Origin of the sequence: Specibacter sp. NPDC057265 (assembly GCF_042668835.1) — a bacterium.
Taxonomy (GTDB): domain Bacteria; phylum Actinomycetota; class Actinomycetes; order Actinomycetales; family Micrococcaceae; genus Specibacter.
Genome location: NZ_JBHUYE010000024.1, coordinates 1 through 46034, shown reverse-complemented (window position 1 = coordinate 46034; position 46034 = coordinate 1). Strand labels below are relative to the sequence as shown.

Annotated in this window: 44 protein-coding genes; 24 read left to right on the top strand and 20 right to left on the bottom strand. The window is 64.1% G+C overall.

Features of this window, described 5'->3' with window-relative positions; all coding sequences use genetic code 11:
- Positions 1-48: 48 nt before the first annotated feature.
- Complete coding sequence (gene tkt / locus ACFUCV_RS13700; RefSeq protein WP_380816643.1) at positions 49-2175, bottom strand: transketolase; 2127 nt, start codon at positions 2173-2175, stop codon at positions 49-51.
- 391 nt (positions 2176-2566) lie between these two features.
- Here tkt and ACFUCV_RS13695 point away from each other — a divergent pair, with 391 nt between their 5' ends.
- Positions 2567-3541, top strand: coding sequence for a heme o synthase (locus ACFUCV_RS13695; RefSeq protein WP_380816650.1), 975 nt, complete (start codon positions 2567-2569; stop codon positions 3539-3541).
- Positions 3542-3645: 104 nt separating this feature from the next.
- On the opposite strand, the gene ACFUCV_RS13690 is transcribed toward ACFUCV_RS13695, so the two are convergent.
- Positions 3646-4344: a helix-turn-helix transcriptional regulator gene (locus ACFUCV_RS13690; RefSeq protein ID WP_380816641.1), complete on the bottom strand. Its 699-nt coding sequence runs from the start codon at positions 4342-4344 to the stop codon at positions 3646-3648.
- A 73-nt stretch (positions 4345-4417) separates the two neighbouring features.
- On the opposite strand from ACFUCV_RS13690, the gene ACFUCV_RS13685 reads away from it, so the two are divergent.
- Positions 4418-5149: an alpha/beta fold hydrolase gene (locus tag ACFUCV_RS13685; protein ID WP_380816639.1), complete on the top strand. Its 732-nt coding sequence runs from the start codon at positions 4418-4420 to the stop codon at positions 5147-5149.
- Positions 5150-5430: 281 nt separating this feature from the next.
- Here the strand turns inward: ACFUCV_RS13685 and ACFUCV_RS13680 are convergent, their stop codons facing one another.
- Genes ACFUCV_RS13680 through ACFUCV_RS13670 form a run of 3 tightly spaced genes read right to left on the bottom strand, consistent with a single transcriptional unit; the run spans position 5431 to position 8182 of the window.
- Positions 5431-6390 carry a heme A synthase gene (locus ACFUCV_RS13680; RefSeq protein ID WP_380816637.1) on the bottom strand — a complete coding sequence of 320 codons (960 nt, stop codon included), beginning with the start codon at positions 6388-6390 and terminating at the stop codon, positions 5431-5433.
- A 14-nt stretch (positions 6391-6404) separates the two neighbouring features.
- Entirely contained in the window at positions 6405-7175 is a 771-nt protein-coding gene (locus ACFUCV_RS13675) for an ABC transporter permease (RefSeq protein ID WP_380816635.1), read from the bottom strand.
- On the bottom strand, positions 7172-8182 hold the full coding sequence (locus ACFUCV_RS13670; RefSeq protein ID WP_380816634.1) for an ABC transporter ATP-binding protein: 1011 nt from the start codon (positions 8180-8182) through the stop codon (positions 7172-7174). The genes ACFUCV_RS13675 and ACFUCV_RS13670 overlap by 4 nt, the downstream gene beginning before the upstream one ends.
- A gap of 160 nt (positions 8183-8342) precedes the next feature.
- Here ACFUCV_RS13670 and ACFUCV_RS13665 point away from each other — a divergent pair, with 160 nt between their 5' ends.
- Genes ACFUCV_RS13665 through ACFUCV_RS13640 form a run of 6 tightly spaced genes read left to right on the top strand, consistent with a single transcriptional unit; the run spans position 8343 to position 13449 of the window.
- On the top strand, positions 8343-9116 hold the full coding sequence (locus ACFUCV_RS13665; RefSeq protein ID WP_380816632.1) for a helix-turn-helix transcriptional regulator: 774 nt from the start codon (positions 8343-8345) through the stop codon (positions 9114-9116).
- Positions 9116-10591 (top strand): Fe-S cluster assembly protein SufB, encoded by a 1476-nt coding sequence (sufB, locus tag ACFUCV_RS13660; RefSeq protein WP_380816630.1) that lies wholly within the window; start codon positions 9116-9118, stop codon positions 10589-10591. Before ACFUCV_RS13665 ends, sufB begins: the two co-directional genes overlap by 1 nt.
- Positions 10592-11908 (top strand): Fe-S cluster assembly protein SufD, encoded by a 1317-nt coding sequence (sufD, locus tag ACFUCV_RS13655; RefSeq protein ID WP_380816628.1) that lies wholly within the window; start codon positions 10592-10594, stop codon positions 11906-11908. It abuts the gene before it with no gap.
- Positions 11905-12261, top strand: a complete 357-nt coding sequence (locus ACFUCV_RS13650) for a non-heme iron oxygenase ferredoxin subunit (protein WP_380816626.1) — start codon at positions 11905-11907, stop codon at positions 12259-12261. Before sufD ends, ACFUCV_RS13650 begins: the two co-directional genes overlap by 4 nt.
- Positions 12262-12301: 40 nt before the next feature.
- The gene (gene sufC, locus ACFUCV_RS13645; RefSeq protein WP_380816624.1) at positions 12302-13069 is read left to right on the top strand and encodes a Fe-S cluster assembly ATPase SufC; all 768 of its coding nucleotides are present in this window, start codon (positions 12302-12304) and stop codon (positions 13067-13069) included.
- 32 nt (positions 13070-13101) lie between these two features.
- Positions 13102-13449 (top strand): metal-sulfur cluster assembly factor, encoded by a 348-nt coding sequence (locus tag ACFUCV_RS13640; RefSeq protein ID WP_380816618.1) that lies wholly within the window; start codon positions 13102-13104, stop codon positions 13447-13449.
- A gap of 82 nt (positions 13450-13531) precedes the next feature.
- On the opposite strand, the gene ACFUCV_RS13635 is transcribed toward ACFUCV_RS13640, so the two are convergent.
- The gene (locus ACFUCV_RS13635) at positions 13532-14425 is read right to left on the bottom strand and encodes a neutral zinc metallopeptidase (protein WP_380816616.1); all 894 of its coding nucleotides are present in this window, start codon (positions 14423-14425) and stop codon (positions 13532-13534) included.
- Positions 14426-14478: 53 nt separating this feature from the next.
- Here ACFUCV_RS13635 and ACFUCV_RS13630 point away from each other — a divergent pair, with 53 nt between their 5' ends.
- Entirely contained in the window at positions 14479-15918 is a 1440-nt protein-coding gene (locus tag ACFUCV_RS13630; RefSeq protein ID WP_380816614.1) for an AMP-binding protein, read from the top strand.
- A complete protein-coding gene (locus ACFUCV_RS13625) occupies positions 15899-17107 on the top strand; it encodes a thiolase family protein (RefSeq protein ID WP_380816612.1) in 1209 nt (402 codons plus the stop codon). The genes ACFUCV_RS13630 and ACFUCV_RS13625 overlap by 20 nt, the downstream gene beginning before the upstream one ends.
- Positions 17108-17150: 43 nt before the next feature.
- Here the strand turns inward: ACFUCV_RS13625 and ACFUCV_RS13620 are convergent, their stop codons facing one another.
- Together ACFUCV_RS13620 and ACFUCV_RS13615 are read right to left on the bottom strand one after the other, a co-directional pair.
- Positions 17151-17720 carry a GNAT family N-acetyltransferase gene (locus tag ACFUCV_RS13620; RefSeq protein ID WP_380816609.1) on the bottom strand — a complete coding sequence of 190 codons (570 nt, stop codon included), beginning with the start codon at positions 17718-17720 and terminating at the stop codon, positions 17151-17153.
- A 185-nt stretch (positions 17721-17905) separates the two neighbouring features.
- Positions 17906-18376 (bottom strand): VOC family protein, encoded by a 471-nt coding sequence (locus ACFUCV_RS13615; RefSeq protein WP_380816607.1) that lies wholly within the window; start codon positions 18374-18376, stop codon positions 17906-17908.
- A gap of 104 nt (positions 18377-18480) precedes the next feature.
- Here ACFUCV_RS13615 and ACFUCV_RS13610 point away from each other — a divergent pair, with 104 nt between their 5' ends.
- Both ACFUCV_RS13610 and ACFUCV_RS13605 read left to right on the top strand, forming a co-directional pair.
- Positions 18481-19449 carry a helix-turn-helix transcriptional regulator gene (locus ACFUCV_RS13610; protein ID WP_380816604.1) on the top strand — a complete coding sequence of 323 codons (969 nt, stop codon included), beginning with the start codon at positions 18481-18483 and terminating at the stop codon, positions 19447-19449.
- Positions 19450-19767: 318 nt separating this feature from the next.
- The gene (locus ACFUCV_RS13605) at positions 19768-19980 is read left to right on the top strand and encodes a hypothetical protein (protein ID WP_380816601.1); all 213 of its coding nucleotides are present in this window, start codon (positions 19768-19770) and stop codon (positions 19978-19980) included.
- A 133-nt stretch (positions 19981-20113) separates the two neighbouring features.
- Here ACFUCV_RS13605 and ACFUCV_RS13600 read toward each other — a convergent pair whose 3' ends face one another.
- Positions 20114-20911: a GAF and ANTAR domain-containing protein gene (locus ACFUCV_RS13600; RefSeq protein ID WP_380816599.1), complete on the bottom strand. Its 798-nt coding sequence runs from the start codon at positions 20909-20911 to the stop codon at positions 20114-20116.
- A 902-nt stretch (positions 20912-21813) separates the two neighbouring features.
- On the opposite strand from ACFUCV_RS13600, the gene ACFUCV_RS13595 reads away from it, so the two are divergent.
- Positions 21814-22569: a ZIP family metal transporter gene (locus ACFUCV_RS13595; protein WP_380816597.1), complete on the top strand. Its 756-nt coding sequence runs from the start codon at positions 21814-21816 to the stop codon at positions 22567-22569.
- A 519-nt stretch (positions 22570-23088) separates the two neighbouring features.
- On the opposite strand, the gene ACFUCV_RS13590 is transcribed toward ACFUCV_RS13595, so the two are convergent.
- From ACFUCV_RS13590 to ACFUCV_RS13580, 3 genes are all read right to left on the bottom strand, one after another.
- On the bottom strand, positions 23089-23730 hold the full coding sequence (locus ACFUCV_RS13590) for an energy-coupling factor transporter transmembrane component T family protein (protein WP_380816595.1): 642 nt from the start codon (positions 23728-23730) through the stop codon (positions 23089-23091).
- The gene (locus ACFUCV_RS13585) at positions 23730-24398 is read right to left on the bottom strand and encodes an energy-coupling factor ABC transporter ATP-binding protein (protein WP_380816647.1); all 669 of its coding nucleotides are present in this window, start codon (positions 24396-24398) and stop codon (positions 23730-23732) included. Before ACFUCV_RS13585 ends, ACFUCV_RS13590 begins: the two co-directional genes overlap by 1 nt.
- 68 nt (positions 24399-24466) lie before the next feature.
- On the bottom strand, positions 24467-25117 hold the full coding sequence (locus ACFUCV_RS13580; protein ID WP_380816593.1) for a biotin transporter BioY: 651 nt from the start codon (positions 25115-25117) through the stop codon (positions 24467-24469).
- A gap of 154 nt (positions 25118-25271) precedes the next feature.
- Here ACFUCV_RS13580 and ACFUCV_RS13575 point away from each other — a divergent pair, with 154 nt between their 5' ends.
- Both ACFUCV_RS13575 and ACFUCV_RS13570 read left to right on the top strand, forming a co-directional pair.
- Positions 25272-26870 carry an ABC-F family ATP-binding cassette domain-containing protein gene (locus ACFUCV_RS13575; RefSeq protein WP_380816591.1) on the top strand — a complete coding sequence of 533 codons (1599 nt, stop codon included), beginning with the start codon at positions 25272-25274 and terminating at the stop codon, positions 26868-26870.
- 128 nt (positions 26871-26998) lie between these two features.
- Positions 26999-28918, top strand: coding sequence for a BCCT family transporter (locus ACFUCV_RS13570; protein WP_380816589.1), 1920 nt, complete (start codon positions 26999-27001; stop codon positions 28916-28918).
- On the opposite strand, the gene ACFUCV_RS13565 is transcribed toward ACFUCV_RS13570, so the two are convergent.
- Genes ACFUCV_RS13565 through ACFUCV_RS13555 form a run of 3 tightly spaced genes read right to left on the bottom strand, consistent with a single transcriptional unit; the run spans position 28915 to position 30556 of the window.
- A complete protein-coding gene (locus ACFUCV_RS13565; protein WP_380816587.1) occupies positions 28915-29808 on the bottom strand; it encodes an SURF1 family protein in 894 nt (297 codons plus the stop codon). The two genes, ACFUCV_RS13570 and ACFUCV_RS13565, sit on opposite strands and share 4 nt — an antisense overlap.
- Before the next feature lie 3 nt (positions 29809-29811).
- Positions 29812-30078, bottom strand: coding sequence for a hypothetical protein (locus tag ACFUCV_RS13560; RefSeq protein WP_380816584.1), 267 nt, complete (start codon positions 30076-30078; stop codon positions 29812-29814).
- A 19-nt stretch (positions 30079-30097) separates the two neighbouring features.
- Complete coding sequence (locus tag ACFUCV_RS13555; RefSeq protein ID WP_380816581.1) at positions 30098-30556, bottom strand: DUF3099 domain-containing protein; 459 nt, start codon at positions 30554-30556, stop codon at positions 30098-30100.
- A 194-nt stretch (positions 30557-30750) separates the two neighbouring features.
- On the opposite strand from ACFUCV_RS13555, the gene ACFUCV_RS13550 reads away from it, so the two are divergent.
- Entirely contained in the window at positions 30751-31485 is a 735-nt protein-coding gene (locus ACFUCV_RS13550; RefSeq protein WP_380816579.1) for a beta-ketoacyl-ACP reductase, read from the top strand.
- A gap of 68 nt (positions 31486-31553) precedes the next feature.
- Positions 31554-32294 (top strand): SDR family oxidoreductase, encoded by a 741-nt coding sequence (locus ACFUCV_RS13545; RefSeq protein WP_380816577.1) that lies wholly within the window; start codon positions 31554-31556, stop codon positions 32292-32294.
- Positions 32295-32593: 299 nt separating this feature from the next.
- On the opposite strand, the gene serB is transcribed toward ACFUCV_RS13545, so the two are convergent.
- The gene (gene serB, locus ACFUCV_RS13540) at positions 32594-33505 is read right to left on the bottom strand and encodes a phosphoserine phosphatase SerB (protein WP_380816575.1); all 912 of its coding nucleotides are present in this window, start codon (positions 33503-33505) and stop codon (positions 32594-32596) included.
- A 120-nt stretch (positions 33506-33625) separates the two neighbouring features.
- On the opposite strand from serB, the gene ACFUCV_RS13535 reads away from it, so the two are divergent.
- The 6 genes from ACFUCV_RS13535 (at position 33626) to ACFUCV_RS13510 (ending at position 38038) form a co-directional block, all read left to right on the top strand.
- On the top strand, positions 33626-34411 hold the full coding sequence (locus ACFUCV_RS13535) for an ABC transporter ATP-binding protein (protein ID WP_380816571.1): 786 nt from the start codon (positions 33626-33628) through the stop codon (positions 34409-34411).
- A 14-nt stretch (positions 34412-34425) separates the two neighbouring features.
- Positions 34426-35205: a sulfite exporter TauE/SafE family protein gene (locus ACFUCV_RS13530; protein WP_380816569.1), complete on the top strand. Its 780-nt coding sequence runs from the start codon at positions 34426-34428 to the stop codon at positions 35203-35205.
- Positions 35202-36017, top strand: a complete 816-nt coding sequence (locus tag ACFUCV_RS13525) for a TrmH family RNA methyltransferase (protein WP_380816566.1) — start codon at positions 35202-35204, stop codon at positions 36015-36017. The genes ACFUCV_RS13530 and ACFUCV_RS13525 overlap by 4 nt, the downstream gene beginning before the upstream one ends.
- A gap of 23 nt (positions 36018-36040) precedes the next feature.
- Positions 36041-36508, top strand: a complete 468-nt coding sequence (locus ACFUCV_RS13520) for a peroxiredoxin (RefSeq protein WP_380816563.1) — start codon at positions 36041-36043, stop codon at positions 36506-36508.
- Between the two features lie 122 nt (positions 36509-36630).
- Entirely contained in the window at positions 36631-36885 is a 255-nt protein-coding gene (locus ACFUCV_RS13515; RefSeq protein ID WP_110106206.1) for a type B 50S ribosomal protein L31, read from the top strand.
- Positions 36886-36976: 91 nt separating this feature from the next.
- Positions 36977-38038 carry a biotin/lipoate A/B protein ligase family protein gene (locus ACFUCV_RS13510; protein WP_380816560.1) on the top strand — a complete coding sequence of 354 codons (1062 nt, stop codon included), beginning with the start codon at positions 36977-36979 and terminating at the stop codon, positions 38036-38038.
- On the opposite strand, the gene pepN is transcribed toward ACFUCV_RS13510, so the two are convergent.
- The 4 genes from pepN to glgC are packed head-to-tail and all read right to left on the bottom strand — an operon-like array spanning position 38035 to position 44604.
- Complete coding sequence (gene pepN, locus ACFUCV_RS13505; RefSeq protein ID WP_380816558.1) at positions 38035-40662, bottom strand: aminopeptidase N; 2628 nt, start codon at positions 40660-40662, stop codon at positions 38035-38037. The genes ACFUCV_RS13510 and pepN overlap by 4 nt on opposite strands.
- A 57-nt stretch (positions 40663-40719) precedes the next feature.
- The gene (locus ACFUCV_RS13500; RefSeq protein ID WP_380816645.1) at positions 40720-41691 is read right to left on the bottom strand and encodes a YeiH family protein; all 972 of its coding nucleotides are present in this window, start codon (positions 41689-41691) and stop codon (positions 40720-40722) included.
- 47 nt (positions 41692-41738) lie between these two features.
- A complete protein-coding gene (locus ACFUCV_RS13495; RefSeq protein ID WP_380816556.1) occupies positions 41739-43178 on the bottom strand; it encodes an SDR family NAD(P)-dependent oxidoreductase in 1440 nt (479 codons plus the stop codon).
- Positions 43179-43206: 28 nt separating this feature from the next.
- Positions 43207-44604 carry a glucose-1-phosphate adenylyltransferase gene (gene glgC, locus ACFUCV_RS13490; RefSeq protein WP_380816554.1) on the bottom strand — a complete coding sequence of 466 codons (1398 nt, stop codon included), beginning with the start codon at positions 44602-44604 and terminating at the stop codon, positions 43207-43209.
- A gap of 105 nt (positions 44605-44709) precedes the next feature.
- On the opposite strand from glgC, the gene glgA reads away from it, so the two are divergent.
- Complete coding sequence (gene glgA, locus ACFUCV_RS13485) at positions 44710-45915, top strand: glycogen synthase (protein ID WP_380816552.1); 1206 nt, start codon at positions 44710-44712, stop codon at positions 45913-45915.
- The last annotated feature ends 119 nt before the right edge of the window (positions 45916-46034 follow it).

Here is a 46034-nt window from a genome sequence, read left to right as displayed (position 1 = left end):
CCGCCGTGCAAACACGGCGGCGGCTGCCGGCTGGGGTGCCTGTGGGCGTTAGGAGCGTGCCGCTGCCAAGGAGTCCTTGGCGGCTGCCGTCACGGCGGCGGTGGTGATGCCAAATTTCTCGAACAAAACCTTGTAGTCTGCCGAGGCGCCAAAATGCTCCAACGAAATGCTGCGGCCGGCGTCGCCAACAAACTCCCGCCAACCCAGCGCCAGTCCGGCCTCCACGGAGACGCGGGCCCGCACGGCGGCCGGGAGCACCTGCTCGCGGTAGTCCGCGGGCTGGGCGTTGAACCACTCGACGCAGGGCATGGACACCACGCGGGCGGCAATGCCCTCGGCTGCGAGCGCCGCACGGGCGTCAACTGCCAGCTGCACCTCGGAACCGGTGGCGAGCAAAATGACGTCCGGGGTGACCACGGCGCCGTCGGACACGGCCTCGGCGAGGACGTAGCCGCCCTTGGCCACCAGTTCGGCCGAGGCGAACTCGGTGGCTGTGGCCTGGCCCTCGCCGCGGGCGTAGGTGGGAATGTTCTGGCGCGTCAGGACAATGCCTGCCGGGTTGCCGGTGGTTTCCAGGATCTTCTTCCAGGCCGCCGCCACTTCATTTCCGTCACCGGGGCGGACCACGTCCAGGCCCGGAATGGCGCGCAGGCTGGCCAGCTGCTCCACGGGCTGGTGCGTGGGACCGTCCTCGCCCAGGCCAATGGAATCATGCGTCCACACATAGATGGAGGGGACCCCCATGAGTGCGGAGAGGCGGATGGCCGGGCGCTGGTAGTCGCTGAAGATCAGGAAGGTGCCCGAGAAGGCGCGGGTGGGCCCGGCCAGGTGGATGCCATTGACAATGGATGCCGCGGCGTGTTCGCGGATGCCAAAGTGCAGCACCCGTCCGTAGGGGCCGCCGGCCCAGGTGTCGGTCTGCTTGGAGGCGGGAACGAAGGAGCCGCTGCCCTCAATGGTGGTGTTGTTGGAGCCGGCCAAATCAGCAGAACCGCCCCACAGTTCCGGCAGGACCCCGCCGATGGCGTTCAGGACCTTGCCGGAGGCGGCGCGGGTGGAGACGTCCTTGCCGCTTTCAAACACCGGCAGGTTCTTTTCCCAGTCCGCCGGCAGCTGCTTGCCTTCAATGCGTTCCAGCAAGGCCGCGTTTTCCGGGTTGGCTGTCTTCCAGGCCTCGAAGGCGGTGTCCCATTCCCGGCGGGCGGCGGCGCCACGTTCCACGAGCGCACGGGTGTGGTCGAGGACTTCCGGCTCCACGGCGAAGTGCTGCTGCGGATCGAATCCGAGCACTTCCTTCAGCGCCGACACTTCCTCGGCGCCCAGGGCGGAACCATGGATGGCCCCGGTGTTCTGCTTCTTGGGTGCCGGGTAGCCAATGATGGTGCGCAGCGAAATGATGGAGGGCTTGCCGGTCTCGGCCTTGGCGGCAGCAAGGGCCGCGTGCAGTTCCGCCACGTCCTCCACGTAGTCGCCGCTCTTGGTCCAGTCCACGCGCTGCACGTGCCAGCCGTAGGCCTCGTAGCGCTTGAGCACGTCCTCGGAGTAGGCAATGTTGGTGTCATCTTCGATGGAGATGTGGTTGGAGTCGTACACCACCACCAGATTGCCCAGCTCCTGGTGCCCGGCGAGGCTGGAGGCTTCGGACGTGACACCCTCCTGGAGGTCGCCGTCGGAGGCAATGACCCACACGGTGTGGTCGAAGGGGCTGGTGCCGGGGGCGGCATCCGGGTCCATCAGGCCGCGCATGCGGCGCTGGGAGTAGGCGAAGCCCACGGCCGAGGCCAGGCCCTGGCCCAGCGGGCCGGTGGTGATTTCCACCCCGGCGGTGTGCTTGTACTCCGGGTGTCCGGGGGTGAGTGAACCCCAGGTGCGCAGGGCTTCCAGATCAGGCAGTTCCAGCCCGTAACCGGAGAGGAAGAGCTGCACATACAGTGTCAGGGAGGTGTGGCCGGGGGAGAGGATGAAGCGGTCGCGACCCAGCCAGTCCGGATTCTTCGGGTCAATGCGCATGACCTTCTGGAACAACAGGTACGCTGCCGGGGCCAGGGACATGGCTGTTCCCGGGTGGCCGTTGCCTACCTTCTCAACAGCGTCGGCGGCCAAGACACGGGCGGTGTCCACTGCCCGCTGGTCATTGGCGTTCCAGGTGAATGCGGGTATTTCCAAGTATGACACTGATCAGGTCCCTTTCGGTTGGGCAAAAAAACAATGCGCGGTGCCGGGCTGGCGCCCCTGCCCCGGCACAGCTGGGCAGGGCAGCCGTGTCCTTGGCCATGCGCCGGTGCAGTTGGATTAAGAAATTAAAAGTCTGTTCCTGCAGCTTCGGCAAAAATGCTGTGGTCCCGGACTCAGGTACCTCTAAAGCTACACGAGATGCGCGGATTTGCGTGAGCGGTTTCCACATCGTGAGAGTGAAAAGGTCACCGGATGACTTACACCGTTTTCGTGCTGCGCCGTATTGGCCGGGTATGATATTAAGAGCTGCGCCCAGCACACCTTCCCGCCTTGCCGCGGTGGGGGTGGGGAGCAGTTGATTGAACTGCGCCGGACAAACAATGAAAACATGGTGACATTACTCGTGAGTGCAACGCATGCCCATAGCCAAGGGACATCTGCCAAGGTGTCGGTTGGTTTTTCGGAGAAGGCCAAAGGTTATCTGGCCCTCACCAAACCCAGGGTTGTGGAGCTCCTGCTCGTCACCACCTTGCCCACCATGTTTTATGCGCATGGTTATGCCGGCAACAGCGGTGTGCCGGGCTTGTGGCTGATGGTGGCCACCATGGTGGGCGGCGCCTTGGCCGCCGGGGCCTCGGGTGCGTTCAATTGCTACATTGACCGCGACATTGACAAGGTCATGAACCGGACGTCCAAAAGGCCGCTGGTGACAGGTGTCATCACTCCGCGTGAAGCCCTGGTGTTCTCCTGGATTTTGACTGTGGTGGCGGTTGCCCTGCTGTGGAGCATCAATCCTTTGACCGGCATGCTGGGCATTGGTGCGATCTTCCTGTACGTGGTGGTGTATTCCCTGATCCTCAAGCGCCGCACCACGCAGAACATTGTATGGGGCGGCACGGCAGGCTGCATGCCCGTCCTCATTGCCTGGTCCGCCGTCACGAACACCGTGCAGTGGCCGGCCATCATCTTGTTTCTCATCATCTTTTTGTGGACGCCGCCGCACTACTGGCCGCTTTCCATGCGTTACAGCGACGACTACAACGCGGTGAACCTGCCCATGCTCGGTGCCGTGGCCGGCTCCCGCACCGTGGCCGTGCAGGTGGTGCTGTACACCTGGGCCATGGTGGCGTGTTCGCTGCTGATGATTCCCCTGGGCGGCGCCGGAATTGTCTACACGGTGGTGACGGGCGCAGCTGGAATCTGGTTCCTGTACGAGGCCCACGTTTTGTACAACAATTCCAAAAAGGACCTGGTGACCAAAAAGAACGCCATGAAGGTCTTCCACGCCTCCATCACCTATCTGACCCTGGTGTTCCTGTCCTTGGCCGTGGACCCCTTTGTGGGTGCGGCCCTGATGGTCCGGTAGGCGCCGGCAGCCCAGCTTTTTTGTTCTCCAGCCTCGGGCGCTGATGCCGTGCAGCGCCTGGCCGTGCGGCTGGCCGTGCGGCTGCACCGCCGGCCCCGACCGCGCTACCCGACCCGGCGGTGCACCGGCCTGGCGTTCCTTGGGGGTTCCCCCACCTCGTCGACGCCATGGCCGCTGCAGGCGGTTCTGGTGACGCTGGCCTGCTCGATGCGCGAAACGGCAAACCACCGCATGGCGTTGCGCAGCCGGCACCAGGCAATCAAGTGCCACTGGCCGTTCGTGGCGGCGAACAGCACCGGCTCGACGTCGCGCGTGGTGGTGGCGGCCTGGCTTGAGGTGTAGCGGATGCGGACCACCCGCTGTTCGGCCATCGCCTCCTCCAGCGCCGATTTGACCGTGCGTGATGAGCAGGGGGGCGCGTTGACCCAGATCCGCCGGGCCAGCCCGTTGGCCCGCGCCTTGGTGGTGGGATCCAGGACGGCCACAATTTTTTGAACGGCTGCTGCCGCCTGGTCTGCGTAGGGGGCATCGGCCGCCGCGGACACCGCTGCCATGAGCGCCACCGCCTGCGCCGGTGACAGGCTGACGGGCGGCAGTGAACCGCTTGCAGCCAAGCCGTAGCCGCCACCGGGACCGGGACGGGACCAAAGGGGCACACCGCTGTTGTCCAGGGCATCAAGGTCGCGCTTGATGGTGCGCACGGAGACCTCGAACTCCCTGGCCAACCTGTCGGCGGACACCCCGCGTGCACCGCTGCGGCGCAGCATCTCAGAGAGCGCATGGAGCCGTTCAATGCGTTTCACGGTTCACACCACAATAAATTCATGCCATAAATAGTGACACACCCTTGACCGTGGTGGCTGCAAGGCTGGTGCCATGACAACCACTGCAAGCACTCCGACCATCATTCTCATAGCCGGCCACTGGCTGGGCGCCTGGGCCTGGGATGAAGTTCTACACCACCTGACCAGCAGCCAGTGCCGTGCACTGGCGGTGACCCTGCCCGGTCTCGATGCGGACGATCCCGGGCGTGCGGACAGGACCCTCGACGATCAAGTCTCGGCACTGCTGGACCGCTGCGCCGAGCTGGGGGTTTCCGCGGACCAGCCCGCCACTGTCGTCGCCCACAGCGGCGCGAACTTCCCGGTCAGCCTCCTGGTGGACCGGCACCCTGAGCTGGTTTACCGCCTGGTGTGGGTCGACTCCGGCCCTGTGGCTGCAGGGAGCGCCTTCGCGCCGGACGTGCCGGAGAATGTGACGGAACTTTCACTGCCGGCTTTCGACGTCCTTGCGCAGCAGGCCAGCCTTGAAGGCCTGAGCGCAGAGGTCCTGGAACGTTTCCGGGCCCGCTCGGTCCCTGTGCCCGGGCCCGTGCTGCGCCAGCCCCTGAAGCTTGGGAACACTGCCCGCCACCGGATCCGCACCACTGTGGTGTGCTGCTCGATCCCCAGTGCACAGCTGCTGGAGCTGGCGCGGGCCGGCCATGCCATGTTTGCCGAGGTGGCAAAGCTTGAACACCTCGAGGTCCTTGACCTGCCCACAGGGCATTGGCCCATGTGGAGCCGTCCCAAGGACCTGGCCGGGGTCATTCTCGCAGCGGCCTCGTAAAGCATCTGGACCGGCCCGCCGCGCATGGGGTGATTCCAGCTGCCTGCCCTTGCACACCGCGGGTTGGTCCGTGGCCCGGTGCCGCCCGCACCGCTGTTCCCTTACCGCGGTCCCGGCTGAAGGCCGCGAAGGTGCCGGCCGCTGTCCGCGAAGGTGAAGTTGCCTTCGAAGCCGCTTGGGTGGTGGGGGGAGCCGGTGTTGCGCGCAGGGCAGTTGCTGCAGCCCGGCTTTCCCCCGACGACGGCAGCCGCGGGCGAAGATCGCGTCGGCCCGGGGTGGTGTCAGCTGCTGACGGCGCCGTTACGGCCGCGGCGCAGGGCCACGTCCACAATGTTCGTGCCAACGGCGAGCATCAAGGAGGCACCCAGCATGTGCACGATCACCAGCAAAATGGGGATGCCGGTGAAGTATTGCCAGTAGCCAATGACTCCTTGAAACAAGACGGCGAGGAACAACAGCAGGGACGCCGTGCGCATCATGTCGGCGCGGGGCTGGCGCCACAGCAAAATGACCAGCAGCGCGGACACTGCCACCAGCACGTAGACGGGCACCACGTGGATGCGTGTCACCAGATATCCGTCCAGTTCCATGCGGGGGGATGTGGAGTCACCCGAGTGGGGACCGGAACCTGTGACCAGGGTGCCAAGAATGACCGCCAAGTAGCTGGTGACGGCGGCCACCACGCTGAGCCGGCGGATGAGCGGCCGTGACGGCGGCACCGCGGGTGCGGCGACGCCGGTGCGCCCCCATGCGCGGTTGACCAACAGCATGGAGATGGCCACGAGTGCCGCGGACACCAGGAAGTGCAGGCTGACCACGTAGGGGTTCAAGCCCGACAGCACCGTAATGCCGCCAATGACGGCCTGTGCCGGAATGGAAGCCAGGGTGCCGAAGGCCAGCCAAAACAAATCCTTGCGTTCCTTGCGCAACCTCCACAGCATGACCAGCAGCACCAGCCCCACGGCGGCCAAGGCAAAGGTCAGGGTGCGGTTGGCAAATTCAATAAAGCCGTGGATGCCCATTTCCGGGGTGTTGGTCAGGGAGTCGGCGGTGCATTTGGGCCAGGTGGGGCACCCCAGGCCGGAACCTGTCACCCGCACCACACCGCCGGAGACAATCAGCACGCCCTGGCCAATGAGGGAGGCGACCGACAAATTCCGAATGGCCGGGGTGACGGACGTTGGTAGCTTGCGTGTTAGACCCTGCAAGGGCTTGTTGGCCACGGGGCTGCTTTGACTCACTTCTGTGACGCCTTTCAATTCCATTTAAACCATTTGACGGCTGCCACAGTTGCAACTGCCGTCCATGCCAGCAAAACAATCAAACCGGCCACGTCCAGGGTGCTCTCCAGCAGCGCCGCGCGCATGACGTTGCCCAGGGCGCCGGAAGGAAGCCATTGGACCACCCCGGCCAGGGTGTCGGAAAATTTTCCGGCCGGCAGGACAATCCCGCCCACGGCGGCGAACAGGATCCAACCTAGATTGGTGATGGCCAAGGTGGCTTCGGGGCGGACAGTGCCGGCAATGAGCAAACCAATTGCGGTGAAGGCCGCCGCCCCCAGAATCAACAGGGGGATGGCCAGAAGCACTCCCGCCACGGGCGGGCGCCAGCCAAGGAACAGGGCCACCACCGAAATAAGGGCCAGCTGCAGACCCAGTGCGGACAGCACGGCGAGGCCTTTGCCGGCAATGAGACCGCCACGGCCCAGCGGCGTGGTGGAAAGGTAGCGCAGCACCCCGTAGCGCCTGTCGAAGCCTGTCGCGATGCCTTGTCCGGTGAAGGAGGTGGACAGGGCGCACAGGGCCAGAATCCCCGGGGTCGCCAAGGCAATCCTGGAATGGCCCATGCCATCGAGCAACGGGGTGGCCACCAGGGCAAACAGTCCCAAAAGCGGCATGACAACCATCAGCACCAGCTGCTCACCATTGCGCAGCATGGTAGCCGTTTCATACCTCCCCTGATTGAGGATGCGGCGGCCCAGTGTGGCCGGCCGGCTGGCCGGCGCGTTGTGGAACAGGGTGCTCATTTGGTCCCCAAGACGTGTTCGTTGTGCGTGCGCCGGCTTTGCTGCCCGGCGTCGGGTGCGGCGCCTGCGGCAAGGGCGAGAAAAACATCCTCCAGCGACTGTGAATCCAAATGCACCGACGTGGGCAGGGCATCCTGTTCCCCGCACCACATGCCGAAACGGGCAAGATCGACCGGTTCCAATGAACCTGCAAGCGTGTAACTGCCCGGGCGGCTTTCGGTACATTCAAGGCCCGGACGCCGCAGCGCGGCCACGTCCTGGCCCGGCGACGTTTCGAACGTCAGCACGCGGTGGGCCATGGCCTGCGTGGACTTGGCCAAAAGGTCCTGGACCGTCCCCTCGGCCAGCGATGCCCCCCTGTCCACGATGTACACGTAGTCCGCCAGGCGTTGGGCGTCGTCGAGCAGGTGCGTGGTCAGGATGATGGCCTTGCCCGCGTCCCGCAGCTCGCGGATGAGCTCGAAAACCATGATCCGCGATTGCGGGTCCAAGCCTGCGCTGGGCTCATCAAGAAAAAGCACCTCGGGGTTGCCCAGCAGGCTGGCCGCCAGGGCGACCCGCTGCTTTTGCCCTCCGGAGAGGCGCCGAATGGTGGTGTCGGCAAATTCGGCAATGCCCAGGCGGCCCACGAGTTCCTTGACGCTGAGGGGATTGCTGTACAGCCTGGCCACATGATGCAGCAGGGCCACGGGCCGGGCCGCCGGCGGCAGCCCCCCGTCCTGCAGCATCACGCCGACCCGGGCACGAAGCCCGGCATCCGCCGTGGCGGGATCTTCCCCCAGCAGGGAAATGTGGCCACCGGTGCGGTGCTGCAGACCCTGGGCGCACTCTATGGTGGTGGTCTTGCCTGCGCCGTTGGCTCCCAGCAGGGCTGTCACGGCGCCAAAATGGGCGTCCATGCTGATGTTGGAAACGATCCTTTTCATGCGGCCGTCGAGCGCCGCCAGGGGCCCCACATCCTTGATGAGCCCGGAGATCACCAAGGCCGGGGCAATAGTCTTTGTCACGCGGCCATTCTACGCGAGCCACCAGGGTGTTGAGCGCGGAACAAGGTGGCTGCGCAGGCCGCAGGCGTGGATAGGCTGGCCTTAGTAGCCGCCGGGAATCAATTACGGCAGAATTGTGTTCTCTAATGTGGTAGGTAATTTCAAGTCTGTGGAGGTGTCAATGAGTCAGCCGCTGATCCCGGATTCCACGCGGGTGGTTGATCCTGACGAACGTACCCGAGACCGCGTTCTTACGGCAGTGCTCCAACAGGGTCCCATCAGTGCCGCGCAGTTGGGGTCGCTGCTGGGACTGACCCCGGCGGCAGTGCGCCGCCACCTTGATGTCCTGACCCGTGAGGGTGTCATTGAGGTCAAATTGGTGAGCAACGCCAAAACCGGGGCGGGCCGCCCTGCCCGCAGGTATGTGGTTTCACGCCGGGGCCAAAGCGAAATTGGCGATGACTACCTGGGCATCGCCAAGCTGGCCTTGACCGAAATTGCCGCCGCGAAGGGCCAGCGGGGCGTGGTGGAATTTGCCGAACGCCGTTTTGCCGACATGGAAGCCAAATACCGCCCCCTCGTGGAGGCGGCCGGCGACGACGTCTCAGCCCGCTCCAAGGCGTTGGCCATGGCTTTAAACGCCGACCGTTTTGTGGCATCATCAAACAGCCTCAATGCCGGCACGCCCATGGCTGCCGAGCAGCTGTGCCAGGGCCATTGCCCCATCCAGGAACTTGCCACCACCTTCCCGCAATTTTGTGACGCGGAGACCGAGGTCATTTCCCGGTTGGTGGGAGTGGATGTTCGCAGACTCTCCACCATGGCAAGCGGCGGCCACGTGTGCACCACGCATGTGCCCACCGGCCGCAGGGCGGCCAGCACCCCTTCAACTGTTCCGCCGGTCCGTATTGGATCGGTGCGAGTAACTTCCAACCATCAGCAAGAAAGGCCGTGATGACGGATCAACTAGCACAAGACGTTGGTGCAACGAGTGAAGTGGCGGACACCACACTTCACCATATCCTCGAGGCAAACCCGGAGCTTGAAGGCCTAGGCAACTATGCCTTCGGTTGGTCCGACAAGAACGAGGCCAGCGACAATGCCCGCCGCGGACTCAGCGAAGAAGTGGTCCGCGACATCTCGGCGAAGAAAAACGAGCCGCAGTGGATGCTGGACATGCGCTTGAAGGGTTTGAAGTACTTCGACCGCAAGCCCATGCCCACCTGGGGCGCGGACCTGACGGGCATTGACTTTGACAACATCAAGTACTTTGTCCGGTCCACCGAGAAGCAGGCCGGATCCTGGGAAGAACTGCCCGAGGACATCCGCAACACCTATGAAAAGCTCGGCATCCCGGAAGCAGAGCGCAACCGCCTCGTCGGCGGCGTGACGGCCCAGTACGAGTCAGAGGTCGTGTACCACCAGATCCGTGAGGACCTGGAGGAGCAGGGCGTCATTTTCACCGACACCGACACCGGCCTGCGCGAGTACCCGGAACTGTTCCAGGAATACTTCGGCACCATGATCCCGGTGGGGGACAACAAGTTCGCCTCGCTGAACACGGCCGTCTGGTCCGGCGGATCCTTCGTCTACGTCCCTCCGGGCGTCCACGTGGAAATTCCCCTGCAGGCCTACTTCCGCATCAACACCGAGAACATGGGCCAGTTTGAGCGCACGCTGATCATTGCCGATGAGGGCAGCTACGTGCACTACATTGAAGGCTGCACGGCGCCGATCTACACCTCGGACTCACTGCACTCGGCAGTGGTGGAAATTGTGGTGAAAAAGAACGCCCGCGTCCGGTACACCACCATCCAAAACTGGTCCAACAACGTGTACAACCTGGTGACCAAGCGCGCCATTGCCCACGAAGGCGCCACGATGGAATGGGTTGATGGCAACATTGGCTCCAAGGTGACCATGAAGTACCCGGCCGTGTACCTGGTGGGCGAGCACGCCAAGGGTGAGACCCTGTCGGTGGCTTTTGCCGGTGCAGGCCAGCACCAGGACACCGGTTCAAAGATGGTGCACATCGCGCCCAACACACAGTCATCCATCATTTCCAAGTCGGTGGCCCGTGGCGGCGGGCGCGCAGCGTACCGCGGCCTGGTGCAGATCCGCGAAGGTGCCACGCACTCGGCCAACACCGTCCGTTGCGACGCGCTGCTGGTGGACACCATCTCCCGCTCTGACACCTACCCCTACGTGGACGTGCGTGAAGATGACGTTTCCATGGGCCACGAAGCCACCGTCTCCAAGGTCAGCGAAGAGCAGCTGTTCTACCTGCAGTCCCGCGGCATGCCCGAGGACGAGGCCATGGCCATGATTGTGCGTGGATTCATCGAACCCATTGCCAAGGAACTGCCCATGGAATATGCGCTGGAACTGAACCGCCTGATTGAACTGCAGATGGAAGGGGCCGTCGGCTAAATGACCGAGCTCACGCAAGAACACAAGACAGAGGCAAAAGAGTGGAGCCAGGGCTTCATCAAGGGCATGACGGAGGAGGGCGAAAGCCTCTCCGAAATCAATCCTGAGAGCGGTCCCCTGGCCGGCAGCGCCAGCAAGGCCCACAGCCGTGGCGGCGACAGCCACGGCGGCGGGGTCGGCGTGCCCGACAGCTCACGCGCAGGCCGTCTGACCTCCTACTCCCTGGCCGATTTTCCCACCATCACCGGCCGCGAGGAGGAGTGGCGCTTCACACCGCTGAAGCGTCTGCGCGGCTTGGACCGGGTGGGCATCAAGGGCATGGAACTTTCCGGGGCCGCCCCCGTGGTTGAGGTCTCCAAGCCCGACGCCGTCACGGTGGAGACCGTGGGCCGCGACGACGCCCGCATTGGGTTGGCGGGAATCCCCGAGGACCGGGTGGCGGCTGCGGCCTGGGCCGGCTTCACCGAAGCCACGATTGTGACCCTGCCGGCGGAATTCGCCGGCACCGCCGAGAACGTCACCACGTTGACGCTCACAGGCCAGGGGCCAACCCCCGCCGCCGCGCACATCCTGGTGCACGCCAAGAAGTTCGCCACCGGCGTGGTGGTCCTGGACCACCGCGGCACGGCCGTGCTGAGCGAAAATGTGGAAGTGCTCGTTGAAGACGGGGCCAACCTCACGGTGGTCAGCATCCAGGACTGGAATGATGACGCCGTCCACGCCAGCGCCCAGCACCTGCAGGTGGGACGCGATGCGAAGGTCAAGCACGTGGTCATCAACCTTGGCGGCGATTTGCTGCGCACCACACCTTCGGCCCGGTACACCGGCACCGGCGGCGACGTGGAAATGTACGGGCTGTACTTTGCCGACGCCGGCCAGCACCTGGAACAGCGCCTCTTTGTCGACCACACAGCCAAGCACTGCAAGTCACGTGTGACGTACAAGGGTGCACTGCAGGGCGAGAACGCCCATGCCGTGTGGATTGGCGATGTGCTGATCCGTGCCGAGGCCGAGGGCACCGACACCTATGAGCTCAACCGCAACCTCATCCTGACCCAGGGTGCACGTGCTGACTCCGTCCCGAACCTGGAGATCGAGACGGGTCTCATCGAAGGCGCCGGCCACGCAAGTGCCACGGGCCGTTTCGACGACGAGCAGCTGTTCTACCTGCAGGCCAGGGGCATCAACGAGGAAGTTGCCCGCCGCCTGGTGGTCCGCGGCTTCCTCAATGAGGTCATCCAGCAGATTCAGGTCCCCGAACTTGAAGAGCGCCTGCGCGACTCCGTGGAACGTGAACTGGCGGCAACGCCGCGATGAGCGGGTCCGCCACACCCGCCGGCGTCGTGGTCTGCCAGGAAGGCGACGTTGAAGTCAAAGCGTCCCTCCTGGTGGAGATCGACGACTATCCCGTAGCCATCGTGCGCGATTCCTACGGGCAGCTGCACGCCATTGGAGACACCTGCTCACATGCGGAGATCTCCCTCAGCGAAGGCGATGTGGAGGACGGCACCATTGAATGCTGGGCCCATGGCAGTTCCTTTGACCTCACCACGGGAGCGCCCCTGACCCTGCCCGCATTTGAACCTGTTCCCGTTTTTGCCCTTGCCGTTCACGGCAACGACGTCTACGTGGACGTCAACACCATTCTTAACGGCGTCACCCCGCAGTAGCACCGCGCGCCGCAACCACACTTTTAGGAGAAATTAGAGTATGTCTACTCTGGAAATCAAGGATCTGCACGTCAGCATTGCCACCGAGCAGGGCTCCAAGGCGATCCTCAAGGGCGTCAGCCTGACCATCAACACCGGTGAGACCCACGCCATCATGGGCCCCAACGGCTCCGGCAAGTCCACCCTGGCCGCCACCATTGCCGGCCACCCCCGCTACACCGTGGACAGCGGCTCCATCACCCTCGACGGCGAAGACGTGCTGGCCATGAGCGTGGACGAACGCGCCCGCGCCGGCCTGTTCCTGGCCATGCAGTACCCCGTGGAAATCCCCGGCGTCACCATGACCAACTTCCTGCGCACGGCCAAGACGGCCATCGACGGCGAAGCCCCCAAGCTGCGCACCTGGACCAAGGACGTCAAGGCTGCCATGGCGCAGCTGCGCATTGAGCCCGAGTTTGCCCAGCGCAACGTCAACGAAGGTTTCTCCGGCGGTGAGAAGAAGCGCCACGAGATCCTGCAGCTGGAATTGCTGCGTCCCAAGTTCGCCGTGTTGGACGAGACCGACTCCGGCCTTGACGTGGATGCGCTGAAGGTGGTTTCCGAGGGCGTCAACCGCGCCATCGACGCCGGCGGCCTGGGCACCCTGCTCATCACGCACTACACCCGCATCCTGCGCTACATCAAGCCGCAGTTTGTGCACGTGTTTGTCGACGGCGCCATTGCCGAACAGGGCGGACCCGAACTCGCCGACCGCCTGGAAGCTGAAGGATACGACCGCTTCCTGGTGGCAGATTCAGCCACGGCCTAACTGCCGCGCCGTCCCGATCCGAAGAAGGAATCATGACTGAAATTAGCGAACCGGCTGCCTCCGGCGCAGCCACCACGGACCTGGAAGACATTGAGGAAGCGCTCAAGGACGTCATTGACCCCGAACTCGGAGTCAATGTGGTGGACCTGGGCCTGCTGTATGGCCTGCGCTACGCCGACGACGGCGCCCTGCTTTTGGACATGACATTGACCACTGCCGCCTGCCCGCTGCAGGACGTCATTGAGGAACAAGTGGAAAACTCGCTTGGTCCCATTGTGGATGAATGGCGCATCAACTGGGTGTGGATGCCGCCGTGGGGGCCGGAGAAGATCACCGACGACGGCCGCGACCAGATGCGGGCGCTGGGCTTCAACATTTAGCACACGCCCCCGCGCACCCAGGTCCCCCCGGACGCCGCCGCCCTTGTGGTGGTGGCGCCCCGGGGGGACCTTTTTGTCACTTCTACACCTGCGGCGCCGCGAAGGTGTCACAGGCGGCAAGGTCCGCCGACTGGTAACCGGTGTACAACCATTTTTGCCGCTGTTCGCTGGAACCATGGCTCCACGATTCGGGTGTGCTCCGGCCGGTGGCGGCCTGTTGGATCCGGTCATCACCCACCGCCGAGGCCGCCGACAGGGCATCGTTGAGGTCCTGCTGGGTCAACGCCTGCAGGAAGGGTCCGCTGCTGCCCGGTGCTGCCTGGGAGGAGGCGTGCCGCATCCAAACCCCGGCGTAGCAGTCGGCCTGCAGTTCCGTGCGGACGGCCAGGGATTGCGCGCCGGCCGGTTCCTGCTGGGCGCGGCCAATGGTCCCGGTGAGGTTTTGCACATGGTGCCCGAACTCGTGTGCCACCACGTATTCCTGGGCCAGGGGCCCGCCGGAGGAACCAAACTGTGTCTGCAGCTGCGCAAAAAAGTCGGGATCAAAATAGGCCTTGGTGTCGGCGGGGCAATAGAAGGGCCCCACGGCGGAGCTTGCATTCCCGCATGCGGTGCTGACGCTGCCGGTAAAGATCACGGTCTTCGGCACCGTGTAGTCGACCCCATAACCGGCCAGGTACCCTGGCCAAAAGTCATTGAGCGAGTTGGCTGTGCCCACAATGCGGCAGTCCAGGCGTTCATTGGCGTCCTGGCCCGTGAGGCAGTCTTCCACTCCCGAACCGGCCGGCTGCTCAATGGCCGGCTGCTCGCCCGTGCCCAAAACGGCGGTGAGAATATCCGGGTTGATGCCCAGCAGCGCGCCAATGAGGACCACCAGTCCACCACCAAGGCCCAGCCCCACTTTGCCCCCGCGGCGCATCCCGCGGCGGTCTTCAGTTTGGGAGGGGTTCAGCCGGGCGCCTTCATTGAAAGTCATGGCTTAAGAATACTTCCCAAGTAAAGCGTGCCGGCTGCTCTAGCATGGGAACAATGCCCTTCCTTCCCGAACTTAAACACTGGGCCACGGTCAGCCCGCACGTGGCAGCCGTCAGCGACGGCACCCGGAGCCTGAACTATGCGCAATTGCTGCAGGCCGCCCAGGAGGCCGCCGCTTCCCCGGCGGCGGCACGGGCGTGCGGCCCCGCCGGGTCCGTGCAGGTCATTGAAGGGAATTCGGTGCTGGAGCTGGCGGGGCAATGGTGCGCGGCCTTGTTGACGGGCCGCATGGTCATGGTGCTCGACCCCGCCTGGCCGCAGGCAGTGCGCCAGGCCCTGCGGGCTGCCGCCAAGGCCTGGGCCTCTGAACATCTGGGCAGCGACGGCGAACGGGGCCCCAACCCCCGCTTCCTGCTGGGCTTGTCCTCCGGCACCAGCGGCATGCCCAAGGGCTTTGTCCGCCATGCGGATTCCTGGCGGGAGTCCTTTAGGCAGAGCACGCGGTTTTTTGGCATTGCACCCGGCAGCGTCATCCTGGCCCCGGGGCCGCAGGCTGCCAGCATGAACCTGTACGCACTGGGGGAGTCCTTGTATGCCGGCGCCAGTTTTGTGTCCATGCCCCGGTTCTCACCGGCCGCCGCGGTGGCGGCGCTGCACCATCACGGCGCCACGCACCTGGTGGTGGTGCCCACCCTGTTGGAACTGGTGGCCAGCTGCGGCCTCCACACGCGTGCTGACACCTCCACGCTCCAGCGCATCATCTGTGCCGGTGCCGCCGTTGGTGCGCCAACGCTGGAAGCGGTCCGGGATTGGGTGCCACAGGCGGTGGTCCAGCAGTACTACGGGGCCGCGGAGCTGGGTTTTGTGGCCGCCTCCGCAGTGGGCCGGACAGCGCCGCACGCCGGGGATCCCTTTCCGGGGGTGCGGTGGAGCGTGCGGGATGGCAGCGGCACGGCACTGGAACAGGGCCAGTTGGGCACCATTTGCGTGCAAAGCCCCTACCTGTGTGCGGGGTATGCCTGGGGCGATGATGGTTTGGCGTTCCAACCCCTGGGGCCTGGGGATTCACCGGCGCTGGAAGCCGCCCAGCCATGGTTCACAGTTCATGACCAAGGGTGGATCGATTCGGCGGGCAGCTTGCACCTTGCCGGGCGGGCGTCGGACATGATGTTGGTTTCCGGCGCCAACGTCTATCCCCACCCCATTGAGGCAGTGCTTGGTGCCGCCGCCGCCAGGGAGGTGGTGGTCACGGGCGTGCCGGATCCCCTGCGGGGGCAGCGTGTGGCTGCGGCCATCCTTGCACCCCGGACAGGTGCGCAGAAGAACAGCCTCGCCGCCTGTCGGCAGGCGGCCGCTGCCCTGCCCGCCGTACAGCGGCCAACGCGCTGGTACGCACTCACGGCCCTGCCCGCCACCGGCAGCGGAAAAATCGACCGGGCATTGCTCGCCCAATGGATTGAACAGGGGGATTCGCGTGTCCGCAGCCTTCAATAGTCCACTCCCAGCCCATGCCGCACTCGATCCTGCGCGGACCGCCGTCGTCATTGCCGCCAAGCGCCTGGCCACGGCCAAGGCCCGCGGGCCCTACCGTGGACACCGCGCGCATGAATTGGCCGCACCCCTGATCCATGCACTGGTCAGGGACACCGGCATTGAACCGGAGGCACTCGATGACGTGATTTTGGGCAATGCCACCGGCGGCGGCGGCAATGTGGCACGCCTGGCCGCCCTCAGCGCCGGGCTGCCGCAGTCTGTTCCCGGCCTGACGGTTGACAGGCAGTGTGGTTCCGGGCTGGAAGCCGTGGTGCTGGCGTGCCGGCTGGTGCAGGCCGGAGCCGGCGGGATGTACCTGGCCGGAGGGGTGGAGAGCATCAGCACGGCCCCGGCCCGGGCGCACCGCGGCGCGGATGGTTCGCTGGAATTTTTTGACCGGGCACAGTTTGCGCCCACCTGGATGGGGGATCCGGATGCGGGGGTCGCCGCAGAGAATGTAGCTGTGAGGTACGGCATCTCACGGGCGCAGCAGGACGAATACGCCATGCGCAGCCATGCACGGGCCGTTGCGGCGGCGCAGGCGGGACGCTTTGCCGGCGAAATCTTCCCCTTTGCCGGCCTCACCGCCGACCAGGGCCCCCGCGCCACACTCACCCCGGAGCTCATGGCCCGCTTTCGGGCCGTATTTGTTCCCGGTGGGACCGTGACGGCGGGCAATTCGTGCCCGTACAGCGACGGTGCCGCGGTCCTGCTGGTCACTTCACTGGCCCAGGCACGCTTGTTGGCCGCCGATGGTTTGATTTTCCGCGACAGTGCAGTGGTGGGCAACGACCCGAAGCTGTTGGGGGTCGGGGCGGCCCATTCGACCCGGGCGTTGATGGCCAGAACCGGTTTGGACGCGGCGGCGCTGGCGGGGTCGGTGGTGGAGTTCAATGAAGCCTTTGCCGCCCAGGTGCTGGCGGTGGCGCAGCTTTTAAAGGTGGACCCGGGCGTGTTCAATCACGACGGCGGTGCGTTGGCGCTGGGGCACCCCTACGGCGCCTCGGGGGCGGTGCTGGTGACGCGCTTGCTGGCCCGGGCGCGGAGCCTGGCGTCCGCAGGGGGCGCGGAGCCCCGCAATGCTGTGGCCATGGTCAGCATGGCGGGCGGGATGGGGGTGTCGGCGCTGTTCCAGTGGTCCGGGCTGTAGCCGCTGAAGGCCAGTGTTCAAGGCCAGTGTTCAAGGCCAGTGTTCAAGGTTGGTGGTCCTGGCCGGTCCGTGGTCCGGTGGCCGTGAAGTGTTCGTGCCGGAGCTTGGCATAGAGCAGGGAATCCCTCCGGTCACCGCGCACCAGGCGATGGGAACGCAGCCGCCCCTCCAGGGTGAACCCGGACTTTTCCAGGACCCGGATGGAGCCTGCGTTGTCAGGATGGCAGGTGGCGTCAATGCGTTCCAGTTCCAATGTGGTGAAGCCAAACTCCAGCAGCAGGTGGACAGCCTCGGTGGCGTAGCCCTGGTTCCAGTGGGAACGGTGAAAGGTGTAGCCGAGCCCGCCATTGCGATCCTGGAGCCCTGTGACCCAAATGCCCACGGAACCGATGGTTTCGCCGTTCAAAACTGCGGCCAGCGAGTAGGCTGCGCGGTCCGCGCGCAGTTGCTGCCCGGCGGCATCGACAACAAAGGCGGCCGTCTCCGCCCGGGTGTTTGGCCCCCAGGTGGACCAGCGGACCACGGCCGGATCTGAAGCGTATTCATGCACGGCGGCGACGTCGGCGGCAGTGAACTCGCGCAGGCTCAGCCGTGGCCCGCAGGGATAGGACATCAAAGGGCCCGCCTTCGCCTCTCGGCAGCCACCCCGGGCTGCTGCCGGGATTCCCTGCAGGCGCAGGATGCTTTAGTCATGGATCCATTATGGCCTCCCGCCGGCCCGCCTGCCGGCCCTTTTGGTGCCAGCAACGTTGGGTTCCTGTTCTGCGGCGGCCGGTGATGCGGGCCAAGCAATGGGTTCTATGCAGTCATGGCCGGGCTTTGCACATCCATGACCCAGGTGACCCCGAAACGGTCGGTCAGCATTCCGAACCCGGGACTCCAGGGCGATGCGGCCAGCGGCTCAATCACCTCTGCCCCCTGGGCCAGCCCGCTCCACAGCTCAACGACTTCCTCAAGTGTCTGTCCCTGGAGGGATTGGAAGAAGGTGCGGTCGGTGATGGTGGTGCCGTTCTCACGCCGGGTCATGCCGGCGGTCCCTGCACTGCTGGTGCTGTGCCGGCCCGGGATGTCGTACGCCATGAGGCGGAAGCCGTCCTTGGATGTGAGTTCGCCGAACACCACCTTGTTGGCATCCGGGGCGTCCTGGGGCATGCCAAAGTCAGCGTAGCTGGCGCAGTGGAGGTCGCCGCCAAAGATGCTGTGGTAGAACTCCAGGGCCTGGCGTGCGGTGCCTTGGAAGTTCAGGTGGGTGGAGGTGGAGATGCTCATGGTCATGGTCCTTTGGTGTTCACTGTGTGCGGCGCCTTGCCACAACACCAGCCTGCACCCGGTAGAGGACAGTTTTTGTCCGCTACTTGGGGAATACTGGAAATATGTCTGGACCAACGCCGCGGCTGCTCACGCTGCTTTCCCTGCTGCAATCCCGGCGCGATTGGCCCGGCCATGTGCTGGCGGACCGTCTTGAGGTCACACCCCGCACGGTAAGGCGTGACGTCGACCGTCTGCGCGGGCTCGGGTACGCCATCACAGCGGTGAAGGGGCCCGACGGCGGCTACCGGCTGGCGGCGGGTGCGCAATTGCCGCCCCTGCTGTTCGACGACGAACAGGCCGTGGCCCTTGCCGTGGCGCTGCGGCGCATGCCCTCAAGCGGAGTGGACCTGGGTGACGCCGCGGACCGGGCATTGATCACGGTGCAGCAGGTGATGCCCTCCCGGTTGCGGCACCGCATCAACGGAATCGGTTTCATGGATGCCGGTGTGGCGCTGCGGCTTGAGCCGAGAGTTTTGGAGGCGGTCAGTGCAGCCACACGTGAACGCCGGCTCATCCGCTTCGATTACGGCGAACACGCCGGGCAACCGTCCAGGGAGGTCGAACCGCACGCCGTCGTTGTCCGCGGTGGCCGGTGGTATTTGATTGCCTGGGATACCGGGCCCGATGATTGGCGCATTTACCGGCTGGACAAAATGGAGCCGAAGTTTTCCGCCGGTCGGTTGTTCACCCGCCGGGCCATCCCCACAGGCGACGCACGCAGCTACCTGGCTGCCCGCATCAAGGGCTCCGAGGCTGCTGATGCCTGGGCCTGCCACGGCGAATTTCTGTTGGAACTGCCCGCCGCTGACATTGCCCCCTGGCTTGGCGACGGGGAGTTGGAACAGCTTTCCAGCTCCTCCTGCCGGGTGCGGGTCGGTTCCTGGTCATGGGCGGGACTGATGGCGTGGGTTGTTCGTTTTGACGCCCCCTTCACCATCCTTGGACCGGATGCCCTCATCGACTCGATTTCCGGATTTGCGAACAGGCTTGTTGCCGCGCGGCCCGCGACCAGGCCCCAAGACCCAGCATGACTGACACCACTCCAGCTGTGCACCCCCGCCGTAACTGGCTTGGACCCATGGCGGGGTGGCCGGGCAAAAGCCAAAACACCAACAACGGGTTGCGCTCCTCCAGGCGAACCACGGGAGGGGATGCGGAAACATCAGCCATGCCGGAACGGATGAAAGCCGGTTTCTAACTGCGCTGCCATCTCTTTTAAGTTAAGCCCATGATTTTCAATTTCAGTGGCCTCTTAGGGTGTGTGTGGCATAAAATGTGGGAATGATCCGGCAGCTGGTCATGGCACAGACCCATAGCCCTGCGGAGCGGGGAGTATCGAGGATCCCGGTATGGATACTCCCCAGGAAACGGCGCAGCACCAAATCAGTGGTGGCACGACGTCTGTTGAGAAGCTCTGGATCTCCTACATAGCCAACGGCGGTACCGCGCCTCCGCTGGTCTTTGAAGCAATCATCTACGGCGCCCTTCGGTGCGATGGCTTTGACCTGCAAGTTCTCAGTCTTGCCCTGCGGGACCGGGCAACCGGCCCGCAGGAATTTTGACTGCCGCATAAAAAAGCGGGGCACTTTGGAACGCAGCCTTCGTCAAAAAACCGCCCTTTTTCGGCCTCGTCTGGGACAGCTGTTGCACCGCCCCGACATGGCATTGCCGGCCAGCCCCGGCGGTGCCGTTGTGTTAGTCGTCGAACTTCGTGTCGATGGCCGTTGAAGTCAAATTCGACAACAACTCCACGGCCACGTCACGAAGCTTTTTGTTTCTGTTGGAGGAAGCCCGGGCGAGTATTTCAAAGGCCTGCTGTTGTTCGCACCTTTGTTGGCCCATAATGACTCCGACGGCGAGGTCGATGACAGTACGGGACTTCATGGCTTTGTGAAGGTCCTGGGCGAGGTCCTGTTGTGAACCTATCCGCACGGCAAGGAGCAGCGCTTTCCGCGCTTGTGCGGCGTACAGCTCGGCTGCGTGCACAATCCCGTCCGTAAAAATGTTTGGCGCGGGGGAAAAAAAATTAATGGACGCGGCGGCACCCTGCTCCAGCAGGAGGGGAACGGCAAGGACGCTGCGAATGTCCTGGCGCGCAAGCGCCTGCTCATAGTCAGGCCACCGCCCATCCTGGCCCGTGTCCGCTATCAGCACCGTCCGTCCTTCCTCCAACGCCGTCAGGCATGGACCTGCTCCCAGTTCCGCCTGGATGTCATTGAGGGTCCTGGCCCGTGGGCTGCTGCCCGAGCCGGTGATGGATTTGCGCCGCCTGCGCAAGGTGACGGCGCACTCGATGCTTCTGGTCCCCTCCGCCGAAGCAAGAGCGGCGGAATATTGTGAAAGCTCGCCGAGGAAGTCTGTCACGTCCGCGCTGTCCAGGACAAGATCCTGGAGCTGTTCAGCAACCGTCATATCAGCATCCCTCATCGCGGAATCGACTTGATCGGAGCGGCCCTGAGGCTTGGCCTCGGTTTCATAAGCGTCAGTGCTCATTGGGGGCCTTTCCTTACGCCGCAGCTCGGATACACATGGTGCTGCCTAGACTCTACGCCCCACGCGCAGTGGTGAAGCGGAGCGCCACCCCAGGGATTTAAACAAGAACCACAACGACACCCTGGTGGGGGCCAACCAGTTGCCGCCGGGGTCTTCAATGAAGGCGTCGGCCCGTTTCGCATGGCGGGCGGGTTTCTCGCGCGTCGAAAATGTCCTGTGGTCTCAACCAGGCCCGTACCTTGCACGGCGTGGGCGGTGGCAGCCGTGAGGGGATCGGCAATTGACCAAACCGGACTCATCCCGGCGGCCGGGGCAAGGAAGCCACGGAAAAGTCCTGCACCACGTCCAGAAACCAGCCTTTGCGTCCTGAACGTGCCGGAACCGACGCCGAAGCCTTGGCAGCACCTGGACAACCATGCAGTGCAATAAGTCAGGAGTGCATCCACGAACCGGCCGGGTTGCCGCCGGCCTCGAGTCAGCGCGACCCAGTTGGCGGGACGGATTGCCCGACGGGAGGCCGGACACGTTCCTCAGGGACGGCCTCAGAGCCATGGGAGCACCCACCCAAGCGGCCAACCACCAACAAGCCCACCAAGACCCAGACAATCAACGCAAAAGCCACTGCCACCACCCACGCTGAACCGCTTATGACTTCCATCCCCCAGGACCGGCGCCGCCCGTCCGTGGACCCCAGTGCCAGGCCTGTCATACCCATTGACCCCTTGGCGAAGTCATCCGGCTGCACGGGGGGCGAGAGCAGATCGCTGGCGCATGCTGGACTTGGGGCCGGCGAAGCGCTAACTTTCATAGTCGACACCTCGAACACCCGGTGGCGGGCATTGGGCCCCCAAGGTGCGTGGGGGTGATGAACCCGTGGATCCAGCAATTGAAAGGGACAATACATGCCGTTATGGACGCAGGCGCTGTTCTGGGGAACGCTGGCAGGTGCGGCCCTGGTGCTCGGTGCCGCCATATCGTGGAAGTGGACCATTCCCCCCAAGATCGTCTCCTCCATCATGGCCTTCGGTGCCGGAGTGCTGATTTCCGCCCTGGCCTTTGACCTGGTGGATGAAGCAAGGGAGGGCGGAGGCTTGTGGCCCACGGTGGGCGGCTTCCTGGCCGGCGCAGTGGTGTATGTCAGTGCAAATGCCTTACTGGCCCGCAGGGGGGCCAAACACCGCAAGCGCTCCGGCGGCATGCAAAGCACTGAGGCGGACACACCCGGCAGCGGGAGCGCCATCGCCTTGGGCGCCTTGCTGGACGGCATCCCCGAATCCGTGGTTCTGGGCCTCGGTCTGCTCTCCGGGGGAGCAGTAAGCCCCACCGTACTTGCAGCAGTGTTCATTTCCAACGTTCCAGAAGGACTCTCCAGTGCAGCCGGCATGAAGAAATCCGGCCGCAGCGCTGGCTATGTCTTTGGTGTCTGGGTGGGCATCGCGCTGATGTCCGGCATGGCGGCCCTCCTTGGCTATCTCACCATGGAAAACGCTCCCGGCGAACTGGTGGCCTTCATCACCGCCATTGCTGCCGGAGCCATCCTGGCCATGCTGGCGGACACCATGATTCCGGAAGCATTTGAAGAACATCATTTCCTCACCGGGCTCATCGCCGCCTTGGGGTTTCTCGCCGCCTTCATCATCAGCAGCTACGGGGGATAAACCACCCCCCAGAGGCCGGGCACATGGCAAGCCCGCCCTGTTCCGGCACCCGGGACCCGGGGCCGGCCATGGTGCCGTTGATGGATGCCAGGAAGCCAAGATCCAGCCCCCCCATCGCGGCAACCTGGAAGCGGGCCGTGCTGCGCAGCGGCAGGGCGCTCGCAGCAGCGGGCCCAGCACGGCACCAGGAAGCCGTTGGACCACGGCCGCACCCAGGAGGGGGAGTGAGCCATCCGCCGGCCCACCACAACCACCATGAACGTCTGCCCAGGCCCAGGCCCAGGCCCCGCGCGCCTGCACGGATCGTACGGAAATGTGGGGCACCCCGCAGGATCCTGACGGCGCGTTGGCTTGGCTGCGTTGTTGGCCGGACCGGGTGGCACCCGCCACCACAGCAAAGACCCCCCCGAAATGCCACAGCCCCCTGCACCACAGCGGCGAGCGCTCGCGGTCAGGGGGCCAGGGCAAGGTTTTCCTTGTCCTGGAAAGTGGTGCAACGCAGCGGGCGGACCAGGTGCACTAGTTCTCAGGGTCACCCAGGCCGCGGGCAGCCAAAGCCTCGCCGGTGGCCCGCGCGTAAGCCACGGTGGCAATGACCACCGGCAGCGACCTGGCCATGAGGTTGCGTTCCAAGCCCCGGGCACGCGCGGCATCCCGCACATCGGCAAAAGCGCCCAGAACAAACGGCAGGCTGCGCAGCATGAGCGCCACCGTGAGTGAGAAGCGCTCCGGGTCAGCACCAAAGCGGGCCAGGGGACGGACCACGGCTGCCAGCCCATCAAGGAGTTCGTCCACGGCAGTGGTCGCCGTTGCCACATTGGAGGCCAGCACGGTGGCCAGGATGGCCGCCACAACCTGCCAGGCAACCCAGGCCCCGTGCTGCCACCACTGGTAGGCAGCAATCAACAACAAGAAAATCAGCATGACCTTCACGGCCCGCCATAACCTGGCACCAGGCAGCCCGGCCACAAAGTGAAACACGACCACCGCCAGCAACACCACGCTGGTCACCACCACCCCTGCAGAAACGGAAACAAGCGGAGATGCCAGGCACAGCACAGCCACCCCGAGCAGCAGCACAGCCTTCCAAGCCAGCGGCAACTTGTGGATGGGAGAAGACCCCGGAACATGCCCGGCCACCAGAAAAGCGTGGCCGCGCACTATTCGACTAACTTGCGGTAGGCCGCCAGCGCCAGGTGCGGGGCGCCGTCGAATGCCAGCTGCCCCTGCTCAATGACCAGGACGCGGTCAAAGTCCCTGGTCAGCTCCAGATCGTGCGTGGACATGATGATCTGCTGGGGGAGGCCTTCGAGGCGGCGCATGAGCAGCTTGGTGTTGCGAAGATCAAGCAGGGTGGAGGGCTCATCCAGAACCAGTATTTGCGGGTCGACAGCCAAAACCGTTGCCAGCGCCGTGAGCTGGCGTTCACCGCCGGAAAGTTCGTAAATGCTGCTGGCCGCCAGGTGCTCCAGGCCATAACTGGCCAAAATGGCGCGTGCCTTGCTGCGCCGTTCGGCCTTGCCAAGCTTTTGGCGCCGCAGGGACAGTTCCAGATCCTCCTGCGGGGTGGGCATTACGAGCTGGGAGAGGGGGTCGGTGAAGACAAAGCCCACGCTGCGGCGTACCGCTGCTGCCTCCGTGTGCGTGCTGTGGCCCAGAACATGCACCGAACCCGTGGAGGGAGCCACCAGGCCGTTGAGCAGGCGCAGCAGCGTTGACTTACCGGAGCCGTTGGCGCCAATGACGGCAATGCGCTGCTCGGACAGGGTCAGGTTCAGTGGTGCCAGGATCTGCTTGGCGCTCTGGGTGCGCGGATCGCTGGGAGCCATGCTGACTGTGGCGTTTCGCAGCACAATGTTGCCGCCTTCAAGCGGCGCCGGACAGGGTGCAGGCGAACTCACGGGCGGCGACGCACCAGCAGATCAGGGAAAGCCCGGTGCAGGCTCAGGGCAATGAGCACGGCCACAATATTTTTGAGGATATCGCCGGGCAGGTAGATCAGGTCGGCGGCCACGGCTGCCTGCAGGGCCATGCCCTTGGCCATGAAGCCCAGGATGCCGCTGATGTGCACCACCACAGTACCGGCCATGGCCGCGGCAAAGAGCGCTGCGGTGCGCCAGCGGGTGCGTACGGCAAGTGTGGCCAGCAGACCCACCACCGCGGCGGCAAAAATGAACCCAATGATGTAACCCGCTGAAGGGCTGGCCAGTACGGCAGGGCCGGCGCGGAAGCCACTGAATATGGGCAGGCCCACCAATCCCAGCAGCACATACAATCCCACTGCTGCGCTGCCGCGGCCCCAGCCCAGCACCAGCCCACACAGGGCCACCACAAGCGTCTGCAGGGTGATGGCCACCCCCAGCGGACCCACGTTGATGCCGGGTACGGCAATGGAGGCAGCCATCAACGCCGCAAAGACGGCAATCAGGGACAGGTCCATGGCGCTCCAGCGGGAGCGCGGGCGCCGGGGGGCTCCGGGGGTGCGGGGGCTTTCCGGTACCGGGTCTACAGAGACAAGACCTTGGCCCTGGGGGTGGAGAGCAGGCATGGTGGTTCCTTTGCGGAAGTGATGTACGGTACGGGATTCTCAGGCAGGCGAGAACCTCGTTAGACTGAATAGGTTGTTCAACGTTTATCCCGTCCCTGGAGGCTAGGAAAAATCGTTTCGCGGCATCTACCCATTTACGTGAAAGGTTACTACGTTGATATCGGTCCAAGACCTTGAGTTACGTGCAGGAGCGCGCCTGCTCATGGACGAAGTATCATTCCGCATCGACAAGGGTGACAAGGTTGGCTTGGTAGGACGCAACGGTGCCGGCAAGACCACGCTGACCCGCGTGCTTGCCGGTGAAGGCCTTCCCGCCGGGGGCAAGGTGACCCGCTCAGGCGAGATCGGCTATCTGCCCCAGGACCCGCGCACCCCTGACATGGAACAGTTGGCCAAGGACAGGATCCTCTCCGCCCGCGACCTGGACAAGGTCATCAACAAACTGCGCCAGGCGGAAGCGGACATGGCCAGCGATGACAATTCGGTCAGGGACAAGGCCATGCGCCGCTACGACCGTCTCGAAGTGGAATTCCTGGCCAATGGCGGGTACGCCGCCGAAGCTGAGGCGGCGTCCATTTCCTCGAACCTGGCGCTGCCCGAGCGCATTCTCAACCAGCCGTTGAAGACTCTTTCCGGCGGCCAGCGCAGGCGCGTGGAGCTGGCCCGGATTTTGTTCTCCGGCGCACAGACCATGCTGCTCGATGAACCCACCAACCACCTCGATGCGGACTCCATTGCCTGGTTGCGGGACTTTTTGAAAAGTCACGCCGGAGGGTTGATTGTGATCAGCCACGACACTGATCTGCTCGAGGCGACAGTGAACAAGGTCTATCACCTGGATGCCAACCGGGCCACCATTGACCAGTACAATCTGGGCTGGAAAAAATACCTCACGCAGCGTGAAACCGATGAGCGTGCACGACGCCGGGAACGGGCCAATGCGGAGAAGAAGGCCGGGGTGCTCATGGAGCAGGCCAACAAGATGCGCGCCAAGGCCACCAAGGCCGTCGCAGCCCAAAACATGGCCAAGCGCGCCGAGCGCCTGCTCGCCGGACTGGAGGATGTCAGGGCCCAGGACAAGGTGGCGGCGCTGCGCTTCCCCGATCCGTCCCCATGCGGCAAGACGCCTCTCATGGCCGAGGGATTGAGCAAGTCCTATGGTTCGCTGGAAATCTTCACCGACGTCAGCCTCGCCATTGACCGGGGATCGAAAGTGGTGATCCTGGGCCTCAACGGTGCGGGCAAGACCACGCTGCTGCGCATGCTGGCCGGCGTGGCCAAGCCTGACACCGGCGAGATCATTCCCGGCCACGGCCTCAAGGTGGGATATTACGCCCAGGAGCACGACACCCTGGACGTGGGCCGGACGGTGCTGGAGAACATGCGCTCCGCTGCCGGTGACATGAACGACGCCGAGGTGCGCGGCATTCTTGGGTCGTTCCTGTTCTCGGGGGACGATGTGAACAAACCTGCCGGTGTCCTTTCCGGTGGCGAAAAGACGCGTCTTGCCCTGGCCACCATTGTTGCCTCCAGCGCCAACGTGCTGCTGCTCGATGAGCCCACGAACAACCTGGATCCTGCCAGCCGTGCGGAGATCCTTGGGGCGCTGAAAAACTACACCGGGGCCGTGGTGTTGGTCAGCCACGATGAAGGCGCCGTGGCGGCCCTTGATCCCGAACGTGTGGTCCTGCTGCCTGACGGTGACGAGGACCTGTGGAATCCTGACTACCTGGATCTGATCACCCTGGCCTAGACCGGGGGGCCCGCCATGCAAACGATTGCCGGGGGTCCTGCGGGGCTGCGGAAACGCAGCCCCGCAGGGCCCCCTTTTTTTCAGCCCCCGCGCGGCAGCGGGAGCATATTACGTTAGGCTTGAACGCTATGGATACACCCGCATCACGTCCCAAAAAGACCACAAATGTTACTGACGGCCCAGGTGAAAACGGATCTCCACAACGCCGTCAAGGCACTGAAAGCCCCGGCGTGCGGGTGCGAAACGCCTTGCGCAACGCTGCGAAAGGACCGGCCTTTGGCATTCATCCCGGCTTGGTTCCCGGCATCAGCGTGGAGGACACGGGAGTCACATTTCCCACCCGTCGGAGCGTTTTCGTAGCCGCACTGGTGGTGACCCTGGGCATCCTGTGCTGGGCCATTTTCGCCCCGGAGAACCTGAACACGGTTGGCACCACCATGCAGGGCTGGGTGGTGACGCACTTCGGGTGGCTGTTCAATGCCACGGTGGTCGCCATTACTGTATTCATGCTGGTCGCCGGATTTGGTCCAACGGGGAAAATCCGGCTGGGTGCGGACGACAGCAGTCCCGAATTTTCCACCCTGTCGTGGATTTCCATGTTGTTCGCTGCAGGCCTGGGCATTGGCCTCATCTTTTATGGACCGCTGGAGCCGTTGAGCCACTTCCTGTCCCCGCCGCCTTCCACGGACGCCGGTGCCGGAAGCAGTGACGCCATCTTGCCGGCCATGACAGATGCCTTCCTGCACCAGGCCACCCTGGCGTGGTGCATCTACGCCCTGGTCGGCGGCTCGCTGGCCTACGCCTCGTACCGGCGCGGGCGCCTGCCCCTAATCTCCTCGCTCTTTGAGCCCGTCTTCCCAGATGGCAACAACAGGTTCCTGGGCAAGGTCATTGACGTCTTTGCGGTGCTGGTGACCTTGTTCGGGACCGCGACCTCCCTGGGCATTGGTGCCCTGCAGATCCGCACAGGAACCTCCATTGTCACGGGAAAGGAACTGGGAAACGAATTTTTGGTGGTGGCCGTGTGCGTTTTGACAATAGTTTTCACCATCTCTGCAGTGGCAGGGATCAAAAAGGGCATCCGCCTGTTGTCCAATGCCAATATGACCCTGGTGGTCCTGCTCGCCTGCTTTGCATTGCTGGCCGGACCCACCTTCTTCCTGCTGGACCTGCTGCCCGTCTCACTCATTGCCTTTGTGGGCAATCTGCCGGAAATGCTGACGGTCTTTGCCAGCCAAGGTTCGGGGGAAACGGAGTACCTCACGGCCTGGACCACGCTCTATTGGGCCTGGTGGATCTCCTGGTCCCCGTTCGTGGGAATGTTCATTGCCAAAATTTCCAAGGGCCGTTCATTGCGTGAATTTGTCACGGTGGTGGTTTTTGTTCCCTCGGCGATCTCCATTGCCTGGTTCACGATCTTTGGTGGGAATGCCATTTGGATGAACATGAATGGCAAGGACATGGTGGTGGAGGGCTCGGGCGAGAATGTCATGTTTGACCTGCTGGGCAACCTGCCGTTCAGTAATATCTCGTGGATTGTGTGCCTTCTGGCCATTTTGATCTTCTTTGTCACTGCCGCGGATTCGGCCAGCAATGTCATGGGATCCATGTCCCAGTCCGGGCGGCCCGTGCCGTCGAAGCCGGTGACGATCGTCTGGGCGGCGGCGCTGGGACTCATTGCACTGTTTTTGTTGCTGGCCGGGGGACGCAACGCCCTGTCGGGGCTGCAGTCCATCATGGTCACCTGTGCCCTGCCCTTCGCCGTGATTCTCATCGGTGTGATGATTTCCTGGGGCATGGACCTGCGCAACGATCCGCTCATGATCCGGCGCCGCTATGCCCAGGAAGCCATCCGGCGCGGGGTGCGTAAAGGCATCGATGAACACGGCGATGACTTTGTGTTCGGTACCGCCCATGTGGCCGAGGCCGAAGGAGCCGGCGCCGACTTCGAAAGCGACAACCCCGCCTTCACCCAGTGGTACACGGAAAATGCCCTCGCGCAGGATCAAGCGGACACGGATGGGGACGGGAAGCCCAGGGAACCCTAGTAGCCCTGGGCGTCCAGGAGCGCGTCCTCGGCCTCTTCGGCTGTGGGCTTGGCGCCGGGCCGGCGCGTCTTGACATGGTTGCGCTGTTGGAATGCCGAGCCCCGGCCGTAGAGCTCCTCCACACTGACTCCGCTTTCGGCGGCCTGAAGCTCATCAAAGTCGTTGTTGCGCCGCTGCATCCGGGCCGCGTACCCGAAGCCGACAAAAGCCAGGACCCCGAACGCCAACCATTGCAGGGAGTAGCTCAGGTGCGATCCCTCATCAATGGACGGCGGCGGGAACGCCACGGGGTTGCTGGCGGCGGCAGGCGTTTCACTGGCCAATTGGCCGTACGCGCCGGTCTTGATGGGGTAGGGAAGCTGGGCGGCATAACCGTTGAGTTCAATGCTGGCCAACTGCCCTGCAGGGGCGTCGCGGTCCAGTTGCGGCTCGGGCGGCTTGAGCCGGGCCACCACGGTGACTTCACCGGAGACCGGCTGAGGCACCGCGTCCGGACGGCCCGGAACCTCGTAGCCAATGGGGAGCCAGCCCCGGTCAATGATCACCGTGTCACCATTTTTCAAGGTGAAGGGCACCAGCACCTCGTATCCTGGCCCGCCGTTCAATGGGCGGTTGCGCACAATACGCTGGTCCTCGGTGCGGTAGGAACCCGTCATGCGCACCTGGGTCCACTCTTTGGACATGTCCAGGGCATCGAAGTTTTGCGCCACCTGGTCGTAGTCAACAATGGTGCCTGAATAGTTCATTTGGATTTTGGCAATGTTGTCCACCACGGCATTGCGGCGGTTCATTTGCCAATTGCCCAAAGCGGCGCAACCAAGGGCCACAATGACGGCCACCACAAAATACCCCAGCCATTTGCTGGAGAACAGAAACTTGTACGCCTTCATAAACTACGCGGGGTCCTTAGCTGTCAACGGCAAAGTGCTTTTCCACAAGGAGCGGCTCTGCAGATAATCCTGCAGCCACTGCACATGCTCGGCGCAGGCCAACCAAATCTTACGGCGCTCGGCCGTATGGATCTTGGGATTGTTCCACAGCAACTGCACAGTGGCCTGATTGCGGCAGCCCTTGCGCGAGCACACGGGAGCTTCCGCGGCCGGCGGCTCGGGCAGGGAAGTTGCCTTGCCGTCACCGGGCAGCATGTCAAAAATGTTCATGAGGTCTTTTCACGCGCTTTCATGGGTGCTTGTCCGAGTTCATGCCGGCAGCCGTGGGGTCCGTTCCATCCTCGGGAACTATTTCACCGGTGAGGATGACGGTGGCGGGGGAGTCGGCGTCGTCCGTTCCCTGGGGTGCTTCGCCCAGTTCATACCGGGGAGCGGAGTCAAGAAGTTCAGTGCGTTCCTGCTGGTTGATGTCGGACCCCCCATTGGCCACCAGGACGGCCACCCACGGCAGCAGGACCGCACCCACCACGGGAATCAGTTTGTACCAGCCGTCAAAGACAAATATGGCGGCAAGGCACACCATGCGGATGCCCATGGTGATGAGGTATTTGCGCATGCGCCGGGCCATGTCGATGCTGTGCGCTTCGGAAGCGTTGGTGATGGACACCACATCAGGTGAATGGGTGCGGCGGGCAGGCCGTCGGCGTGAACCGGCATTGGAATCTGGTGCAGCTGATTGCTCTTTCATCACCCTCCAAGGGACAGCTCCATTCTCTCACTGCGCGGTTGGACATCCAAAAGCAAACTGTGTGCTCGCACCCCTGACGCCGTAGGATTCAAAGGACCGTTGACGCAGGGGCCGTGCGGCCCTGCGCCCTGGCGCGGTGCATGGACGCCGAAGCCGGTGATTTTTTAATTTGTTTGCTTTTCTTGGAGGAATACATGAGTGCACCTGTTGGTGGAGAAGGTCAGGGCCGCAGCGTCCTGGTGACCGGTGGCAACCGCGGAATTGGACTGGCCATTGCCCAGGCCTTCCTGGCCAACGGTGACAAGGTTGCCGTGACCTATAGAAGCCCAACGGATCTGCCCGAGGGCATTCTGGGCGTCCAGGCCGACGTGACCGACGCCGGCTCCGTTGACGCTGCATTCTCCGAGGTGGAGGCCGCCCATGGCCCCGTGGAGGTGTTGGTGGCCAATGCCGGGATCACCAAGGACACCCTGCTGCTGCGCATGAGCGAGGACGACTTCACCTCAGTCATCGACACCAACCTCACAGGGGCGTTCCGCGTCATCAAGCGCGCCTCCAAAGGCATGATCCGGCTGCGCAGGGGACGTGTGGTGTTGATCTCCTCCGTGGTGGGCCTGTACGGCTCGCCCGGGCAGATCAACTATGCCGCCTCCAAGGCAGGGCTGGTGGGCATTGCCCGCTCCCTCACGCGTGAGCTGGGATCACGGGGGATTACCGCCAATGTGGTGGCCCCGGGCTTCATCAGCACCGATATGACGGCTGCGCTGCCCCAGGAGACGAAAAAGCAGTACCTGGCCACCATCCCGGCAGGACGGTTCGCCTCGGCTGAGGAAGTGGCCAAGGTGGTGCGCTGGGTCTCCAGCGAGGAGGCCGCGTACATCTCCGGCGCCGTCATTCCCGTCGACGGCGGCCTGGGCATGGGCCACTGAAGCCTGTCATGGCCTTGCCGCCGCGCGCCGCAAACCTTTTTTAAAACACAAAGCTAAGGATGTTATTTATGGGAAAGCTAGCTGGAAAGACCGCCATAGTCACCGGCTCTTCACGCGGAGTGGGCGCCGATGTGGCCAAGTTCCTCGCCGCCGAAGGTGCAGCCGTGGTGGTGAACTACCGCCAGAAGGCGCCGCGCGCCAACAAGGTGGTGGCACAGATTCAAGAAGCCGGCGGACGCGCAGTTGCGGTGGGGGGGGATCTCACCACCCGGGAAGGTGTCCAGTCACTGGTCAGTTCCGCCATGGAAAACTTTGGCTCGCTGGACCTGGTGGTGTTGAACGCCTCCGGTGGCATGGAAAGCGGGATGGAAGCCGACTACGCCCTGAAACTCAACCGCGATGCGCAGTTGAACCTGCTGAACGCAGCCATGCCCCTGCTGCCGGCCGGATCCCGCGTCATCTTTGTCACCAGCCACCAGGCGCACTTCATTGAGACAGTGCCCACCATGGTGGAGTATGAGCCGGTGGCCCGCAGCAAGCGTGCCGGCGAGGACGCCCTGCGTGCCTTGATTCCAAACCTCGCCGCCGAAGACATCTCCCTGGTGGTGGTCTCCGGAGACATGATTGAAGGCACTGTCACGGCCACCTTGCTGGACCGGGCCAATCCAGGCGCCATCGAGGCCCGCCGTGAAGCCGCCGGCCGTCTTTATTCAGTGGCGGAGTTCGCTGCCGAAATCGCCAAGATGGCCACGGCCGACGTCCCCTCCGGGCACACGGAATATGTGGGCGGCGCGGACTCCTTCAAATAGGGCGTCCGCCAGGCCGGCGGGAACGCCTGCAGCCCCTGCAACAGCAGGGCCCGCAGGCGGTCCCGCCGTGGGGGCCGGGTGCCTGCGCCGGATTCCCCTGGGGTGCCGAACAGCCATGACGGCAGCACCGCGGCAGTAAAGCCCCTCGGTGAACCGTTGACCTGGCGTTGGCGTGGGGCATGGGCGTTGGCGTGGGGCAGGGGAACCTCCGGAACGTGAAGTAATGGACAACCCCACCAAGCCCGGAGGTTCCCCCACCTATCAAGCACCAGTGTCACCGACCTCATGGCGGGGTGCAGCTAGGTGGCAACAATGCCGGCCAGGACCAGCGCCACATCCAGATTGGGGAGGTTGATCTGGGCGTCCGCCGCCGCCCGAACGGCAGGCTTGGCGTTGAAGGCCACACCCAGGGCAGCAGCCTCCATCATGTCCAGGTCATTGGCGCCGTCACCAATGGCCACGGTGGCTTCGGCGGCGATGCCGGCCTCGGCGCTCCACTTGCGCAGATGTTCGGCCTTGGCTGCCCGGTCCACCACTGTCCCGGCCACCTTGCCCGTAAGGCGCCCGTCCCGAATTTCCAGTTCATTCGCCAGCGCATAATCCAGGCCCAGCTGCTGTGCCAAGGGTGCCAGTATTTGGGCGAAACCGCCGGAAACGGCGGCCACCACGTGCCCGGCGGCCTTGGCCTGCGCAATGAGCCGCTCGGCGCCGATGGAAAGTTTGATCTTGGCGCCCACCTCGGCCAGGACGCTCTCGGGCAGTCCGGCCAAAGTGGCCACCCGGTGGTGCAGGCTCTGGGCAAAATCCAGTTCCCCCCGCATGGCCGCCTCGGTGACCTTGGCCACCTCCGCCTCCGTCCCGGCGTGGGAGGCGAGGAGTTCAATTACCTCCTGCTGGATCAACGTGGAGTCAACATCCATGATGATGAACTTCCGGGGCGCGCGCAGCAGCGAATCCGGGACGACGGCGGTGCTCGCCTCCAGCGGACCCACCTCGGAGAGCGCCTGCCGCAGCAACACCAGGCGGTTTGCGTCACCCCCATTCATGGCCAGCCAACCCAATTCAAAGATTGCCGCGGCAAAACCGGGGTGTGTTTCGCGTCGTTCAGAGGCAATGGTGCAGCCATGGTTGGTCAGGGCGGCCCGGATCTGCGCGAGATCGGCGGGGGAGAGGCTTTGGCCATAACTGACTGCGGAATAGGTGGAAGGCATAAGAGCATTCTAACGAAACGTGCCACGTGGTGTGTGTGCGGCCCCGGCCGTGGACACACTTGCGGGCACTGCCGGTGCAGGTTGGCGTTGGCTGGCCTGCGTGCCCTAGGCTCAGTGCTTATGAGTGAAGTTCTGGGTTTGGCCGGTGTCAGCGTGGTCCGCGGCACCAAAACATTGTTGAACAACGTCGATTGGCGTGTGGCGGAGGGCGAGCGCTGGGTGGTGCTGGGCCCCAACGGCGCCGGCAAGAGCACCCTGCTGCAAATAGCGGGCGCGCGCATGCACCCCACCCGCGGGGTTGCCGGGATCCTTGACGAGGTGTTGGGGGCTGTCGACGTTTTTGAACTCAGGCCCCGCATTGGCGTGGCCTCCGCAGCGCTGGCGCACCAAATTCCGGAGCACGAAAAAGTCCTCAATGTGGTGGTGACTGCCTCCTATGGCGTCACGGGCCGCTGGCGGGAAGCCTATGAGCGCGACGACGAACGCCGCGCCTTCGGCCTGCTGGAGGAGTGGGGCGTGTCCACCTTCTTCAACCGGCCCTTTGGCTCCTTGAGCGACGGTGAACGCAAACGGGTGCAAATTGCGCGCGCACTCATGAGCGACCCCGAACTGCTGCTGTTGGATGAGCCCGGTGCCGGCCTGGACCTGGCCGGCCGCGAAGGGCTGGTGAAGCGTCTGAGTGAACTGGCCGCAGATCCTCTGGCACCTTCCACGGTCCTTGTCACCCACCACCTGGAGGAAATTCCGCCCGGATTCACCCACGCGCTGCTGCTGCGCGACGGTGCCGTGGTGGCCCAGGGTCCAGTGGCGGAAGTCCTGACCGAGGAACATCTGGGTGCAACGTTCGGGCTGCCCTTGACTGTCACCAGCAACGCCGGGCGCTACAGCGCCACTGCGCGCCACTAACACCGACGCATCCTGTGAACCTGCTTGATTCGGCCCTGATTCTGCTCGGCGGCCTCTGGGCCGGCACCATCAACACGGTGGTCGGTTCGGGCACCCTTGTCACTTTTCCCATCCTGATCGCCTTGGGTGTGGCCCCGGTCATGGCGGTGGTCAGCAATGCCATGGGCCTGATAGCCGGGGGAGTCTCCGGGGTGTGGGGCTACCGGCGTGAGCTTGAAGGCATGCGCCGGAATCTACTGACGCTGATGCCGGCGTCGGTCCTCGGTGGAATTACCGGGGCCTACCTGCTGCTGCACCTGCCCGAAAGCGTCTTTCAGTATGCTGCGCCGGTGTTGATCGTGCTGGCCCTGACGCTGGTGGTCCTGCAGCCGCGGCTGCAGCGGGCCATCAAGGCCCGCCGGGAGGTCGCCGGCAGTGACCGTTCGCACACTGCGGTGATGGTTGCCCTGATCTTCGCCACCGGCGTGTACGGCGGCTATTTCGTGGCGGCGCAAGGCGTGCTGCTGGTGGCGATCCTGGGAATTTTCATGTCCGGCACCCTGCAAAACGCCAATGCAGTGAAAAACGTGTTGACCTTGAGTGTGAACGTGGTGGCCGCCATTTCCTACCTGCTCTTTGCGCCGGAAAAGATCATTTGGGTCATTGTTGGCCTCATTGCCGTGAGTTCGCTGCTCGGTGGCTTTTTGGGTGCGCGCATTGGCCGCAAACTGCCCCCGCTCATTTTGCGTTCAGTCATTGTCACCCTGGGGCTCGTGGCGTTGTTCTTCATGGTGCAGAAACTGCTGGTCCCGTGATCATCCGCCTGGACAGCTCCGCCGACCCCCGGGTCAGTGACTACGTAAGTCTCACTGACGTCCAGCTGCGCAAAACCAAGGAACCGGCCGAGGGGCTGTACATTGCCGAAAGCCCCAAGGTGCTCCGCCGTGCCCTTGCCGCCGGCCACCGGCCCCGGTCCTTCTTTCTGGCGGAGAAGCGGATGCCTGAGGTGTTGGATCTGCTGGAAGCCCACCCCGACATTCCCGCCTACGTGGGCAGCGGGGACATGCTGGCGGAAATCACCGGCATCAACCTCCACCGCGGGGCCATGGCTGCCATGCACCGCCCCGCACCGGTGGACCTTGCCACCTTGTTGGCTGGCGCCCGCCGCGTGGCAGTTTTGGAAGATGTCAGCGACCACACCAACATTGGCGCCATCTTCCGCTCCGCAGCGGCCCTGGGAGTGGACGCGGTGTTGGTCAGTCCACGATGCGGCGATCCGCTGTACCGGCGCAGCATCCGCGTGAGCATGGGCACCGTCTTTCAAGTCCCGTGGGCGCGGCTGCCCGCCTGGCCGGAAGGACTCGAGACGCTGCATGCTGCAGGCTTTACGACGGCGGCACTGGCCCTGGTGCCCGATTCGCTCAGCATCCAGGAACTCGCAGCGCGTCAGGAGCCAAAACTGGCGTTTATCCTGGGTTCCGAAGGGGATGGGCTGAGCGCAGCGACGTTGGCCCAGGCCCAGCACGCCGTCATGATTCCCATGCAGGCTGGAGTCGATTCCCTCAACGTCGCTGCAGCCAGTGCCGTGGCCTTCTTTGCCACCCAACTTCCGCTCGGAGCAGGATAAAACACACCGGGTAGTGTCAGGGCATGAACATTTCTGAGCAAGTTCCCAATTTTTCCCTGTCGGATCAGCACGGGAAGCTCCGCAGCCTTGCAGAACTTACGGCCGAAGGTCCGGTGGTGCTGTTCTTCTACCCTGTGGCCAGCAGTGCCGGCTGCACCAAGGAGGCCTGCCATTTCCGTGACTTGGCCGCGGAATTCGCCGCCGCCGGAGCCATGATTGTGGGCATCAGCAAGGATTCCCCTGTACGCCAGCTTGAATTCGCCACCGGGAACAACCTCAACTACCCTCTCCTCAGCGACGCAGAGGGTGAGGTGGCGGACCTGTTTGGCGTCCGGCGCCGGCTGCTGGCCAGGACGCTGCCGAGCAAACGGGCCACCTTCATTGTGGACCGCGAACGCGTGCTGCGCTTCAGCGTCTCCAGCGAGACCAATATGAATGTGCATGCCGACCAGGCCCTGGCCGCACTGGCCGACATCTCTGCCACCGGGTAGCGGGGGCAAATGACCCCAGCTTGGTGAAATGGGCCTGAACCGGTAAAGTTTGTAGCTGGCCCCAGTGGCCCCATCATTCATCAGTCTGGCAAAAACCAGACGATATCATTTCGAGGTTTACAGTGAAGCAGAACACCCACCCCAAGTACGAAGCAATCGTATTCAACGACTTGGCTTCCGGCACCAAGTTCCTGACGCGCTCCACCGCGACGTCCAAGAAGACCATTGAGTGGGAAGACGGCAACACCTACCCCGTCATCGACGTGGAAATCTCCTCGGAATCACACCCGTTCTACACGGGCAAGCAGCGCATCATGGACAGCGCCGGCCGCGTCGAGCGCTTCAACGCCCGCTTTGCAGGCTTCGGCAAGAAGTAATACTTCTTCCCCAAGATGTTTTCAGGCAGGTCCGTCCCTCGGGGCGGGCCTGCTTTTGTCTGCCCTCCGGCTTTCTGAAAGACTGGTCAGCATGACTGCTGCACTGCATGGAGAATACAAGGTCCGCGGGGGAAAACTCGTCGTGGTCGATCTGGACAGCCGGGACGGGGTTCTCAGCGACGTGCGCGTCAGCGGCGACTTCTTTTTGGAACCCGACGAAGCCCTGGACACCATCAATGCCGCCCTGACAGGCCTGCCGGTGGACACTCCCGGGGAGGGCATTGCCGCCGCCATCACGGCGGCACTGCCGGCCGGCGTGGTCCTGTTTGGATTTTCCGCCGAGGCGGTGGCCGTCGCCGTCCGCCGTGCCCTGGCGAAGGCCACGGGCTGGGCCGACCACCAGTGGGAAGTCATTGCCCCCACCATTTTGCCGACAGCCGTGAACGTGGCCCTGGATGAGGTGCTCACCCGGGAGGTGGGCGCCGGAACCCGAAACCCCACCCTGCGGTTCTGGGACTGGGATGAGCCCTCCGTGGTCATTGGCAGCTTCCAGTCGGTCCGCAATGAACTTGACCCTGACGGGGTCACAAAACATGGCATCAAGGTGGTGCGCCGCATCAGCGGCGGCGGGGCCATGTTCATGGAAGCCGGGAACTGCATCACGTACTCGCTCTACCTGCCACAGAGCCTGGTGGACGGGCTGAGCTTTGAGGACTCCTACAAGTTCCTGGACAACTGGGTCATGACGGCGTTGGATTCCCTGGGCGTGCAGGCCTTCTACGTTCCGCTCAATGACATTGCCACGGAGCAGGGAAAAATTGGCGGGGCGGCCCAAAAACGCCTCGGCAATGGGGCCATGGTGCACCACGTCACCATGAGCTATGACATTGACGCGGAGAAAATGGTGCAGGTGCTGCGCATTGGCAAGGAAAAGCTCTCAGACAAGGGCACGCGTTCGGCCAAGAAGCGTGTGGATCCCCTGCGGCGCCAGACCGGCCTGAGCCGGAAGGAAATCCTTGATGCCCTCACCGCGACCTTCACCGAACTTTACGCTGCCCAGCCGGCCGCCCTCAGTGATGCCGAACTGGCTGCGGCCCAGACCCTGGTGGTTGAAAAGTTTGACACCCCGCAGTGGCTCAACCGCGTGCCCTAAGCGCTGCAGGACTGCGCCGTGAGGGCACGCACCAAATGGTCGCGTTGTTCCACCACCAGGCGGCGCAGGCCGTCAGCCGCTGCCGGGTTTGCCGCCAGCCATGCGTCGGTGCGCAGCACCAGGGGATGCTGCTGCGCACTGCTGCCCAAGATAAGGTCCGCCCGGGCCGGGAACAGTCCACGCACCAGACGGCTGGCAATTTCCATGCTCCGCTGCGCCCAAATCCCGGTCAGCGAGGCAAAATACGGCTCAATGAAGGGTGCCAACAGCTTGGAGTCAGCTGTCATGAACCCCTCCACGGTGGCGCTGAGCAGCTCATTGCTCAGCTCCCCGCCTTCCACAGCCTGCGCCCAGGCCCGCGCCTTGACATCGGCCTGGGGGAGCGAAGCGCCCGCCCGGACGCGGCCGAGGCGCGTTTCGGCGGAAAGCTGCCGGGCGAGTTCGGCATCCAACTGCGCAGGCGTTGCCTGCCCCCTGGCCGCCAAGGCCTCCCACATGCGCCAGCGCAGGGCGCTGTCCATCCGCAGGCCCGCAGGCACCGCCGAGCCGTCCAGCAGGGCACGGATGGGAGCGGCGGCGCGGTCCGTGCTGCGGCCCAGCGCTGCCAAGGTGCGGGCCCAAATCAATTGTTCATCGCCGCCGGGCGCCGCAGCGTCCAAATGCGCCAGCACAGCCGTCAGGAGCAGCTGGCGCGCGTCATCGCGGCCGGAGGGCGGGCAGTAGTTGTCCACGGCGAAAACCGCGTTGTCCACCAATGACTGCAGCAGTGCAATGTCCGATTCCCCCAGGGCGTGCCCACAGACGGCCTGCACGTACCTTCCGGCAGGCAGTGTGGCATCACGGGTGGCGTTCCACAGCGAAGACCAGACCAGGCTGCGGGCCAGCGGGTCAAGCAGCTGGCCCACATGTTCCAGCGCTGCCGCCTGCGACTGCGCATCCAGGCGCACCTTGGCGTAGCTGTGGTCGCCATCATTGATCAACACCAGCGCCGGCGCGGGCAATCCGCTCAGGGCAGGAACCGCCGTCACTGCGCCCTCCACGTCCACGGTGGCGGCGGCGGTGCGGACCAGGCTGCCGGCGTCGTCAAAGTTGTAAAGCCCCACACCCAGGCGGTGCGGGCGCAGCGCCGGCCGGCCCGTGGTTGGATCCACCGCCTCCTGGACAATGGTGTAGCTGTCGATCGCCCCGTCCGCGGTGATCAGCTCACCGCTGAGGGTGGAAATCCCCGCGGTCTGCAGCCAGCTGGCGGCCCAGCTGCGCAAATCCCTTCCCGTCGCGGCACTCAGCGGCACCAGCAGGTCATCGAGGCTGGTGTTCGAATATTCGTGGGTGCGGAAATAGGAGCGGGCACCGCTGATGAAGGATTCCTGGCCCACATACGCCACCAGCTGCTTGAGCACCGATGCGCCCTTGGCATAGGTGATGCCGTCAAAGTTCTGCCTCGCGGCCTCCAGGTGCGCAATGTCGGCGACGATGGGGTGCGTGGTGGGCAGCTGGTCCTGGATGTAGGCCCAGCTTTTGCGCCGGCTGGCAAACAGGGTCCATGACTTGGCGCCCCAGGCGGTGGCCTCCGCCACGGCCAGATGGCCCATGAAATCAGCCAAGGACTCCTTGAGCCACAAATCGTCCCACCACGCCATGGTGACCAGGTCCCCAAACCACATGTGGGCCATCTCGTGCATGATGGTGTTGGCGCGCTGCTGGAATTGGGTGTCGGTGGCGCGGGAGGAATGGATGTAGGACTCGGTGAAGGTCACCAGGCCGGGGTTTTCCATGGCACCGAGGTTGTATTCGGGCACGAAGGCCTGATCGTACTTCCCGAACGGGTAGGGGTAGTCAAAGAGCTCATTGAAGTATCGCAGGCCGGCCTTGGTCACCGCGAAGATGGCTGCACTGTCAAAGTTGTCCGCCAGGGAGGAACGGCAATAGGCGGCCAGCGGAACCTCCAGCACGGCACCAGGCTGCGCACTGTCCGGGCCAAACGTCATGGAAAAGGAATCCTCGGCACGGAAATAGGGGCCGGCCAAAAGTGTGGTGATGTACGTGGAGATGGGCAGGGTGGGGGCAAAGTCCCAGTGGCCCAAACCGGGGCTCCCGGCTACGGGACTGAAGGCGGCAACGTGCGCATTGGAGGCCACTTGCCACTCCAAGGGGGCCGTGACGTGGAAGGTGAAGGGCGCCTTGAGGTCGGGTTGTTCAAAGTTGGCAAAAACACGCCGGGCATCGGCGGGTTCATACTGCGTATAGGTGTACACCTGTCCGTCGGCAGGATCAACAAAGCGGTGCAGCCCCTCGCCGCTGGTGGAGTAGGCGGCCGTGGCGCAGATGGTGAGGACATTGTCCAGGGCCAGATCGGGAAGGCGGATGCGGGCGTCGTCGACCACCGCCGCGGGGTCCAGGACTGCGCCGTTGAGCTCCACTGATTCCACGCTCAAACCCATGAAGTCCACAAAGGTGCCGGCGCCTGCCCGGCTTGCGGCGAAATGGATGACACTGCGGGTGGGAAAGCCTTGCCGGTGTAGATCCTGCACTTGGCTTAAATCCACGCTGATGTCGTAGCTGTGGACGGTGAGCAGGTCTTTGCGGGCGGCGGCTTCGGCGCGGGCCAGATTTGAATTGGACACATTTCATTCAATCACGTGGACCGGGCGCCGCCGTGGATCCTGGCGGACCGCCGGTCCTCAGCCGGCCATGAGCATCACGGCCGCAAAGGCCAAGGAGGCAATCAACGCCCAGGAACACAGCGCCATGGCCATGGCCCGCAGACCCGTGTCCAGCAATTCGTGGATGCGCACACTGGAACCCAAACCAAACAAGGCCATGCCCAGGGCAAGATCCTGTATCAGGGCACCCAGCTCCACGGCCCCGCCCTGCACAACGCCTGTGGTCCGCAACAGGGCCATGGCCAAAAACCCCAGCACAAACAGTGGAACCAGGGGCGCGGCCTTGGCGGGGGCGCCATCGCGGGGGGTGGGCCGGCGGCGCTCCACGACGCTGACGGCCGCGACGATGGGTGCCAGCATCAACACCCGGGTCAGCTTCACCACAATGGCGGCGCCCAGTGCCACCGCTCCGGCCGTCTGGGCCGTTGCCACCACCTGGCCCACGTCATGCACCCCGGCGCCCACCCACTGGCCAAACTCCAGCGGCCCCAGCCCCAAGGGGCGCATGAGCAATGGCAGCACGCCAATGGCCAGCGTGCCGCAGAGGGTCACCAGGGCCACCGGCAACACCGTGTCGTGGTGCTTGGTGCCCTTCACAGCTGCCATGGCGCCAATGGCGGAGGCCCCGCAAATGGAAAAACCAGTGGCGATCAGCAGCGGCGTGTCCCCGCCGAGCCGGAACGCCTTGCCCAGGGCGTAGGTCCCGGCGAAGCTCAGCAACACCACCGCCACAACAAGCGCCACGCTGATCCAGCCCAAGTCCACGATCTGCGCCAGGCTCACCTTCAAACCCAGGAACACGATGCCCACCCGCATCAGGTGCTTGCCGGCAAAAGTCAGTCCAGGGCTCAAAGGACCCGAAGTCCGCACAGCCAGGCCCGGAATGTTGGCAGCGGCAATGCCAAAGATCACCGCCAAGGTCATCACCGGCAAAGCCGGCACCCACAGGTGCAGCGCAAAGGAAAGCCCCAGAGCCAGGGCTGCGGTCATGAGGCCCGGCAGCAGCGCCCGGGTACGGCCCCAGGCCGGGACGGCCGCTACCACGGGCTTGGTTTGTAATCTTTGAGGAAGACCCCGAACTGGTCCTCGCCCTGTTCGCCCATCACAATGGGGTCATAGACGCGCGCGGCGCCGTCCACCAGGTCAAGGGGGGCGTGGAAACCTTCCTCGGCCAGGCGGACCTTGGTGACATGGGGGCGCTCATCGGTGATCCAGCCGGTGTCGACGGCGGTCATCAGGATGCCGTCGGCATCGAGCATTTCCTGGGCACTGGTGCGAGTAAGCATGTTCAGGGCCGCTTTGGCCATATTGGTGTGCGGATGGCCTGGCCCCTTGTAGGCGCGGGAGAACTGCCCCTCCATGGCTGAGACGTTCACAATGTACTTGCGCGCCGCGGTGGACGCCCGCATGGCGGGGCGCAGCCGTGAAACCAGTAAAAAGGGTGCTGTGACGTTGCACAACTGCACCTCCAACATTTCCAGCGGATCCACCTGGTCCACCACCTGTGTCCAACTGTTGACGGATCCGACATCCGGGATCAGGCCGCCGGCGTCAATGGCCGTCCCGGCCTCAATGCGTTCCAAGGAGGCCGATCCCATGGACATGGCCAAGGCGGCAATTTCATCCCCCGCCAACTGGGGGTGCTCCATCATTTGCGTGGCCAAGGCCAGGGGGTGCTTGTCATGGGCGTGGCCAAAGGTGAGCAGTTCCGGCATGGGCACATGACTGGGAAGTTCTTCCAGTTCCGCGTCAACCAGCGGCTTGTAGGCGTTGCCCGAACGGCGGACCGTCTGCGCTGCGTTGTTGATCAGGATGTCCAGCGGACCAGCCTCGGTGAGCGCATCGGTCAATGCGACCACCTGGGTGGGGTCGCGAAGGTCAATGCCCACAATCTGCAGGCGGTGCAGCCACTGCGCGCTGTCCTCCATCGCCGCGAAACGGCGCGCGGCATCCTTGGGGAAGCGGGTGGTGATGGTGGTGTGGGCGCCGTCACGCAACAGACGCAGGGCAATGTACATGCCAATTTTGGCCCTGCCGCCGGTGAGGAGGGCACGTTTGCCGCTCAGCTCGGTCCGGGCATCCCGCTTTGAATGGTTATAAGCTGCGCAGTCCGGGCACAGCTGGTGGTAAAAGGAATCCACCTGCGTGTAAGGCTGCTTGCAGATGTAACAGGGGCGGGGCCGCAACAGCGTCCCCGCCGTGTCCCCGGCCACGGAGGCCTTAAGCTTGTTGCCGCGCGTCTCATCATCAATGCGGTCCGGGGCGGCCGTGGCGGTCCTGGCCAGGACCGCCTTGTCCGCGTCGTTGATGGCATCGCGCCGGGAGGTCCGCCGGTGCCGTTTGACAGCCTTGAACATTTTTCCCGTGGCCCGGCGGACGGCGATGTAATCCGGATCCTCTTCGTCGTAGACGTGGATGCTCTCCAAAACCTTTAGACAGTTTTGGATTTCTTCAGGGGTCAGTTCAGGGGCGCTCACCCATCAATGTTAGCCGCTTCGCCCCGGCTCAGAGGTCCACTGCCGTGACCTGGTTGTCAATGACCTGATCCACGGTGGCTTTGCTGATTTCAGCGCGGCCCACGGCCAGTGCCAAAGCCTCGGGAAGTTCGCCGGCGGCGGCTTTGGACAGGGCCTTTTCCGCGTCATCCGGAGCCGGCACCACCTGCCCCTTGCTGAGCACCGTCAAACCCGACTCGGTGATTGCAAAACCGCGGGCCCGGTCCAATCCGGGGTCAACGCCAATGTTGGCCCCAGCAGGGATATGGACGTTTTTGTCAATGATGGCACGCCTGACCACGGCGCCGGCGCCCACCACGACCTTGTCCATGAGCACGGAGTCCTGCACCCGGGCGCCCGTGCCCACGTACACGTCATTGGACAATACCGAGTTCTCCACCACGCCGCCGGAGACAACCACTCCCGGGGCCACAATGGAGTCCAGTGCCGTACCCACGGCGTTGCGTGCCCCGCGCACGAACTTCGCCGGCGGGGAGGTGGTGCCCCGCGTGTAGATGGGCCAGGCGCGGTTGTACAGGTTGAAAATGGGGACGGGGGAGATCAGATCCATGTGCGCCTCGTAGTAGGAGTCAATGGTTCCCACATCGCGCCAATAGTTCCGGTCCCGGTCGGTTGCATGTGGAATGTCGTTGGTGCTGAAGTCATACACATACGCTTCGTTGCGCTCAACAAAGTAGGGGATGATGTCCCCGCCCATGTCGTTGTCGGTGTCTTCCTTCTTCGCGTCGTGTTCCAGCGCCTCCACCAGCGCGTCAGTGTCAAAGACATAGTTGCCCATGGAAGCAAGGAATTCCCCGGGCGCCTCGGCGAGTCCGGCGGTGGTCTCAGGCTTTTCCACGAAGGCGGCAATCTTGTGCGCGCCGGTGGCCCCGGTCACCTCTGCGCCGTCAACTTCAATGACACCAAACTGGTTTGCCAGCTCCAGCGGCTGGCGCACAGCCGCCACGGTGGCGCGGGCACCGGATTTGATGTGGCTTTGCACCATTTGATCAAAGTCCATGCGGTACACATGGTCGGCCCCCACCACCACCACAATGTCGGGTTCGGCGTCGCCAATGAGGTTCATGGACTGGTAGATGGCGTTGGCGCTGCCCAAAAACCAGCTCTTTCCGCGGCGCTGCTGCGCCGGAACCGTGGCCACATAGTTGCCCAGCTGGGTGGACATGCGCCAGGTCTCGGAAATATGCCGATCCAGGCTGTGGGATTTGTACTGGGTCAGCACCACCACTTTGTGGTAACCGGAATTGACCAGATTTGACAGGGCAAAATCGACCAGCCGGAACCCGGCAAAGGGAACGGCGGGCTTGGCCCGGTCCGCCGTCAAAGGCATCAATCGTTTACCTTCGCCGCCTGCTAGCACTATTGCCAGGACTTTCTTGACTGACATGATCCAACCTCCGACGGCTTGAGCGGGCACTCCCGATGTTACAAATGAGGTGCCACCTGGACTTCACACTAGAACAAATATGTTCCGACAGACTACCTTGAGAAAATGCGTATAGACATTGTGACGAAAGAGTTTCCCCCTGAAATTTACGGCGGCGCCGGCGTGCATGTGGCCGAGCTCAGCCGGGTGCTGGCTGCCAAGGCGGAAGTGCAGGTGCATGCCTTCGGGGCGGAGCGCGCGGCCGACTACCACGGGGCCACTGTGCGTTCCTATGCGGATCTGCCGGAACTGTCCGAAGCCAACGCGGCGGTGCGGACACTCGGGGTGGACCTGCAGGTGGTTCCGGCCATCGCCGGTTCCGATCTGGTGCACTCCCACACCTGGTACGCCAACATGGCCGGTCACCTGGCCGCGCTGCTCCATGGCATTCCCCATGTCCTCAGCGCCCACAGCCTGGAGCCGCTGCGGCCGTGGAAGGCCGAACAGCTCGGCGGGGGCTACGCGGTCTCCTCATGGGTGGAGCAGACGGCTTATGAGGGGGCCGCCGCCATCATTGCCGTCTCCGAGGGCATGCGCCAGGACATTCTGCGCAGCTACCCGCAGGTTGATCCAGCCAAGGTGAAGGTCATCCACAATGGCATTGACGTGCAGGCGTGGCAGCCGGACCCCGCGGACGACGTCGTACGGGGCCTGGGCATTGATCCTGACCGTCCCAGCGTGGTCTGGGTGGGCCGGGTGACACGCCAGAAGGGGGTGCCCTATCTGCTGCGGGCGGCCGCCGCCCTGCCGCCGGAGGTTCAGCTGGTGCTGTGCGCCGGCGCGGCGGACACCCCTGCCCTGGGTGAGGAGGTCAATGCCCTCATAGCCGGCCTGCAGGCCGAACGCGACGGCGTTGTTGTCATTGAGCGCATGCTGCCCCGCGCCGAGCTCATCCAGGTGCTCTCCCACGCCACCGTCTTTGCCTGCCCGAGCATTTATGAGCCGCTGGGCATTGTGAACCTGGAGGCCATGGCCTGTGGTGCGGCCGTGGTGGCCAGCGCCACAGGCGGCATCCCGGAGGTGGTGGCCCACGGTGAGACCGGGCTGTTGGTGCCCCTGGAGCAGGTGGCGGACGGCACGGGAACGCCCCTGGATGCGGAGAAGTTCGTGGCTGACTTTGCCGCCGCGATGATTGAGGTGGTCAGCGATCCCGCGCGGGCCAAGGCCATGGGGGCCAGGGGCAGGCAGCGGGCCACCGAACTGTTTTCCTGGGAATCCATTGTTGACCAGACCCTGGACGTGTACAAAAGCGTTTTGGCACAACACCGGTAGGCGGCACCCGTGCGCCGGCGGTGAAGCCGGCGGGGCGCCTGGGCCATTCCTGGACAAGCGCCGCCGGGGGGGGGTGGGTGTCTGCGGGGGGGCGGGGCCGTTAGAGTCGCTCCAGGAGG

Excerpts from the sequence above, each read along its gene's own strand:
- ACFUCV_RS13685 (WP_380816639.1), top strand. The coding sequence starts at position 4,418 with ATGACAACCACTGCAAGCACTCCGACCATCATTCTCATAGCCGGCCAC.
- ACFUCV_RS13675 (WP_380816635.1), bottom strand. The coding sequence starts at position 7,175 with ATGAGCACCCTGTTCCACAACGCGCCGGCCAGCCGGCCGGCCACACTG.
- ACFUCV_RS13665 (WP_380816632.1), top strand. The coding sequence starts at position 8,343 with ATGAGTCAGCCGCTGATCCCGGATTCCACGCGGGTGGTTGATCCTGAC.
- sufB (WP_380816630.1), top strand. The coding sequence starts at position 9,116 with ATGACGGATCAACTAGCACAAGACGTTGGTGCAACGAGTGAAGTGGCG.
- sufD (WP_380816628.1), top strand. The coding sequence starts at position 10,592 with ATGACCGAGCTCACGCAAGAACACAAGACAGAGGCAAAAGAGTGGAGC.
- ACFUCV_RS13650 (WP_380816626.1), top strand. The coding sequence starts at position 11,905 with ATGAGCGGGTCCGCCACACCCGCCGGCGTCGTGGTCTGCCAGGAAGGC.
- sufC (WP_380816624.1), top strand. The coding sequence starts at position 12,302 with ATGTCTACTCTGGAAATCAAGGATCTGCACGTCAGCATTGCCACCGAG.
- ACFUCV_RS13640 (WP_380816618.1), top strand. The coding sequence starts at position 13,102 with ATGACTGAAATTAGCGAACCGGCTGCCTCCGGCGCAGCCACCACGGAC.
- ACFUCV_RS13635 (WP_380816616.1), bottom strand. The coding sequence starts at position 14,425 with ATGACTTTCAATGAAGGCGCCCGGCTGAACCCCTCCCAAACTGAAGAC.
- ACFUCV_RS13630 (WP_380816614.1), top strand. The coding sequence starts at position 14,479 with ATGCCCTTCCTTCCCGAACTTAAACACTGGGCCACGGTCAGCCCGCAC.
- ACFUCV_RS13620 (WP_380816609.1), bottom strand. The coding sequence starts at position 17,720 with ATGTCCTATCCCTGCGGGCCACGGCTGAGCCTGCGCGAGTTCACTGCC.
- ACFUCV_RS13615 (WP_380816607.1), bottom strand. The coding sequence starts at position 18,376 with ATGAGCATCTCCACCTCCACCCACCTGAACTTCCAAGGCACCGCACGC.
- ACFUCV_RS13610 (WP_380816604.1), top strand. The coding sequence starts at position 18,481 with ATGTCTGGACCAACGCCGCGGCTGCTCACGCTGCTTTCCCTGCTGCAA.
- ACFUCV_RS13605 (WP_380816601.1), top strand. The coding sequence starts at position 19,768 with ATGGATACTCCCCAGGAAACGGCGCAGCACCAAATCAGTGGTGGCACG.
- ACFUCV_RS13600 (WP_380816599.1), bottom strand. The coding sequence starts at position 20,911 with ATGAGCACTGACGCTTATGAAACCGAGGCCAAGCCTCAGGGCCGCTCC.
- ACFUCV_RS13595 (WP_380816597.1), top strand. The coding sequence starts at position 21,814 with ATGCCGTTATGGACGCAGGCGCTGTTCTGGGGAACGCTGGCAGGTGCG.
- ACFUCV_RS13585 (WP_380816647.1), bottom strand. The coding sequence starts at position 24,398 with ATGGCTCCCAGCGATCCGCGCACCCAGAGCGCCAAGCAGATCCTGGCA.
- ACFUCV_RS13580 (WP_380816593.1), bottom strand. The coding sequence starts at position 25,117 with ATGCCTGCTCTCCACCCCCAGGGCCAAGGTCTTGTCTCTGTAGACCCG.
- ACFUCV_RS13570 (WP_380816589.1), top strand. The coding sequence starts at position 26,999 with ATGGATACACCCGCATCACGTCCCAAAAAGACCACAAATGTTACTGAC.
- ACFUCV_RS13565 (WP_380816587.1), bottom strand. The coding sequence starts at position 29,808 with ATGAAGGCGTACAAGTTTCTGTTCTCCAGCAAATGGCTGGGGTATTTT.
- ACFUCV_RS13560 (WP_380816584.1), bottom strand. The coding sequence starts at position 30,078 with ATGAACATTTTTGACATGCTGCCCGGTGACGGCAAGGCAACTTCCCTG.
- ACFUCV_RS13555 (WP_380816581.1), bottom strand. The coding sequence starts at position 30,556 with ATGAAAGAGCAATCAGCTGCACCAGATTCCAATGCCGGTTCACGCCGA.
- ACFUCV_RS13550 (WP_380816579.1), top strand. The coding sequence starts at position 30,751 with ATGAGTGCACCTGTTGGTGGAGAAGGTCAGGGCCGCAGCGTCCTGGTG.
- ACFUCV_RS13545 (WP_380816577.1), top strand. The coding sequence starts at position 31,554 with ATGGGAAAGCTAGCTGGAAAGACCGCCATAGTCACCGGCTCTTCACGC.
- serB (WP_380816575.1), bottom strand. The coding sequence starts at position 33,505 with ATGCCTTCCACCTATTCCGCAGTCAGTTATGGCCAAAGCCTCTCCCCC.
- ACFUCV_RS13535 (WP_380816571.1), top strand. The coding sequence starts at position 33,626 with ATGAGTGAAGTTCTGGGTTTGGCCGGTGTCAGCGTGGTCCGCGGCACC.
- ACFUCV_RS13520 (WP_380816563.1), top strand. The coding sequence starts at position 36,041 with ATGAACATTTCTGAGCAAGTTCCCAATTTTTCCCTGTCGGATCAGCAC.
- ACFUCV_RS13510 (WP_380816560.1), top strand. The coding sequence starts at position 36,977 with ATGACTGCTGCACTGCATGGAGAATACAAGGTCCGCGGGGGAAAACTC.
- ACFUCV_RS13500 (WP_380816645.1), bottom strand. The coding sequence starts at position 41,691 with ATGACCGCAGCCCTGGCTCTGGGGCTTTCCTTTGCGCTGCACCTGTGG.
- glgC (WP_380816554.1), bottom strand. The coding sequence starts at position 44,604 with ATGTCAGTCAAGAAAGTCCTGGCAATAGTGCTAGCAGGCGGCGAAGGT.
- glgA (WP_380816552.1), top strand. The coding sequence starts at position 44,710 with ATGCGTATAGACATTGTGACGAAAGAGTTTCCCCCTGAAATTTACGGC.